Here is a 56,340-nt window from a genome sequence, read left to right on the forward strand (position 1 = left end):
ATCTCCCGTGAAGACGCGGTGTTATGCGGGGTGGCGTGGTTTGATGAGGTGTTTCGCCAGCTTGATCCAGCCGTGCGGATTGAATGGCAGTATCAGGATGGTGAGCGGGTGGCTACCAATGCGCTGCTGTGTACCTTACAGGGCAGTGCGCGTTCCATTTTGAGTGGCGAACGGGCGGCGTTGAATTTCCTGCAAACCTTATCGGCAACCGCTACTGCGACGCGGCGTTATGTGGATTTGGTGGCGCATACGTCTTGCCGGATTTTGGATACGCGCAAAACCTTGCCCGGTTTGCGTACCGCCCAGAAATACGCGGTATTGTGCGGTGGCGGTACAAATCACCGCATCGGTTTGTATGACCGCGTGTTGATTAAGGAAAACCACATCATGGCGGCGGGGTCGATCACGGCGGCTATCCAGCAGGCGCGGGCGTTACACCCCGGTATTCTGGTGGAAGTGGAAACTGAAAATTTGCAGGAGTTGGCGGAAGCGACGGCGGCACACGCTGACATTATTATGCTCGACGAATATAGCCTTGCGGATATGCGCGAAGCGGTGCGGATGACGGCGGGGAAGATTCCGTTGGAAGCGTCCGGTGGGGTTAGCCCGGAAACCTTGGTGGCGATTGCCGAAACGGGGGTAGATTTCGTGTCGATTGGTGGGATTACGAAGCATGTGCGAGCGGTTGATTTGTCGATGCGGTTTGTGCCGGAATAGCCCGTAACAGCTTATTCCGCTTCTAGTGCGAAGTTAACATCCTCGTACAAATCATGCATCGTACATTCACAACCTACGCTGGCAAACTCAATGGTTGCCGTTTCACCGTGGGCTGCAAACAGTTCCCACCGCCCCAGTGCATTTCGCCGGAACACGTCCACCTGATAAGCGCGTGGGTCGATCAGCACGTATTCCTGCAAACTGTCCAGCTCACGGTATAACGCAAACTTGCCGCCACGGTCATAGCCTTCTGTGCTGGGGGATAGCACTTCAATCACCAATATGGGGGATTGTTTGAAATGGCTGCGTTGCAAATCGGCTGGGTCACATGTCACCATCACATCGGGGTAGAAGAAGGCGGTATCTTGCTTGACGCGCACTTTCATGTCTGCCATGTAAACGCTGCAACCTGAGCCGCGAAGGTGGTTTTTTAGAAAGGCGAAAGCGTTACCACTGACACGCACATGACCGTCTGCCGCGCCCGCCATCGCGTAAGCTTGCCCATGCACGTATTCATGGCGAAACGGCGCATCGCGTTCACCTGCAAGGTAATCTTCTGGGGTGATGCCTAATTGTTGTGCTAGTGCTGCCATGATGTTACTCCTGCATTGGTGCGTTTCTGGAGTATACCAAGGTTTGAGAAAGTTGTTGGTTCGTCGGATTGCAACTCTTCCAACAGTTTTGTTGCAAGGTCATGTTGCGTCATAAATCACCTTTCAATGGTGCATTCTTCGGGCTTCATATCCGTGCCGTCGGGGTTGAGGCAGTATTCTTTCAGCAGCCCCGGTAGTTGACGGTCTGCCAGTTCCTTGAGTTCTTTGAGGGCATCCACGCGCCATTGGAGTTGAATGCGCGTCCATTCGACACGTGGCTTGATGGAGGCGGTGGAACGCTCATTGGTCAGGGTGGGTTCGTAGGCTTTCAGGGCATCGAGTTCCTTGTCTGCGCCGATGCCTTCCATTGCCAGCAGGGCGATGTCGATGGCGTGAAACAAGCCTTGGCGGGTGATGGGGTTATCGGTTGCCAGCCATTCTTGTTCCAGCTTTTGCAGCAGGGGTACGCCGAGGAAATCGCTGTTGGCGAGGCCACGGGCGGCGGCTTCGCGGACTTTGGCGAGGTTGTGGCCTAACAGTTTGATGCCTTCGGCTTCGTCCATGTTGGCGATGGCGTAAGCGTATTCGTAGGTGAAGGGGGCGGGATCTGCGAGTTTGTCGGCTTCGCTGTCAGTGGCTTTCGGGGCAGTTGCTGCGGGTTCTGCATCACGGCGTTTGCGCCAGTCGGCATAGGCTTGGTCGAATCTATCCAGTTTGGTTTTTAGTTCGTCTAGCGTTAGTGGTTTTTCTTCCAGACCCGGTTGGTTGATAGGAAGTTGACGTGCTTTTTCTTCGGATTCTTGTTTGTCTTCGTCTGCCAGTTGTTTGGCGGCCTCGTCACGGGTTTGCTGATCGACTAATAATAATGTTTTGAGTAGTAGACGTTTTTGTACTTCATTCAGGTTGTTACCACGTTCCATGCGTAGGGCTGTGATGACGGCACTTCGGCGAACTTCAGAATCGCCATTTTTCAGACGATGTAGCAGGAAATCTAGCAACTCATCGGAAGCTATGCGGCTAGATGCTTCGAAATTCTCACTCATGACAGCAAATAAGCTGGGCATCATAGGATGCTTACCCAATTGGGTTAAAGCCTCTGCCGTTGAGTCACGGACATAACTATCTTTGTCCTTGAGTAACCTCAGTAGTGCAGGAATGGCATCCTTGGCTTGCAACCTCCCCAATGCCGTTGCTGCTGAGCCACGGACATTACTATTTTCATCCTTGAGCAAATCCAGCAGTGCTGGGATAGCATCCTTGACCTGCAATAGTCCCAATTCTGTAGCTGCTGAATTGCGGGCATCTTTATTTTCATCTTTGAGCCATCCCATCAGTGCAGGAATGGCATCTTTGGTCTGCAAAACCCCCAATGGCTGCACTGCTGCTTGGCGACCAATATTTGTATCCTTGAGGAGACCCATTAGCGCAGGAGTGACATTCTTGGCTTGCCGTGTCTTTGTCAATTGGTTACGGCTATATTCATCTTTGATCGGAATGGCATCCTTGGCTTGCAATACTTCAGATACATCCGGGGAGTTAGCCAGTGCATTTATAGCATTATTGTTGTTTTTCGCTAATACCGTCAGTTGGTTACGGGCAGTTTTGTTCGCGACCTGCGTTGCCAACTGTTGCACCCAGAATTTTTCTTGTTTATCGAGCATATCTGCTCTCATATTAACTTTATCATAAACTAATACGACCCCCGCAGAGCTATTGTTGTTATCTATAATTTCCTGTTTTATCGCTGGACTTGGGGAATTTTGCAGGATGTCATAAGCTGTTCGTGCCGCATCGGGTACAGCCATATCCATAAGATGCGGCAATGCCCGTTTAGCCAGTTCAATGTTCTGCGGAATAATGGATTCTTTCGCTAGCTTCAATGCTTTTTGGGAATCGCCATTCTTTGTATAAGCTGTTACCCGTTGGTCGATAGACAGGCTACCTGTCAATTCAGCTTGTAATTCGCCGTAATCCGCCACCCACTTTTGGTTGAACTGCTTATCCGGTTCGAGCTGGTTACGCTCAAAATTCGTTTCGGCGATATAATCCTGCTGACGGAATAGATCGAAACTCCCCTGTTTACCCTGCCACAACTCCACCTGATTAGAAATGCCCTGTTTGGGACTAAGCCGCAACTGGTAGTTCGTGGCGTTAACATAGTAATCCCACCCTGCAAACAGTATCACAATAGCTACGACTCCAGTCGCGGTAATTTGCGGTAGCTTGCGTTTACGCATCTGGTCTTTCCACGCGCCATTCCAATGTTCGATACTGCTAGAAAATATATCGTGGTGAAGCTCATACCACGTCGCCTCACCCTGTTGCTGGCTACGCAGGATACGCACTGCCGTCAGTTTTTCCAACACCTTACCTAATGCAGTTTCATTCACCCGCACCGTTTCCGCCAACGCAGCGGCGGTGTAAGTCATCTTCACTCCACGCTGGCTTGCCAGATGGTCGAAAGCTTTGGAGGCAAATTGCTTTTCCGCCAGCGTGAAAGTTTGCAACACGCCATTCAGGTGGTTGCTCAAAATACCCTTGGATTTGCCCATTTTTTCGTAAGTCATCAGCCGCATCAACTTGTCCGGGGCAGCTTTGTTCAGTTCCCATAGTTGCGCACAGACAATTTGCAGGTAAGTTGGCTCGACAGTTCCCAGCAGTTCAACCAAAGGCGAAAGCGGCAAGCGGTCAAGTTCACGGCTGATCAAATCGTTCAGCAGCATTTCCAGCAGCACGGGTTCGTAGCGGAAGCCGACTTGTTCCACGGGTATGACAATCGCCTCGCGTGCGCCAGCCCACCCCAGCTTTTCCAGCCGATAGAAATTCTCAAACAAAATGGTCGGCAAACGCGGCTTGAACGCATTCAGTTCCAGCGCGAAATCTTCGCGCATCGACAACACTAGGCTCACAGGCAGTTGCGGATTGGTGATGACCGCCGTCAGTTGCTCAATTAATGGCTGAAAACTGGCAGTCGCCCGCTGATAACGAAAAAACTCCTCAAACTGGTCGAGGATAAGCACCAGCGGATGGCGCACAAACAGCCCGCAGAATTCCAGCAACTCCACCAGCGTTTGCCCCACCTCATCCGCCGCCCCTTCAGGCAATTTTCCGCTGGTGTGCAAGGCTTGCAGCACCGCTGCCCGCACACTACCGACTGGCTAGCTTACCCAGTCGATGTGATAGACCACATCCAGATTTTCCCCGCTCGGCGACTTCAAACGTGGGATCACAGCCGCCTGCAACAGCGAACTTTTGCCCACCCCGCTCGCAGCAAACAACAGCGTTAGCCGATTCGTTAACACTTTATCAATCAGGACTTCAGCATCGGCATCGCGTCCAAAAAACTTGTCCTGCTCATCTTCGTGATAAGGCCGCAAACCTGGATAAGGAGCAATCACACTCATACCTCAGCCTCCCCGAAATAAGCATCTAATTCATGGAAATCAACGTGATACTGTCTGACATTGCGGTGTTCCCAAAACGCGCTTTCCAGCAGCTTGGGTTGTTCACCCGCCTGCGGTGCATTGCCAATCACGTAACACGGCTCTTGCGCATTGCGACGTTTTTCCAGCAATGCACTGACCAGCAAACGGTCTTCCCACTCTTTCGGGCGGTAGCCGATGAATAAAAAGCCCCGGTTACGAAATTGCCGCGCCAGATAATCGGGGATAATGCGGTCAGCGTAACGTGCAAAACTGAAATAATCGCTTTCCGATAAGATCATCGCGTCACGCCCCAGAAAATTTGAATCTTGGTTCTTGTTCGTTTCGCACGTCCCACGAATTTTGTAGATGATTGAATAGCCGCTTTCCAGCAAACGAAGGCGTGATAGCTCTTCTTCTGGGCAAACATAGGTCGGTTTGCTGTGATCGGAATAACTCACCACCACATGTCCAATGTCGTAATCTTCGCTACGGTTGATGATCGAAGCGAGTTCCACAAAATGCTTACCAGTAGCTTGGAACGTGCTTTCCAGCAAGTTATCGTAACCCGATGAAATCAGAATCAGCGGCATGTTGGTTTTGGAGAGAGCCTGATACAAATTGATCACACGGGCGGCATCAGGTAACGACTGGCGCAAGTTATCCAGCAACGTGGTTACCCCCAAGTCCGGGCGCAATTGGTAATACTCCGCGATGGAGGATAGCGAGCCATCAAAATGTTCATAACCGATTTGTGCGGCAAGTTGCCTGACCAGGGGGTGTTCTCCGTGCTGCTTATCTCCATAGGTGGAAACCACGTCAGAGCCGAGGAATAGCACCACTTCACCGCGCTGTATCCGCCGAGCTAGGGCTTCAATATTGACCCCATGTCTATCTGTAATGGGGTTTTCAGTCGCGTACCAATATATGAAATCACCTGCGTCTAGTTTACCATCCAGAAAGGCTTCTGTTTGTTCCAGTATCACACTGTAGTTAGGGCTGCTATCTGGTTGTCTAAGCGTGGTGGCGAGTCCCTTGAAAATCGGCTTGATGTCTTTCATACGGAACGCTAAACGCTTGATTATCTCTACTGCTTTAGTTTGATTGGCCTGTAATGTTTCTAACAATGCAATTTCTTGCGCTGCGCTGGAGCTGTCGGGGTTAGCTAGTTGAATTTGATGCCAGCAGTTCAATGCTTGCTTATACTCGCCATTGCGTTTGAGTGTGTTAGCCTTACTAATCAGGTTGTTTTGTTGGTGGGTGAGTAGCTTTTGTTCTACTAAATACAAAGCTTCCTGAGTGTCAGCGATGAGTTTTTCGCTGCGCATTTGCTCTTCCACACGGTGTTCGAGGTCGCGTTGTTGTTGCAGGCGAGTAAGCTTTTCTGTCAGTAGGGCTTGCCTAGTTGTTATATCATGTAAATTGAGTTTGTTTTCATCTTTTGGAGATAATGTAGATTTCGAGGTGGTTGCGCTATTTTTTTGCTCATTATTTGATATGATGTGATCAATATTTTTAAAATCTTGATTTATTAAATTTGCACTTGTCAAGTAAGCGTAGCCAAGGCTGGCTGGATCATTGGTTCCTGCAACCTCAACAGCTAGTTCTTCTCCAAAACTAAAGTATGGAATGTATGGTAGTTTTGTTTTTTCCAGAATGTTGTATGGCGTTAGTTTTTTTGTTGGAATCCAGTCGTCATAAAACTCCCGAAGTACTTCTGATGATTTAGTTAACCATTCTTTTGATTTTTCAAATTCAACATTTCCTTCGTGGCGTGATAATAGAGGGAATACTAATAGATTGCCTCTGTCATAAGCTAGGCGTTGACGTGATTTTTGAATGCTATTAATCACATGTTTTATCCCAAAAAGACTTTGTTCATTCGCTGTAAATACAGGAATTATAATGTCAGGTAATTGTATGGTGCATACTCCACCAGAGTCCGTAATTCCTGTTCGACTATCTATCAGTACGAAGTCATATTCTTTTAGCCAATCTTCTCTAAGTTTTTCAATGAACTCACCGCCGCCATGTTTTCCAAAGAAGTCTTCCCAATTAAAGCTGGTAAGTTTTTTGGTGTATTCTTCGAAGTTGGTTGAAGATAATCCACTGGGTAAAAAGTAGAGATTGTCGCAATTTTTTATATTGCTAACTCTATATATATATTTATTTATTGATGAGGGGTTTTGATTTTTTGCATTTAATAATAAATCAATTAATCCATCACTAGATTTCGATGGTTCTCTGTATTTGTTAATGTATTTATCAAGTCCTGGAGCCTCAATATCCCAGTCAACCATAAGAACCTTACGTTTGAGTTTTCCAAGAAGTACAGCGATATTTGCTAATGCCATGCTTCGTCCAACTCCCCCCTTAAATGAATAAAAAGTAATAATTGCAGACATAGCTTTAAATTCTCGGAACTTGAGTTTGTTTGGCGTTGTTTCTGGAATATGTTGCTTTAAACTTTTCATGAGATAAGTTTAGCCATGATGCATCATATTCAGGTGCTGAGTTAATTGCATGAGCAATATCCTTTGCCCAGCGATCACTAATGGCATCAGAAAGTTTTTCAGCAGTAGGGCTGTTTATGGTGATCAGTGGATTTGTATACCCATGTAGGCTAATGGATTGAATGCACTTGATGTCAGACGGTAAATCCTCGCAATCATGAATAATGGCAGGGATAATTAGCCCTTTGGGATTTTCACGAGAACTAAAACCACACTGCTCCTCCCTTGCACGCATTAAAGATAGCTCAGTCAAACACCAATCACTAGTAAAGTATTGGTGAGACCACAATGGAACAAGTACGCGGGATTTTGCATGTGCATTAGCTAGGCGGGAAGGCCAGTTAGTACCAGTTTCCATGTCCTGATCGAAGAAAATGGTAACATCTCGCCCTAGCTCTTCCCCCAGCCAGTGCTTGAAAATTTCTAGGAAAATTCCTGAAACCCACCTAGGCCACATACCGTATCGTCGATAGCTTAGAAAAACATCATATTCGTAGGTCATAGAGTTGAGTATTGTTGTAGAGTTGAAATTGGAAAGGGGGAGTAGTTAAAATATTGGTAATTTCCTGTGCTACAAGGAAACTGGGGCAGGCGAACTAGGTTTGCTGCAAACATGCTAGTGCTTTCAAGTATGTGCCACTGTGTGTGAGTTGGGTAGCCCACAGAAGGGGGCGGCAATTCAGTTGCGGCCCGATACAAGGTTTCCTGCGTCTCAGCGATGAGCTTTTCGCTGCGCATTTATTCTTCCTCGCGGGTTTCGGGGGCGTGTTGCTGTTGCAGACAAGCGAGCTTTTCCGCGAGTGTTACTTGGCGGGTTTCGAGGTCATGCAATTTTTGCCGGTGCGGATCGTCTAGCATGGGGAAAGCCTTCGTGGGTCAGTATTTGTACTTCTTGTATAACAATTTAACCGGAGCTGCAAACCTTTCTTTATTATCCTTTTGCATTCCCCCGCTACCAGCCGTTATCCTGCGTTTAATTCACAGCAAACAGGATTTAACCATGATGCAAAAATACCTCGGATTCGCTATCGTACTGGCTTTGCTGGCAGGCTGTGGAAACAAAGGCCCGTTAACCTTGCCGGATAAAGCGCAACCTCAACAAGAACAGGCAAAATAAAGGCTTACATAATGGATCATTTTGAATACCGTAACGGACAACTCCACGCCGAAAATGTCGCCGTCGCTGACATTGCCCGTGCTCATGGCACACCCTGCTACGTCTATTCCCGCGCTACGTTGGAACGTCATTGGCACGCCTTCAACGACGCCTTTGGCGTGCAGCCACACCTCGTGTGTTACGCGGTCAAAGCCAATTCCAACCTTGCTATTCTCAACCTGTTTGCTCGCTTAGGCTCAGGTTTCGATATCGTATCCGGCGGTGAGTTAGAACGGGTATTACGCGCAGGTGGCGACCCTGGCAAGGTGGTGTTTTCCGGTCTTGGCAAAAAAGTTGCCGAAATCCGCAAGGCGCTAGAAGTCGGTATCCGTTGCTTCAATATCGAATCCGAAGCCGAACTTGACCGCATTAACGCGGTAGCGGGTGAAATGGGCACAGTGGCGTCCATCTCCTTGCGCGTCAACCCCGATGTGGATGCACAAACCCACCCCTACATTTCCACTGGCTTGAAAGAAAACAAGTTCGGCATTGAAATCGGGCGTGCTGAAGCAGTGTATGTGAAAGCGGCAGCGATGCCCCACCTGAATGTGGTTGGCATCGACTGCCACATCGGTTCGCAATTGCTGACGCTCACACCGTTCATGGATGCGCTGCAACGCTTGCTGGCTTTGGCAGAACGCTTGCAAACGCAAGGCATTAAGATTCACCATCTGGATATTGGCGGTGGTTTGGGCGTGCGCTATCAGGAAGGGCAGGCTGCCCCTTCACCTGCCGACTACATGGCGCAATTATTCACCGATGAACGTTTGCGCCAGTACGAAATTTTCGTGGAACCGGGTCGGGCGATTGCGGCTAATGCCGGAATTTTGGTGACAGAAGTCGAATTCCTCAAGCTGTCGGAATATAAAAACTTTGCGGTGGTGGATGCCGCCATGAACGACCTGATCCGCCCGGCGTTATACAGTGCCTGGCAGGAAATTATTCCGGTTGTGCCGCGCACTGAGGGCGAAACGGTGACTTACGACATCGTGGGGCCGGTCTGTGAAACAGCCGATTTTTTGGGTAAAGAACGCGATCTTAATATTCAGCCTGGTGATTTTCTGGCAGTACGTTCGTCCGGTGCGTATGGCTTCACGATGGCTTCTAACTACAACACTCGTCCGCGTGCGGCAGAAGTGATGGTAGCTGGGGATGAGGTGTATGTGGTGCGAGAGCGCGAAACCTTCGATGATTTGTTGCGTGGTGAGCAGGTGCTGCCGTAAATAACCTATTGGATGGGTTTAACTAGGTGGATTAAATTCGCGATAAAAATTCGTCACTACCGTCTGGCGGATTTTTTTTGCACTTTGACTTTTTTTGGGCGGGGAAAAAACGTTTGGCGTTTAGGCTGGTCTACGCTTTATTGAGCGTGAGTTGTGAATCAACCTAATTAAATCAGACGGAGTAGTGTATGCCAGCACCTAATACCACCCTAGAACATCGCGAGGTAGGTGTCGTGTTGTCTAAGCGCGGCAAGGTGACGGCAACCAGCAGTGGTAGTGACCCTCGTATTCTCAAGCGCGGTGACCCTATTTACCAAGACGATATGGTGCACACGGTGCGCGGCTCAAATGTACAGCTCAAAATGCACGACCGTAATATTGTGATGCTACGCGGCGGTTGTATGTTCCGCGTCAATTTGTATCGTGAACAAGCGTATGGCAAAGGCACTGGGCAGCGTTACGAGTACATTGGTGGTACATTGCGCGAAAGTCGCCGTGAACCTACCCAGTTATTAGATTTGGGAATTTATTGAGGTGTGGTTGCGGTGAGGCACTGCTGAAAACTATCGGCGGCCGCTTGCAATAAGTTGATGTAAGTCTCTTTGTCCAGTGGCAGTTGCATCCCTAAGGGGTCGAGTTTGCCAATGTGTATGGTTGTGCCTTCGACCAGTGTTTTAACCATGGCGGGTGAAAACTGTGGTTCCTGAAACAGGCAAACAGCCTGTTTTTCTTCAATAATCTTACGAATATCTTGTACGTGGCGTGCGCCCGGCAAACGGGATACATCTAACGTGACTGCGCCAGCAAAGTTCAAACCATAATGCGTATCAAAATGTTGCCATGCATCGTGGAAACTGAGGTAAGGTTTGTCGCTTAATGGAGCGAGTTGCTGACGAATTCGTGCATCGGTAGCTTGAATTTGTTGGATAAGCTGAGCAGCGTTAGCGAGGTAATCAGCTTGATGGCGGCTATCAATTTCCCCCAGCGTTTTAGCAATAGCTTGGCTCATGGCAATGGCATTTTCAGGGTTTAACCACAGGTGTAAATCGGCGCTGTGTGTCTCGTGCCCTGGCATAGCGTTATGGTTGTGTTGAGCGCGTGAGCCGAGATGTTGAATACCCTGTACTTCTGCTAGGGTGATGATTCGCCGGTTGGGTAGTGGATTGGCTAAAGGTTTGTCGAGAAAGGTTTCCAGCCCACTATCAATGCGAAATACCACACTGGCGGTTTCCAAGGAGCGCATCTCAGACGGTTTGAGGGCGTAATGGTGTGGCGATGCGCCATCGGGTAAGAGTTGGCGGATGTCCAGTGGACTGTTATCGCCGCCCGCAATGGCGTAAACCAAGGCATGGATGGGCTTGATAGTGCTGACAATCACGGGCTTGCTGGATGACTCTTGCTGGCAGGCGTGTAAAACGGGTAAGCACAGCAGCAGGAAAATCGTTAGAATACGGAACATTTTTTCACTCTTGATACGTTGGCAGGGATGTCCACCACACACACTGTATTAGCAAAGCTGGAACACATTGGCCTGAACTTCGGGCAGCGTGTGATTTTGCACGATGTTAGCCTCGAAGTGTACCCGGAAAGCGTTCTGACCTTGATTGGCCCTAATGGCGCGGGGAAATCCACCGTGCTGAAAATTTTACTGGGTTTGCTAGTGCCTGACCAAGGCTTGGTTTGGCGGATGCCCGGTTTACGCATTGGCTATGTGCCACAGAAGTTTCACCTTGATCGCTTGTTGCCTTTAACGGTGGAGCGCTTTATTGGCTTGAATTTGCGACGGCATAATCCCGCAGCCGTGCGTGCCAGTGCTGCGGAAGTGGGTATTCAGGATTTATTACCCCAAGCGGTGCAATCGCTTTCTGGTGGTGAATTGCAGCGGGTGTTGTTGGCGCGAGCCTTGCTGAATAAGCCGCAATTGTTGGTACTGGATGAGCCAGGGCAGGGCGTGGATGTCACGGGCTTGAATGAGCTGTATCAGCTTATCAACCGTTTGAAACAGGTGCATGGTTATGGGGTGCTGATGGTGTCGCATGATTTGCATTTGGTGATGGCGGCGACCGATCAGGTACTGTGTTTGAACCGGCACATCTGTTGCTCAGGGCAGCCAGAAGCGGTATCGCGCCACCCGGAATATTTACGCTTGTTTGGGGACTTGCGACCTAGCGGGTTGGCGGTTTATACCCATCATCATGATCATCAGCACGATATGCATGGGTGTGTGGTGCCATTGCCGGATACTGACAAGGAGCATTCGCATGGATGATTTTATCTGGCGAGCATTGTTGGCGGGGTTGGCGGTGGTGCTGATGAGTGGGGTGCTGGGAGTCTTTTTGTTGTGGCGGCGTATGGCTTATTTTGGTGATACCTTGTCACATTCGGCGTTGCTGGGTGTCGCACTGGGATTGATGACAGGCATGAATTTGAACCTATGGGTCATGGCTGTCTGTGTGCTGGTGGCCTTATTGATGCTGTATGTGCAACATAATCCAGCTTTGGGAAGCGATACCTTGCTGAGCATTATTGGGCATAGTGCGCTGGCATTGGGGACGGTGGCATTGACATTCCTGCCAAATGTCAGGGTTGATCTGATGGCCTATTTGTTTGGTGATATTCTCGCAGTAACACACTCGGATATTGCCTTAACATGGAGTTTAGCTGTGATGGTTATTGGGGTAATGGCTTGGATTTGGCGTCCGTTATTGTCCCTGAGTGTCCACGCTGAATTGGCGCAGGTTGAGGGTGTCAAGGTTTGGTGGGTCAGTGCGGTTTACATGGTGTTGATTGCTTTGATGGTGGCGGTGGCGATGAAAGTGGTTGGTGTCTTGTTACTGACGGCCTTATTGATTATCCCGGCTGCGGCAGCACGGCGTTTTGCACGAACACCGGAGCAAATGGCATTATTTGCCATGGTGATTGGGGTATTGGCGTTATTAGCCGGGATGGGGATTTCATTGCAATTGGATACGCCCACTGGGCCGAGCATTGTGGTGGCGGCGAGTGTTTTGTTCATTTTAGTGCAGTTTATTTCGCCGCGTAGCACTTGAATGGTGCAAGCCAGCAAAAAATTATTGTGCATTGCATCATAAGGTGTTACAAGGTGGTTAACTAGGGTTAGCCCTAAGCCCTCCGTCATTAACTAAGGTGGCCTGTATTCATGGAAATTACCGCTGTTTATCCTGGGACGTTTGACCCGATTACTAAAGGGCATCTTGATTTAATCAAGCGTGCCAGCAAGTTATGTGCACATGTGGTGGTCGGTGTAGCCTCTAATCCTAAAAAGAAACCGTTGTTCTCGCTGGAAGAGCGCGTTGCAATGATTCAGCACGAGTTGGTCGAGCAGCATCTGGATAAGCAAGTGACAGTGAAAGGTTTTGAAGGTTTGTTGGTGGATTTTGCACGTGAACAGAATGCACGAGTGTTGGTAAGGGGGATGCGGGCGGTATCCGATTTCGAGTTTGAATTTCAATTAGCCAGCATGAACCGTAGCCTTGCACCTGAGGTTGAGTCTGTCTTTTTGATGCCGGGTGAAAGTTTTTCCTTTATTTCTTCGACCTTGGTGAAGGAAGTGGCGATTCTTAACGGTGATGTTTCACGCTTTGTTGCGCCGCATGTGCTGGGTGCGTTGAAACATAAAATTGTGCAGATACGTAGTGAGCGTGGGTTGAACTAGAAAAAGCCTGAGTATTGTTATTTTGACGGAAGTTAATGTTATCTTTTCAGGTAGGTTGATAGAATCGCTCAACAAAGCTATCCAAGAGGACTCATTTTATGGCATTGATGATTACTGACGAATGCATTAACTGCGATGTTTGCGAGCCAGAGTGCCCAAATAACGCGATTTCTGCGGGGGATGAAATTTATGTGATTGACCCAAACCGTTGCACGGAGTGCGTGGGGCATTATGATGAACCGCAATGCGTGTCGGTATGTCCGGTTGATTGTATTCCGCTTGACCCTGATCACAAGGAATCCAAAGAGCAGTTGCTATTGAAATATCAGGCACTGATGGCGGAAAACGCTTAAGCTGAATTCGCATGCATGATGATCAAGCGCCCGCATTAGCGGGCGTTTTTGTGTGTGCTTACAACATTTTCAGGAAGGCGATGAGTTGCTGTTTTTCGGTATCATTTAGTTGAATCCTTGGTAAATCATTAGCGTTTGCTACAGCTTGTGAGGCTTGCGTGTAGTAATCGACAACGTGTTCTAAGGTCGCCATGCGTCCATCATGAAAATACGGTGCAGTACGAGCAGTATTGCGTAAGCTGGGTACTTTAAATGCACCGACCACAGCGTGGCGATTGCGGGTCAAAAATTGCAGTTCAGTACAGGAATGGGGATCCGCATCACTGTGTGTTCCTTGGCAGTTGAATGGATCAGTACGAATGGTGTCGAGTACTGCCGCACGTCCACTGTCTGTGCCGAGCTTGCCCGTGCCGATATTTTGAAAGGTTTGGTTGCTGAGTAATGCACCGGAATGGCAGAGAATGCACTGAGCTTTGCCAATAAAGAGTTTTGCCCCTGCGATTTCGTTTGAAGTGAGTGGTGGTTGCGAGGTGTTCAGTACATCGAGTCGATTAGGGGCTAAGGATAAGCTACTGACATAAGCGGCAATGAACTTACCCGTATTTGCAAATATTTCATCAATTTGCACACGTTGGGCTGATGGAATACTTTTCCATGCTTTCAATTGTTCCAAATTGCCTAAAGGTGAGGCAGCGATTGGGAGATGTTGCAAGAAGTCCAGATGAGGTGCATTGGGCAACAAAGCATGGTATTGCTGCTGGTAACGCGGGTCTTCCAGTAGTAAACGCACGATTTCCAGTCGGGTCAGGCCGTGTTCTGCGGGGTTTTCCAAGGGGGCTAAAGCTTGTGACCAGAGGCTGTCTTTACGTCCATCCCAAAAAAACCAATCGTTATGCGCCACACCGAGCAGTGAAGGGGTATTGCGTTTACCGCCGCTTAAACCGATGGCTAGGGGTTTGCCATCGCTGAAAGTTTTGTCGGGTTGGTGGCAGGTGGCGCAGGATACGCTGCCGTTGCGGCTAAAACGTGGGTCAAAAAACAGTTGCTTGCCTAGTTCTAATGCTTGCGGGTGTTGTGCAAAACGATTACTAGAATCGCTGGCAGTAGGTAAGTTGGCAAGCGTTAGGGATTGCAGTGTGGTGTATTCTTGCAGTGTCCACATGGGGCTGGTGCTGTGTTTGCCGCCCATGCCCAATACGATGAGGAGCAGGAGTAAATATCCCACCCGGCTGAGGTATTTCATAGTGTAAACCAAAACACGATTTTGTCTTGTGCGCTGGGTACAAGTGCAGAGTGCAACAGGAAACCTAGCACCCACTCGCCCGGCATACTGTATTTCAGACCGTCGATGCGAAATTCGCCGGGTTTTCCGGTAGGAATGGCTTGTGGTGCGGTGGGCAGGCCATGTCCGTGGGATGGCATTCCACCATCCACGGCAATGAGCAAATCACTAGGTAATGCTGGTGTGTTGTCCAGTCGCAATACACAGTCTTGAAAGACCCCGACAGTCGGGAGCGTTGCGCAAGTGAGTTCAGCTTGATACAAGGCTTTGTCGCTGGTTTGCTGGCGTTCCCAAACCGTCGTATGAGAGCCATAACAGCCTGCCAAAAGCAGGCTGAGTATCAGGGTGAGCCATTTGGTTGACATCGTTATGTGCTCAATAGTTAAGTGATATGAATGACTAGAAACGATACTCGAAATAGCGCGGGTTAGCTGTTGCATTCGGATAAACGTCTTCAGCATTCCCGCCAAAGGCGGCATTGTTGCCTCTAAACATGAGGCGCAATTTGCTGGGGTTGCCGATCCAACTACGCGGGAAGCTGAATTCTGCCGCTTGCCCGCTGATGGCATTGGTGGTGCTACCTTGCGGTGACCAGCTCCAGCTTTCACCATCACCGGTATAGCGCCATACCGTTTGGCCTTCGAGCATGTATTCAGCGCCTAGTGCATCGTTTTGGTAGCCAGTCGCGGTATTGTTGTCGGTATCCAGATAGGCTTGGTAGCCCCAGAAGCGCCCCGCATCAACGGCGTTGAGAGTACGGTAAGCGAGGTAAACATTGCTGGCATTGTGTGCCATCCAACCTTCCTGCCAATCCAGAAGGTTGTTTGCCCCAGAAACGTCAGTTGGATCGAGTCCGAAGGAAGTTAAGGTGCTCCAATCGCTCAGATTGCCGTTAATGGTTAAGTTGCTGACAGGGTTGCTGATACCTGTTGTGCCACTGCCTGTGGGGGTGTGCATGTTGTAGGTAAAATAGCGGGTTGTTGCGGTGGTGTTGAAAGCGCCATCGGGGTAGGCATCTTTGGCATCGCCACCAAACGCAGCGTTATTGCCCCAGAACATCAAGCGTAATTCAGTATTGTTGCCTAACCAGCTACGTGGAAAGCTGAATTCTGCGGCATTGCCACTGGTTTGCGCGGTCATATTGCCTTGGTATGCCCAACTCCAGCTTGTGCCGTCGCCGGTATAACGCCACAGGTTAGCGCCTTCCACTAAGTAATCTGCCCCCAATGCGCCGGTTTTGTAACCTGTGGTGGTGCTGGAGTCGGTATCCAGATATGCCTGATACCCCCAGAAACCGCTGGTGTCGATATTGCCTTTGGTTTTGTAGGCAAGGTAAACACGCTCAGCATCGTTGGCTACCCATGCTTCTAGCCAGTTGAGTTTATTGTTAGTACCCGTCACGTCATCGGGGTCAGCGCCAAATGATGTCAGGCTTGCCCAGTCGTTTAGGTTGCCGTTGACGCTGATACCGCTGGCACTATTCGACACCGTGCCAGTTGCCGGTGGCGGAGGAGGTGGTGGTGGGGGCGTGGTGGTATCCGCTGTGGTTTCGGCACTGTTGCTCAGCGGGTTTTTGTCATGCCAGTCACGCGGAATGATGCGGATATGGCTCCAGTGCGCATCCATACGCGGGGCATCTTCGGCACGCGGCATGTGGTAAAACGTGGTGGAAGGCCATACCACAATGTCTTGCCCGCTGAGGCTCTCATTATTCACAAAAGCGCTGAGATTTTCTGCACAGGCGTTGGTGGTGGGATTATGGGAGGCGAATAATTCACAGCTTTTTTGTTTGGTGACGTAGAAGTCGTTGTGGGTAAAGGGTTCGCTGCTAGGGCCGATGTCACGTTGTACCGATTCGGGGAGCTGAATTTCGTAAGAAAGTGGCAACCCTTTGGCATTTTTCAGGGTGGTGTCAATGACACGCCACGCCCGTAATTGGGTGGGGTCGACAACACGGGCAACTTCGGTAGTAAAGCGTGTATTGGTACGGGTCAGCTTGCCAGCATTTTGGCTATAGTTGATTTCTTCGACGGCATCATCATTGCCTGTTCCGCCGAGGTCGAAGTCCAGTTTCCAGAAAAAATTGTGTAGGTGAGCAATGCCGACTTTATTGCTTTCCAATAGCCAGCCGTGTTGGGCAATGTTACTCGCGCCAAAACGTTGCAGAGCGCCGGTTGCACCGATGCCGGGTTCGATCGCGCCGTCATCCAGAAAGCGCCATTCGGGGATGTAGTTGTACGCACCGATAGCGGAAACGCTGAATAAACTGAGGGCATCGCCCTGCAAACGGTCATTGTCGACGCTGTAAGCATCGTCGCGGGGTGTGACTTGTTGGCACAGCACATTTTTGCCTGCATAGCTGAGCAGTTGCCCGCCAACGCATTCTTGTGCCGTCAATGCGGACATGTAGTTATTGCCCAAGCCGTAGTCGGATACGTCATGATAGCGTGCGCCATTGTCGTCGTAGGGTACGTGAATTTGTGCTACGGCTGCTTGATACAGCACCATGCGGCGCGTACCGTTCTTGGGGGTGTAATGGATGTGGTGCAACACAATGCCTTCGCGGTTACGGTGTTCCCAGCACATATCCCAGCGCGATTGATTGGGAAGTGTGGTGTCAACGTAATACTGATCGGCGCAAAATTCGGCGGCTTGTATGTTGGTGGGCAAGAAATTGCCGAGTGCCAGCAAGACGGTGGCAGCATACGCATAAACTGATGGTTTCATTGTTATCGTTCTCGCTATCAGAAAGGGTTGATGGAATGCCAGTCACGCGGCAACAGTTGGAAGCTGCTCCATACTGTGCCAATGCGATTGCTGTCTTCGCTGCGCGGGAGGTGGTGGTAACTTTGTTTGTACCACACCACAATGTCTTGCTGATTGAGGCTCTCAGCGTTGGTAAATTGGCTGACGTTGGCAGTGCAACTGCTGGTGGGGTTATTGGCAGCGTATTTTTCACAAGCGTTGTAGCGGGTGAAAAACACGTCATGCGCCAGCCAGGGGGTATTGCTGCTATTGGCGCGGCTGTGGTCGTAACGGTTGGGGATTAGTTCGTAGGAGAGTTGCCCAACGCTGCCATTGGTGAGAATGCCATCGCGAATGCGCCAGAAACGTTTGGTTTCGGGGTCAAAATTGCGCCCGGTTTCGGTGTTGAGCGGGGCAATGGTTTTGGTTTTGCGTAAGCGATCCGCACTGGGGGTGCTGCTGATTTCTTCCACCACGTCATTGGTAGAGGTGGTGTCGAGGTCGAAATCCAGCCGCCAGAACGCATGATCGGTGAAACCCGTGGCGATTTTGCCGCTTTGCATGGCAGGCCAGCCGTATTGGGCAGCACTGGCATCAACGACGGGTAATTCGCCGCTCAAACCAAGGCTGGGTTCAATGGTGCCGTTTTCGTAAAAGCGCCAGCGCACGGTATAATTGCGTGAGCCGATTTGCGAATGGCTGCTCAATTCCCACAATTGCCCTTGGCGCTGGGTGGTGTATTTGTAGGAATAGCCGTGGTCGCGGGTGGTGGCACACAATACATTGCGCCCGCTGGCAGCTTGCAACGTGCCGCCGCTGCAATCGGCAGCGTTTAAGGTTTGCAGATTATTGCCGCCGAAACCGGCTTCGGTGCTCAGAAATAAAGGCGCAACCGCGCCGTCATCAAGGGCAGTTTCCAGTTGGGAAAGTGCGGCTTCGCCCAGTACACGCCGTGCGGGGTGGTTGGGAGCTTTGTAGGTCACTTGCGATAGGACAATGCCTTCGGCTTGGCGGGGTGTCCAGCAGAGATTCCAGCTTGCACCAGAGGCGAAGGTTTTGCTGAGCGTTTGCCCGGTGCAGGCAGTGCTAGGGGCAGCAAATACGGGTTGTTGCCACGCGATTAGCAGACTGAGTGCCAGTAGGGGAGTGCGGTATTGCATGGTGGGGTTCCCTTAGAAGCCGATGTTTTGTGTAATGACACCTGCGGACAGGTTGACGATGGGGCTGACTTCAAATACCACGGAATCGGCGGTGTAGAGCAGCACTTGGGCGCAACGCTGTAAGCCGCATTGCTGAGACGCGGCATTAAGCTGTTCGGGCAAGCTGGAGGCGTGGAAGACGAAGGCTTTGACCTGCAATTGCTGTGCAGGATTGCTCAAGGTTTGCCCGGTAATGCGCTTGAATTCGGCATCCAATAGGCTGCGTTGTTCGTCATCGGCAAAGATGAGGGCGGAGGCGCGTTGCAATTCGTTGGTAGTCAGCGGCAGTTGCAGGTTTTGTTCACGTCTGCTGGAAATCACTTGGTTGGTGTCGAGGTCAACCACATCAATAATGGTTTCATTGGTGCTGTAGTCATAGGTGTAGACATCGGCTAAGCGGGCGGTTTGGCCTTTGGCGTTGGGATGACGTTCGACCAGTAGTAATTCTGGCGCGGGTATGTTGGCGTTATTGGTTGTGGTGCTACGGATAGTGGAGATGGGGGTGGCAGCATTAGCTCGCTGGGTGGCACGTGCTATTTCAGCCGCACTCAGCGGGTCAAGATTGTTGGCGGTGGCTGGTAGCGCACAGAGCAGTGTGGCGCAATGCAGCAAGGTGCGTAGTGACAGGATCTTAGGCATGACTGAAACCGTTATTATGTAAATGTTGGTATCAGTCTAAGAATATGAAGGGCTGGTCATCTAGTGTGCGGATGCCAGCCCATTTTATTTTTATGATAAACGGTAAAAAATCTTATTTTGCTTTGTCAGTGGTTGGTTTTGCTGCATTCAAAACCATCAAAATATTGCGCCCGTTATCCAAAAGATGGAGTTGTTCGCGGGTGACGGCATATTTGTTGGCTTTTTCTAATTGCGCAAAAAACTGTTGCTCCAACGTATTTTTGTCATCGAGGCAAGCCATTTTGGTTGCACCTACCGCACTGGTGGTGAAAATGCCATCACTACTGCTGGTGTAATTCCCGAAAAATTGGTTACAACCGGAATAGCCATTCATGCGTGTGTCATCAAATTGAATGGTGGGTAATTTGTCGGTGGTGACGGGTTTGCCATCCAAGGTTTTCAGTGTCCAACTAGTATTTGCCAACGTCATGCCCGGCACGGGTTCTCTGGCGTCAAAACTACAGGCAGAAATGATGCTCAAAAATACCAGTGCACTGATGATTTGCCCTGTTAATGAGGAAAAGAATACCTTGAGCATGGTCTAACTCCTAAGTGCTGTGTTGTTATGGTTATGTAGAGGTTTGAAACAGAAAAAAGTTGCAACAAATAATGCTCCCGCAAGCACTCATCACGCAAAATGAACCGATGAGTTGTATGATGAGCTTATTTGCGGAGAAAAGTCATGAGCAAGAACCCTGAGGAAACACTGGGGCAACTACTAAAGCGTGCAAAAACCCTGCAACTGGCGACCTTGGATGCCTTAGGTGAGTCGTCGATCAGTTATGCACCCTTTGTGCAGGATGACGCGGGCAATTTCTACATTTTCGTGAGTCAGCTATCCAGCCATACGCAAGAAATTCTGCAACACCCGCAACTTTCCGTGTTGCTGATTGAGGATGAGCAAGAGGCGCGGCAAATTTTTGCACGTACTCGTGTGACTTATCGCTGTGTGGCAGAGGTCGTGGTACGGGAAGCGGCGGAATATGCACCGCTATTGGATGCGATGGAAATGCGCTTTGGCAATGTGGTGGGTTTGCTGCGCGGCTTGGGGGATTTCGTGATGTTCCGGCTGGTTCCGCAATCCGGGCGCTTCGTGATGGGTTTTGGGCAAGCATTTGTGCTGGCGGGGGAGGGTTTGCGTGAGTTGCAGCATATCGGGCCGGGGCAAGCTTAATGCCAGAGTGCGGCTAATGGTATTGCCCACAATTTTTCACCAAAGGGAACCGTTTCTGTACCTTGGTACAAGACCACGCCACACAGAAAGTCAGCGCCTACCTGTTGTTGCAGTTCTTGCAAGCCTTTGAAATCACTGCTTTGGACTTGCCCGGCGGCTTTGACTTCAATACCTGCTAATTGTCCGTTGGGTTGTTCCAAGACGAAATCGACTTCTTTGCCGTCGCTAGTGCGGAAATGAAATAGGTTGGCGCGGGTATTGCTGAACGACAATTGCTTAATGAGTTCGCTGGCAACGAAGTTTTCCAGTACATGCCCAAACAGCGTGGGGTTGTGTAAGGGTAAATCTTGCAGGTGGTAGCCGAGCGTGTGGCAGAGCAAGTTGGTGTCAAATAAGTAGGTTTTGGGCGCTTTGACCAGACGCTTTTCAATATTGCGAAACCAGGGCGGAATGTCGGTAGTCAGGTACATGAATTCCAATAGGGTGCGGTAACGTTTGCCGGTGATGGCATTCAGACCGACACTGCGGGCGATTTCACTGTCATTTACCAGATTGCCAGCGCGTGCTGCCATTAGGCGCAATAGGCTGGGTAGCAGGGTGATTTTTTCGACTTCGGCGATTTGGCGCACGTCACGTTGTAATAGGGTGCTGATATAACTGTCAAACCACAACTCGCGTTCCGCATCGGTTTTGCTGGGGAGTTCCGGGAATGTCGCATCGCGGATGGTGGTAAGCGTGGCTTCCATGCTGGTGGTGAGGGATTGATAGGGGAAGCGGTTGCTGAATAGGTTGGTGAGGAATGTGCCGTTTTGTTGGTGCAGTTCCAGTGCGGAGAGGGGGTAGAGGCGTAGCAACGCCATGCGTCCGACTAGTGCATCCGCGAGTTTGGGCAATGCCATGATATTGGCTGAACCGGTCAGCAAGTAGCGCCCATTACTGTTGGCTTTGTCTTTGAGGCGCAAGTCGTCTATGCGTTTTTTGAGGGCGCGGAAGATGTCAGGAACGAGTTGCACTTCGTCGATAATCAGTGGACGCTCGCGGCTCAGGAAAAAATCGGGGTTGCTGACAGCGGCTGCCATCGCGGTGGGGCTGTCGAAAGTGACGTAATCCGCTGGGAAGTGGCTGGCTGAAAGCGTTTGTACCAAGGTGCTTTTTCCGGCTTGGCGTGCGCCGCTGATGAACACAATTGGGCTGCTGTTGAGGGCGGTCAAGAGCTTAGGGGCAAGGCGGCGTTCGGTAAACATATTTGCAAATGTAAAGTTAGGGTTTAGATATTCTAAAGTATAGCGTTGAATTATTGAAATTGTTGAGGGAGTTCTGGGGATGTTTTTGTTCAAAAAACTGTTGTCTAACGCCATCATGCCACTGTCGTTGTGTGTGTTGTTGCTACTGATCGGCTTGGTGCTGTTGTGGTTTACGCACCGGCAGAAAACCGGCAAGGTTTTGGTCACGGCGGGTTCGGTATTGTTGCTGGCTGTGAGCTATGGTTTGGGGTTTGCGCCTGCTTTGAAAGCGTTGGAGCATGAATATCCACCCGTGACTGCTGTGGTGGGGGATGCTAAATGGATCGCTGTGCTGGGTGGCGGTACATTTTCTGATGCGGCAATTCCGCTCCATGCGCGGTTGAGTGAGGCATCGTTGGGGCGCTTGGTGGAAGGCATTCGGTTGTATCGGCAATTGCCGGGGGCGACATTACTGGTTTCCGGCGGGCGGGTGTATGGTTCTGGTTCGGATGCGGAATCCATGCGTGAAATGGCGGTGTCACTGGGAGTCAATCCCGCCGATATTCGGGTGGATGAGGAGTCGCCGGATACCGAAACCCAAGCGCTCATTATTCGGCAAATGGTGGGTGATGACAAAGTGCTGCTTGTAACATCAGCGTCGCATATGCCGCGTGCGGTGGGCTTGTTCAGGTTGGCGGGGGTGAATGTCGTGCCTGCGCCAACGCATTATGTGGTGCAAGATAACGCGGGGTTTAGTCCGGCTGAGTTATTCCCTGATAGTGATTCTGTGTTGGCGGCACAACGGGTGGCGTATGAGTATCTGGGGATTGTTTGGGCGAAGTTGCGGGGGATTATCTGACAATAAAATTTACTCACCTACATCATCTAGCACGGATTGAATTACAACATCACTGAGCCGGTAGCCAGAATCACGCAAGGCATACAGGAGCGGGCGGGCAGTAGGAATCAAACCTTTCAGCTTTGCCAGACCGATAACGGCGGCAGTTCCAGTGAAACGCAAATGACGGGCGCGTGCTTCGGCGCGTCCTGCGCGATCGTCGATGATCAATAAAACATCTGATAATTGCCCTGCGAGGTGAATAGCGCTGGCTTCACCCGCATCAACACCGGAACAGAGTGCTTGCCAATCATCAAGCGGCACGTCCACCGTTTGTAACCAACCCGCGTTTAAAGCGTCCTGCAATGCGGCTTTGCCCGCATAATCAGCCGCTGGCAGCACCTCATCCCTAATAGTTGTGGTGATTAGCACTTCCCCAAAGACGCCACGCAACAAATCCAATTGTTGAATGCGTGACAAGGCAATCAGTGGCCCTGCATCTGCAATGACGACGCTCATGTGTGTTGTTGCAGCCATTCGCGGGCAATGCTCATATCTTGCGCTGCTTCTTCCGCATTGGTGGTGGTGAGGGGAATGCCGAGATTGGAAAGCAGCGTCAGCATTTCCGGCAGGGTTTTTCCGGCCATGCGAGCGGCTGAACCTGCTGAAATGGCGGCGTTTTTAAATAGTGCCACCGCTAATGCCAGCTTCACGCTAAGCATGTCGGGTAAACCCAATTTTTCCAGGTCAATCAATAATGCGGTAGGCGTATCACGGTTCATGACGACTACCATATCGTCTTCGTGTGCCGTGCGTAACACTTGCGAAGGGTTGTTTTTGAGTTGACGGATATTAACAGCCTGCATATTGTTCACCTCAGATGTAGGAACGTTGTTAAGCCTAGCACAGATGCATTACCCTGACCGTCTTAATTTTTGCCATCGGAAATTAAATTCAAAATGCACTTCAGTAATGCCATCTCGTTTTCTCCCATCGCCACCATCACTTCCCCCTACAAAGAAAAATTCGGTATCCCCCGCCAACCCGGTTTGGTCACAGCCGCTCGTTCCACCCTCACGCTTTTGCCCCCGTATAATCTGCCCGAAACGGTGCGCGGACTCGAAGGCTTTTCCCACGTCTGGCTAATCTTCGTCTTCCACGGCACGCAAGCGCAAGGCTGGAAACCCACGGTGCGCCCGCCACGTCTTGGCGGCAATGCAAGGTTGGGTGTATTCGCCACCCGTTCCACCTTCCGCCCTAACCCGATCGGTCTCACGGTGGCTGAGTTATGCGGGATTCAGGTCTCAGGGAGTAACATCACCCTCGAACTCGCTGGGGCAGATTTGCTGGATGGCACGCCGATTCTGGATATTAAACCGTATCTTCCGTATGCGGATGCGCTGCCGCAAGCGCGGGCAGGCTTTGCGCCGGATGCGCCCCTTGCCCCGCAGCCAGTGGTGTTTTCTACCCAAGCCGCTCAGCAATGTGCGCAAAAACAAGCGCAGTGGCACACCGATGTGCGTGTATTGATTGAGCAGATTCTGAGTCAAGACCCGCGCCCTTCTTACCAGCACGGGCAAATGGTGGATAGGGTATACGCCATGCGCCTCTACGATTTTGATTTGCGCTGGCATTACACCGTTGCGGGCATTGAAGTGCTAGAATTAGCCGACCTTAAACCAGACACTTAAAACCATAACGAATGCATTATGTTGAAAAAATTATTCATCACGATAGGGCTATGCGTGAGTTTAGGAAGCGTTGGTGCTGAAGAGCAGCAGTTGCCCAGCCGTCCCGCACCGCAACCGGCTGAACTCACCCTGATTCGCCACCAACAAACCGCTGATTTACCGACAGATATTCAGGCGTTAATACAGCAGGCCAAGATTCCCTCTGAAAACCTGAGCGTGTATATCCGCGATTTAAACGCCAACGTACCGATGGTGGTGCATAACGATAAAGTGCCGCGTAACCCTGCTTCGGTAATGAAATTGCTGACGACTTGGACTGCACTCAAGTTACTTAGCCCCAGCTATACTTGGAAAACCGAGGCATGGACGCGCGGTGAATTGAAGGACGGTGTTCTCAACGGTGATTTGATTTTAAAAGGTTACGGCGACCCGTTTCTGACCGATGAAGCGTTTTGGCAATTGCTGCACGATTTACAACTGAAAGGTTTGAAAGACATTCGCGGGCAATTGGTGGTGGATAACAGTTATTTCAATATTCCCGATTACGACCCGGCGGCTTTCGATAATGAACCAACCCGTGTCTACAACGCCCAGCCGTCGGCGCTAATGTTTAACTTTCAGGCGAACCGTTTTCTGTTGGAAGCCGACCAAGCCACCGGCAAAGTGGGGATTACGCCGTTCCCGCTGATTCCCGGTTTGCAATTGGACAACAGCATGGTATTGGCGAAAGGCGGTTGCCGTAAGGGGCATTACCAGCCGGACTTTACGCAAACAGCCACGGCGCTTAAGGTTTCCGGCGCATATTCGGCAGATTGCGGTAAAAACTTTGTGCTGCGGGTATTGTCCACCCCTGAGGAGCATGTCTTCAATGCGTTTCGGGATGTGTGGCAGTCGCAAGGCGGCATGTTCAACGGTAAGCTGCAAACAGGGGCAGTGCGGGACGGCGATATATTATTGCATACTCACGAATCGCGTACCTTGGGGGAGCAAATCCGCTTCATTAATAAGTGGAGCAATAACGTGATGACGCGCAATGTGTTCCTCACCATCGGCGCGAAAGTGCTGGGAGCGCCCGCGACATTGGACAAAAGCCGCATGGCGACCGCCGATATGCTCAAAAAAGCCGGTATCGACTACACTGGTATGGTAGTCGAAAACGGTTCCGGCTTGTCCCGCAGTGCGCGTCTTACGGCAAGGCAGTTAGGTCAGTTATTAGAAACCGCATGGCGTGACCCGTATATGCCGGAATTCATGGCGTCATTGCCGCTACTGGGTGAAGACGGGACACTGGCAAGCCGTTTCAAAGACGATGATTTGCGTGGGCGCAGCCACTTGAAAACGGGTACGTTGAATGATGCGACGGCGATTGCGGGGTATATGTTAACCCGCAGCGGTAAGCGTCTGGTCATTGTGCTATTGCATAATGGTCGGGAAGCACAGGGTAGCGGACGGCGCTTGCAGGATGCGATTCTGAAATGGGCGTTCGAGCAGTAAGTAATATCGCAAACAAAACATAAGGATAAGGAAGCGGCAGCATGAAAAAAATCATTTGGGGCTTATGCTTATTAGGCACAAGTGCACCGGGGTATGCCGCTTTTTTCCAGCAAACGGAAGACGAGGCGGCGGCTGAGGTAGAATCTCCCGTCAAAGTTACGGTGCAGGGGGCAGACACTTCACTTGCTGATAATCTTAAAGCCTTCATGCCCTCCTTACGTAACCTCAAGTGTGACAGTTCCAATGATCGGGTGGCGGATTTCATCGAGTCTGCTGAGGAAAAACTGCCCGAAGGCGCGGAGGCAATGGGCTATTACAATGCACGTTTCAATGTTACCGCCGTAAAACAGGGGAACTGTTTGGCGCTGCATGTCGCGGTACAGCCCGGCGAACCTGTCCGTGTCACCGATGTTAAGGTGCAGGTAACGGGTGCGGGTAAGGATTTACCAGAATTCCGCAGCATTACAGCGGTGTTACCCTATCAAAGGGGCGATGTGCTGGTGCATCAACGCTACGAAGATTTCAAAGCCAGCCTCAACAGTACTGCGAACCGCTTGGGATTTTTCGATGCGGAATACCTGATAAGGGAAATTCAAGTTGACCCTGAGACACGCCAAGCCAAAGTACGCTTGCATTTCGACACGGGCAAACGTTACCAAGTCGGTAAGGTCACGGTGGAACAAGATGTGTTGGCGGAAAAATACCTCAATCGCTACTTGCGTGTGCGTGAGGGCGACACATACAACACAGAAAATTTGCTGAAACAGCAGCGGATTTTGGATGGCAGCGGTTATTATGAGGAAGTCCAGGTGAGTGGCGCTTACCAACAAGCCGAAAATGGGGTAGTGCCAGTGGCTATTAACGCCCAGCGGCGCAAGCGTTACACGTACAGCGGGCGCTTGGGGTATGGTACTGATACAGGGTTTCGGGTCGAAACGGATATGGAAGCCCATTGGGTCAACAATAAAGGCCACAAACTCAATGCAAAAGGCACGTTGGCTCAAAATGAGCAGTCAGTTGAAGGTTCATACAAAGTGCCGTTATGGGAACCTGAACACGAATATGCCAGCTTGTCCGGCGGGGTGCGTTATACCGATAACAACGGCATTGAGAGCGAAGCATTTAAAGTGGGTGTGGACTATAACCGTCGCAATGACAATGATTGGCAGCAAACAGTATTTGTCAATTACCTCGATGAAACCACACGCCTCAATAGTGGGGATGAAACGCGCTCCCAACTAACTATTGGTGGCGTTCGGGTTAAAAAGACCAAAACCGATGATTTACTGTTTCCGACGCAAGGGTGGCAAGTAGCGGCAGAAGTACAGGGTGCAGCCGAGGGGGTATTAAGTGACCAAAGTGTCTTGCAAGGTAAGTTCAATGGTAAATACCTGCATACCCTTGAAAGGGGGGGGAAGCTGATTTTGCAAGGTACGGCTGGCTCGACGCTGACCAATGAGTTAGATGAAATGCCCAAATCCCTGCGTTTTTTTGCAGGAGGGCAAAGTTCAGTGCGGGGTTATGACTTCGAGTCTTTGGGTGAAACGAATACAGCGGGTGATGTCGTAGGGGGAAAGCACTTGTTAACCACCAGTGTCGAATATGAGCATCCTGTAGTGGATAACTGGAGTGCGGCTGCTTTTGTGGATGCGGGTAATGCGTTTGATAATACCGCACATTTGACCATGAACGTGGGCGTCGGTTTTGGGGTACGTTACAAATCGCCGTTGGGGCCGATACGTGCGGATATTGCAGCGCCTAAGGACGATCCTAGTGATGTGCATTTCTATTTCAGTCTGGGGCCTGACTTGTGAATCAATGGCTGAAACATTTATTGGTTAACCCGTTGCTGGTGATTTTCCTGCTGCTTTTGCTGGTAGGGGGAAGTGTTGCGTTTCTGGCGCTTTCCCAAACGGGTACACGTTTTCTGGTGAATAATGCGCATTATTTGGTTTCAGGGTTGGAGATGGAGGGGGTGGAAGGCACGTTAGCAGCGGGGCTGAAAGCGGGTCGCATCCGTTGGGAGAGTGAGAGTGCCACCTTGGAAGCCAGTAGTGTGGCGGTGGATAGTCAGGTCGAGGTTGCTTCACCACCGGCATTGTGGGTGAGGCGTTTGCATGTGGATAAGTTGGTAATCCGTTTGCCAGCCAGTCAGGAGGAAGCTGAAGCATCGCAACCCTTTGAGTTAATGTCGATTCGCTTGCCGCTAACTGTTGATGCGCGGCAAATTAGCATTGACGAACTGGAGGTTTGGCAGGGTGAACACCCGCTGCGCTTACGTGATGTGCAATTGGATGCACGTGCACGCGAGGGGCAGTTGCACGTCGAGAAGTTGCAAGCGCAGCTTTACGATGCTCAAGGTAAGGTCGATGTGGCACTGGATGGGAGTATGGCGTTGGCTCAGCCTCATACTTTGGCTTTGAATGTGGCGGTGGATGCCGCTAGTGATACGTGGGGAAGCGGTACGGCTAAGGCCAAAGTGGGTGGTGAGTTATTGCAATACACGCTCGGTCTGGAGGCTGATTGGGCTTACGCTGACTACCCGCGTTATCAAGCACAGTTACAAGGCAAAGGCTCGTTTGCTGAGCTTGTGATTGACAAATTGCGGCTCAATGGCGAAGCGGGCGAGTTAAGTGCTTCTGGGCAGTTAGGCTGGCAAGATGCACTGGTATGGGCAGCCGATGTGGAGGGACGTCAGTTAAACCCCGCTCATTTTCTCAAGGAGTGGCCTGCTAATCTGGATGTGGCGCTACATTCCAGTGGTTCGTTGCATCAGGGCAAGCTGCAAGCAGCTACTTTGGACGTGACGCGCTTACAGGGGAAATTGCGTGAATACCCCGTCGATATTCAAGGGCAGGGCGACTGGAATGGCAAGGTGATTGATCTGCGTGCCTTGGACGCCAAGATCGGCGATAACCGTTTACAGGCAAGCGGTAATGCTAGTGATCGACTCGATATTAACTGGCAGGTAGATGCACCCAAATTAGCACAGCTTGATCCCCGGATTCGTGGGACAGCTAAGGGCAATGGTACGTTACGTGGTTTATTGGATGGCTCGCGATTGCAATTAGAGGTGGTGGAACTTGCGGGTAATGTCGAAGGTTATGACTTGCAGGCTAAGGGTAAGCTTGATTGGGGTGATGCAAAGTTGGCTGCACAGGACGTGGTGATTCAGTCAGGTGCTAACCGAGTGGAGGTGTCTGGACAGGCAACAGAACCATTCGATTTGCGTTGGAAAGTGGATGCTAAGAATCTTGCTAAGGCGTGGAAGGGGCTAGAAGGCAGTTTACAGGGTGAGGGTGTTTTCAAAGGAAAGTTGGGAAAGCCAGAAATTCAGGCGGATTTGCAGGGGAGCAAACTTCGCTATCAAGATTACCGTTTGGGCGCAGTAGATTTGCAAGCAAGGCAAGTTGCTGAACGTTATGAGTTGCAAGGTACGCTTAAGGATTTTCAAGCCGGTGAAACGCTCATTAAGTCTGCCAGGATTGATGGAGAGGGGGCGATAGAGCGTCATCAGATGACGGCTCAGGTGACGCATGAGGCGGGTAAACTGGAGCTTGCGGCAAGTGCTGGTTGGCAAAATGGGCAGTGGCAGGGAACACTTCCTAAGCTTGCGCTGCGGGATACGCCAGCAGGAAACTGGGATATGGCAGATCCGATTAATCTACAAGTTTCTGATAAAGCGTTGAGTAGTTCCATGATTTGTTTAAACAATCGGGGGGCGCGTGCTTGTGGTAAACCGGCTTGGATGCCTGCGACAGGCTTTAGCATCGCTGGTGATTTGCGGCAGATTCCTCTGGTGATGTTGCGCTCGTGGTTGCCGGAAACCTTAAGTGTAGAGGGTGTCGCCGACGCTGATTACCGTTTTGAGCAGCGCGGTGGGAAGCCACAGGCGAGCGTGGCATTGCGTTTGCCTGACAGTTCGGTGAAGTTGCGGGGTAACAAGGGGAAGGTGGAAACCTTACAGTACACCAGTACCCGTGCCGATTTGAGTCTCAATGACCGTCAAATGGATATGCAAGCGCAAGTGGATTTGGTGCGCTATGGGCAGTTACGGGCTGATGGGCGGATTGATTTGTCGCCGTTGGATGGTAATCATCGTATCAATGCGCGGCTGAATGCGGCGATGCCGGATATTGCTTGGTTGGAACGTTTTTCCCCGCAGATTGAGCATTTACAGGGCAGTGTGACAGGGGATGTGACGCTAACAGGATTGCTTAAAAAGCCGGTTGTGAATGGGGGGGTGAAGCTGACGGGGGGGCAGGTACATTTACCTGAAGCGGGCGTGACGCTGGAGGCAATTACCCTTGATATGCAAGCCCGTGGTACAGAGCGTGCGACCATCAAGGGTTCGTTGCGGGCAGGAGCGGGGATGATGACGGCTAATGGGGTGTTGTCATTGGCAAATTTACCGCATTGGCAGGCTAATGTAGCTTTGCAGGGTAATAACCTGACCTTGATGGATACGCATGAAATACAGGCATTGGTTTCCCCGAATTTGAGCATTCAAGCTAGTCCTGCGGATGTGTCGATCAGTGGTTCGGTATTGATTCCTGAGGCGACGGTTAGTTTGCGGGAAATTCCGCAGACGGCAAGCGCCCGTTCGGATGATGTGGTCATCGTGGGGCGTTCTGCTGAAACAGGAGGAAGCGGGCAACCCCAAGTTTTGGTGAAAGATACGCCATTGAATATCAATCCCAATGTGGTGATTGAGCTGGGTGATAAAGTGAAGTTTAATGGGTTTGGCTTGGATGCGCGTTTAATCGGTAAGCTACGGGTATTGCGTACTCGCCAGGATATTATTGCTGAGGGGGTTTTAAGCGTTGTGGATGGGGTTTATAACGCTTATGAACAACGTTTGGCGATTGAGCGTGGGCGCTTGCTTTTCAACGGCCCACTCAATAATCCGGGCTTGGATGTGAGAGCGGTGCGTGAAGTGGATGAGGGCGATATTAAAGTGGGTATTGCGCTAGCCGGTACGGTGCAGCAGCCGGAGTCGACGTTGTTTTCCTCACCGCAGCAAACGCAAAGCGATACCTTGAGTTATTTGTTAACAGGGCGAGCCATGTCTGGCCTTAGCGGTGAACAGTCCTCTTTATTAATGGAGGCCATTACTGGTCTGGGGATTGCTGGTGGGGAAAACCTCGCACAACGCTTGGGAGGGAGTCTCGGTTTGGATGAGGTTGGGTTGAAAGCTAAAAATGGTAATTTTGACCAGAGTGAATTGGCGTTAGGTAAGCGTTTGGGTGCACGTTTGTATGTGCGTTATATTGTTGGTTTGTTTGATTCGCTGCAACGGGTAGCCATTACTTATCAAATTAACAAGCATTTGCAGGTCGAGGCGCAGGCAGGTCTTCAGCAAGGTGTCGACTTGATTTACAAGATCGACACCGATAAGGGATTATTAAAACGCTGATGGTTGAGCTTAGCAGCCACGTCCGATAGCGTAGTAAGTTATACCTTTTTTCGCCATTTGTTCAGGGGAATACAGGTTACGCCCATCCACGATTACGGGGTCTTTCAGTTTGGTTTTGATCGTATCAAAGTTGGGGCTGCGGAATTGTTGCCATTCAGTGACGATTACTAGGCAATCTGCGCCATCCAGCGCGTCATCAGCGGTTTTACACAGTGTTAAGTCGTCCCGTTGACCGTAGAGGCGGGTGCATTCTTCCATCGCTACTGGGTCAAACGCTTGTACCTTAACACCTTGTTCCCATAAGGTTTCCATGAGTGTGCGGCTAGAGGCTTCGCGCATATCATCGGTGTTGGGTTTGAAGGCCAGACCCCAGAGTGCTACGGTTTTGCCTTCGAGGTTCGCACCGTAATGCTTTTGTAGTTTCTCGAAAGGTTTGTCCTTCTGGCGGTAGTTAACCGCTTCGACCGCAGACAATAATTTAGCGTTGTAGCCGATTTCACGCGCAGTACGTTCCAATGCTTGTACATCTTTAGGGAAGCAAGAGCCGCCATACCCGCAGCCGGGATAGATGAAGTGGTAGCCAATGCGGGGATCTGAGCCGATTCCAATCCGTACTTTTTCGATGTCAGCCCCTAATAATTCAGCCATGTTTGCCAGTTCATTCATAAAGCTGATTTTAGTGGCAAGCATGGCGTTTGCGGCGTATTTGGTGAGTTCTGCTGAACGGATGTCCATGACTACCAGACGGTCGTGGCTGCGGTTGAAGGGGGCATATAATTCACGCATCAGTTCGGTCGTGCGTGGGTTATCTGTGCCTATCACAATGCGGTCAGGTTTCATGAAATCGTCCAGCGCAGCCCCTTCCTTGAGAAATTCGGGGTTGGATACCACGTCAAATTCGGTATTGAAAGCACGCTGTTCCAGAACTTCCTGCATGGCAGTTCTTACCTTATCAGCCGTTCCAACGGGTACAGTGGATTTATCCACGACGATACGGTAGCCATCCATGTGCTGTGCAATCGAGCGGGCAACAGTCAATACATAGCGCAAGTCGGCTGAACCATCTTCGTCGGGTGGTGTGCCAACGGCAATAAATTGGAATAAACCATGTGCAACGCCTTCGGCTGCTGAGAGGGTGAATTTCAGGCGACCAGCCGCGATGTTCGCCTGTACCATTTTATCGAGACCTGGCTCGTGAATAGGGATTTCTCCATTCAATAACATGGTGATTTTGCGCTCATCAACATCGACGCAGAGTACGTCATTGCCAACTTGTGCTAAGCACGCCCCTGTCACTAGGCCAACATAGCCTGAACCGTAAATTGTAACTTTCATTGATGGTTCCTAAAATAAAAACTAGATTTTTGTATGCGATACGCATTATGATTGATCGCGCTAATTTTTGTAACAATTAAGCCGACAAACTTACTAGTTTAGCCGTCGAAAATTAATGACAAAATTCTGCTTTTTCAAGGTTGACATTGACGAGTGATTCACTCAAAATGCCGTCCTTTCCAGTTGGAGGGGTTCCCGAGCGGTCAAAGGGGACAGACTGTAAATCTGTTGGCTCTGCCTTCGAAGGTTCGAATCCTTCCCCCTCCACCATATTTTGGTTTGCACGTTCAGCTTGATTTATAGCGTCATGCGATGCCGTGCGGGCACACGACTTCAGGCGGGTGTAGTTCAATGGTAGAACTTCAGCCTTCCAAGCTGATTGTGTGGGTTCGATTCCCATCACCCGCTCCAATTTCTGGCTGAGTCGTTAAAATGGTTTTGCTCTCATAGCTCAGGTGGTAGAGCGCATCCTTGGTAAGGATGAGGTCGGCAGTTCGACTCTGCCTGAGAGCACCAATTATTCAGGAATTTAACGGGAAGTTATCGATCATGGCAAAAAGTAAATTTGAGCGTAATAAAACGCATGTAAACGTCGGCACAATCGGTCACGTTGACCACGGCAAAACCACGCTGACAGCGGCTTTGACAGTTGTACAGGCCAAGAAATATGGCGGTGAGTCCAAAGCTTACGATCAGATCGATGCGGCTCCTGAAGAAAAAGCACGTGGTATTACCATTTCAACTGCGCACGTAGAGTATGAATCTGAAACACGTCACTACGCACACGTTGACTGCCCAGGCCATGCTGACTATGTTAAAAACATGATCACAGGTGCGGCGCAGATGGATGGTGCAATTCTGGTTTGTTCTGCTGCTGACGGCCCAATGCCACAAACACGTGAGCACATTCTGCTGTCTCGTCAGGTTGGTGTTCCATACGTTGTTGTTTACATGAACAAGTGCGACTTGGTTGACGACGAAGAGTTGTTAGAGCTGGTTGAAATGGAGTTGCGTGAGCTGCTGTCTAGCTATGACTTCCCGGGTGATGACACGCCAATCGTTAAAGGTTCAGCGCGTATGGCACTGGAAGGCGATGAGTCTGACATCGGTGTTCCATCGATCGCACGTTTGATCGAAGCTATTGATACCTTTATTCCGGATCCGGTTCGTGCGATTGATGGCACATTCCTGATGCCTGTTGAAGATGTGTTCTCTATCTCTGGTCGTGGTACGGTTGTGACTGGTCGTATCGAGCGTGGTGTGATCAAGGTTGGCGAAACCATCGAAATCGTTGGTATTCGTGATACTAAATCCACTACTGTTACGGGCGTTGAAATGTTCCGTAAGTTGCTGGATCAAGGTATGGCGGGTGACAACGTTGGTTTGTTGCTGCGTGGTACTAAGCGTGAAGAGGTTGAACGTGGTCAAGTTTTATGCAAGCCGGGTTCGATCAAGCCGCATACTCAATTCGAGGCGGAAGTTTACGTCCTGTCTAAAGAGGAAGGGGGGCGCCATACGCCATTCTTCAAGGGGTATCGTCCACAGTTCTACTTCCGTACTACCGATGTAACTGGTGCTTGTGAACTGCCAGAAGGTGTTGAGATGGTAATGCCTGGTGACAATGTTAAGTTGGCTGTTACCCTGATCAACCCAATCGCGATGGAAGAAGGTCTGCGTTTTGCCATCCGTGAAGGTGGTCGTACCGTCGGTGCTGGTGTTGTTGCCAAAATCATTGCGTAAATAAACCCTTGTGTTTGGAAAGAGTAGAGAGTATCTTCTCTGCTCTTTCTTGCCTTTACAGGCCAATAGCTCAATTGGCAGAGCGGCGGTCTCCAAAACCGCAGGTTGGGGGTTCGATTCCCTCTTGGCCTGCCATCTTCATAGATGGCTTTGGACAATAAATTGTAGTTGTTGCTATTAAGCTGTTCGCAGTGTGTTATCCAAAGTCATTCGGCTATCAGGTTTGGTAAAAATAAATGTCATTACATACCGAAGAACAGGGCTCGTCGCTTGATACAGTAAAGCTCATTGTTGCTGTCACATTGCTGCTTGCAGGCATTGTTGGTTTCTATTACTTTGAGAGCTGGCAGGGTCAGCCTGTTTCTGTTCTGTTCCGTGTATTAGGCTTATTGGTTGTTGTCGGTGCGGGGGTTGCTGTTGCGCTATCGAGCCTTTCCGGTAAGCGGTTGTTGAGTTTCATGAAGGATTCGCGCCTTGAAGTTCGCAAAATGGTGTGGCCCACCCGTGCTGAGACGCTTCAAACTACGTTAATGGTGATGGTCATCGTCATAATCCTTTCCATTTTCCTCTGGGGTGTTGATTCCCTACTTGGTTGGGGCGTTAAAAGTCTGCTTGGTGGAGGAGGTGTCTGATGGCAATGCGTTGGTATGTCGTGCAAGCTTATTCTGGTTTTGAAAATCAAGTAAAGCGCTCACTTGAAGAGCGCATTGTGCGTTTTGAGCTGCAAGATGCTTTTGGTCGTGTGCTCGTCCCTACGGAAGAAGTTGTAGAGATGCGTGATGGTCAGAAGCGCAAAAGCGAGCGTAAGTTCTTTCCTGGCTACGTGCTAGTCGAAATGGAAATGAATGATGAAACATGGCATATGGTGAAGGAAACACCAAAAGTGTTGGGTTTCATTGGTGGCAAGGCAGATAAGCCTGCACCAATTACGCAAAAAGAAGTCGACAATATCATGCGTCGAGTAGAGGAGGGTGCTGAAAAGCCACGCCCGAAAGTCCTTTTTGATGCAGGAGAAGTTGTGCGTGTAACCGATGGGCCATTTAAAGATTTCAACGGCGTAGTCGAAGAAGTTAATTACGAAAAAAGCCGTCTGTTGGTGGCAGTGCAGATTTTTGGTCGCTCAACACCCGTTGAGCTGGAATTCTATCAGGTCGAAAAAGCCTGATCAGATAGTCACGGGGAGCCGTCAGGCGTTACTACCCATTTATAGGAAAATATCATGGCAAAGAAAGTCATCGCTTTTATCAAGCTGCAAGTTCCGGCTGGTAAAGCAAACCCAAGTCCACCTATCGGTCCTGCACTGGGTCAACGTGGTCTGAATATCATGGAGTTCTGCAAGGCATTCAATGCTGCAACACAGAACCTTGAAGTCGGCCTGCCTACTCCAGTCGTTATTACTGCGTACAGCGATAAGAGCTTTACGTTTGTAATGAAAACCACACCTGCTTCTGTATTGCTGAAAAAAGCAGTTGGTATCAAGTCTGGTAGTGCTAAGCCGAACAGCAACAAAGTGGGTAAAGTCACTGTTGCACAGTTGGAAGAAATTGCTAAAGCAAAAACCCCTGATTTGACGGCGGCGAGTATGGAAGCGGCAATCCGCACCATCGCAGGCACTGCTCGTAGTATGGGTCTTGAAGTGGAGGGTTTGTAAGATGGCAAAGTTAACTAAGCGCCAAAAAGCGATTGCTGAGAAAATCGACCGCACCAAGTCTTACGCTATAGCTGATGCGCTGGATACCCTGAAATCTCTGCCACGTGCCAAGTTTTTAGAAAGCGTTGATGTAAGCTTCAACCTTGGTGTTGATCCACGTAAATCTGACCAAGTAGTGCGTGGTTCTACCGTATTGCCAAACGGCAACGGCAAAACAGTTCGCGTTGCAGTATTTGCACAAGGTGCAAATGCTGAGGCAGCGACGGCTGCTGGTGCAGACATCGTGGGTTTTGACGATCTTGCGGCTGAAATCAAAGCGGGCAAGATGGATTTTGACGTGGTTATTGCCAGCCCGGACGCGATGCGTGTGGTCGGCCAGTTGGGTCAAATCCTCGGTCCGCGTGGTTTGATGCCCAATCCTAAAGTTGGCACAGTAACCCCTGATGTTGCTGGTGCGGTTCGCAATGCTAAAGCGGGTCAAGTTCGTTACCGTACTGACAAGGCAGGTATCATCCATTGCTCCGTTGGTAATGTTGATTTTGATACTGACAAGTTGGTTGGCAATATCAACGCATTGGTGGCGGATTTGGTGAAAATGAAGCCATCTACATCCAAAGGTGTTTACCTGAAGAAAGTTTCTGTATCCACAACCATGGGTACTGGTTTGACAGTCGATAACGCATCACTGTCTTACTAATGGATTGGGGCGTTAGCGCCCCATTCTCTGTTTCCAAGGATGGAAACAGCCGCAAGGCAAAAAGATATACAGGACGTATGTCGTCAGAGACCGTAGGTGCTTCGTATGAAGCTTAATGGTTCTGCATCTAATGTAGAGAACCTGCGCAGATGGCGTTCCCCGAGTCAGTAAGATGGTTTGGGACGCTGTTTCCTTCGCAAACCGGATGTTTCCGGTAAGTGATCGATAAATGGTGGATTATCCGCCAAACCAGGAGTAGATAACGTGGCATTAACACTGCAAGAGAAAAAAGAGATTGTCTCTGAAGTGGCCGCAGTTGCTGCAAGTGCTTATTCTGCGGTAGCTGCTGAGTACCGTGGATTGACCGTAGCTCAACTCACTACGTTGCGTCAAAACGCGCGTAAGAATGGGGTGTACCTGCGTGTTGTGAAGAATAATCTGGCGCGAATCGCTGTTAAAGGTACTGCTTTCGAGTGTATCCAAGACGGTTTGGTTGGTCCGTTGGTATTGGCGTTTTCTCAGGAAGACCCAGGCTCAGCGGCACGCTTGATTAAAGACTTCAAGAAAGACAAAGCCAATGACAAGATGGAAGTAAAGTTTGTTGCTATCGACGGCAAAATGCTTCCTGCTGCTGAATTGGATCGTCTGGCGAAATTGCCAACTCGCGATCAGGCACTGGCCACCTTGGCTGCTGTCCTGCGTGCACCGTTGGATAAATTCGCTCGCACTCTTGCTGCATTGCGTGACCAAAAAGCTGAAGCCGCTGGCATTAGCTTAGATTGATTACTGATTTAGGTTTTGGAGAAACAAAATGGCTTGTACTAAAGAAGATATGTTGGAAACGTTTGCCAACATGACTGTGACTGAAATCGTTGACCTGATTTCAGCGATCGAAGAGAAATTCGGCGTAACAGCAGCTGTTGCTGTTGCTGCTGGTCCTGCTGCTGGCGGCGAAGCGGCTGCGGTGGTTGAAGAACAAACTGAATTCAACGTTGTAATGACTAGCTTCGGTGCTAACAAAATCAACGTTATCAAAGTAGTCCGTGGCGCAACCGGTCTGGGCTTGAAAGAAGCAAAAGACATGGTTGAAGGCGTTCCTTCCGTCGTGAAAGAAGCCGCAAGCAAGGACGACGCAGCTAAGTTGAAGAAAGAACTGGAAGACGCAGGCGCGACTGTCGAACTCAAGTAAGATTGAGAGAGAGCGTGTTGCGTAGCAATTAGTTCTTACATACCTTGTAGGCTGGCAGTGCTCAAGTACTGTCGGCCTTTTCTCGCTTATTAGAGCGAGTGAAAAAATCCGGCAGTGTTGTTGTGAGCCGGGGTTCTGATTCCAGAGAGGAAAGACGATGGGACTGAGTTATACCGAAAAGAAACGGATCCGCAAAGACTTTGGGAAACGGCCGCAGATACTGGAAGTGCCTGACCTGCTTACCATTCAGTTAGACTCCTATCGACACTTCCTGCAACTGGAGAAACCAGTCGTAGAGCGCCGAGATGTTGGTTTGCACGCAGCTTTTTCTTCGGTGTTCCCGATTATCAGCTACAACAATTATGTTGCGCTGGAATATGCAGATTATCGTTTGGCTGAGCCTGTGTTTGATGTGCAGGAATGCCAGTTGCGTGGGTTGACGTTTGCTACGTCCTTGCGCGTAAAATTGCGTCTGGTTATCTATGATAAGGACGCGCCTGCGGATGCCAAAGTGGTTAAGGCCATTAAAGAGCAGGACGTTTATCTCGGCGAATTGCCGCTGATGACGGATAAAGGCACATTTATTATTAACGGTACTGAGCGTGTTATCGTTTCTCAGTTGCACCGTTCACCCGGCGTGTTCTTTGAGCATGACAAGGGCAAATCTAATTCTGCTGGTAAGTTGCTGCACAGTGCACGTGTCATTCCTTACCGTGGTTCGTGGTTAGACTTCGAGTTTGATCCTAAAGATTCTATCTTTGTGCGTATTGACCGTCGTCGCAAATTGCCAGCGACGATCTTGTTGCGTGCACTGGGTATGCAGAACGAAGGCATTTTAGATGTCTTCTTCGATAAAACAGCCGTGCATTTGAGCGACAGTACTGTGGAAATGGAGTTGGTGCCAGAACGTTTGCGTGGTGAGTTAGCTTCATTCGACATTATGTTGGATGGGCAGGTGTTGGTTGAGACAGGGCGTCGCATTACTGCTAAGCATATTCGTCAGTTGGAAAAGTCTGGGATGAATAAGCTGGTTGTACCCAATGAGTACATGAACGGTAAAATTCTGGCACATGATATAGTTGATTCATTGACAGGCGAGTTGTTGGCATCAGCCAATGATGAAATCACCGATGTTGTGCTGGAAAAACTGCGTGATAATGATATTAAGTCATTCAATATTTTATACACCAATGAGCTAGACCGTGGCCCGTTTATCTCGAATACCCTGAAAATTGACCCCAGTACTAGTCAGTTGGAAGCGCAAATTGAAATTTATCGCATGATGCGTCCAGGCGAGCCACCAACAAAAGAAGCGGCAGAAAACTTATTCAACAATCTATTCTTTGTAGATGACCGTTATGACTTGTCTGCAGTTGGGCGGATGAAGTTCAACCGTCGTTTAGGGCGCGAAGAAGCGACCGGTTCCGGCGTATTGGATCAGAACGACATTCTGGACGTACTGAAAAAGCTGATTGACATCCGTGATGGGCGCGATGATGTGGATGACATTGACCACCTCGGCAACCGTCGTGTGCGCAGCGTGGGCGAGATGGCTGAAAATGCTTTCCGCGTTGGTTTGGTGCGTGTTGAACGGGCAGTGAAAGAGCGTTTGACGATGGCGGAAAGCGAAGGCTTGATGCCCCAAGAGCTGGTGAATTCCAAACCAGTCTCGGCAGCGATTAAAGAGTTCTTCGGCTCTAGCCAGTTGTCTCAGTTTATGGACCAAAACAACCCGCTGTCGGAAGTGACTCACAAGCGCCGTATTTCGGCATTAGGGCCGGGTGGTTTGACCCGTGAACGTGCCGGTTTTGAGGTGCGTGACGTACACCCAACCCATTACGGTCGGGTGTGCCCAATCGAAACGCCGGAAGGCCCGAACATCGGTTTGATCAATTCCTTGGCGGTGTATGCGCGTACCAATGATTACGGTTTCTTAGAAACACCGTATCGCAAGGTTATTGATAGCAAGCCGACCATGCAGATTGACTATTTGTCCGCGATTGAAGAATCCAACTACGTGATCGCTCAGGCGAGCGCGGAACTGGATGATGAGGGCCGTTTGTCAGATGAGTTCGTTTCTTGCCGTCACCGTAATGAATTTACCTTGAAGCAAGCCAGCGAAGTGCAGTACATGGACGTATCGCCGAAACAGATCGTCTCGGTTGCTGCCTCTTTGATTCCCTTCTTGGAACACGATGACGCGAACCGCGCCTTGATGGGTTCTAACATGCAACGTCAGGCCGTGCCTTGCTTACGTGCTGATAAGCCATTGTCAGGTACAGGGATGGAGCGTGCAGTTGCACAGGATTCCGGTTCGGCAGTCACAGCGCGTCGGGGTGGTTTGATTGACTCGGTGGATGCTGGGCGTATTGTTGTGCGTGTGAATGACGATGAAGCTGACGAAGTTCGCGGCGGTGTCGATATTTACAGCTTAATCAAGTACACCCGTTCCAACCAAAACACGTGCATTAACCAGCGTCCGATTGTCAAAGTTGGTGATGTGGTGGCGCGTGGTGACGTGTTGGCGGATGGCTCTTCTACGGATTTGGGTGAATTGGCTCTGGGTCAGAACATGTTCATCGCGTTCATGCCTTGGAACGGTTACAACTACGAAGACTCCATTTTGCTGTCTGAGCGTGTGGTGGATGAAGACCGTTATACGTCCATCCATATCGAAGAAATGTCGTGTTTGGCACGTGATACCAAGTTAGGGCCGGAAGAAATCACAGCGGATATCCCGAACGTGAGTGAAAGCTTGCTGGCGAAGTTGGACGAGTGCGGCATTATTCACGTCGGTGCGGAAGTAAAACCGGGCGATATTCTGGTTGGTAAGGTTACACCGAAGGGCGAAAGCCAGTTGACCCCGGAAGAAAAATTGCTACGGGCGATCTTCGGTGAAAAAGCCTCTGACGTAAAAGATACGTCCTTGCGCGTACCAACGGGTATGGCGGGCACGGTTATCGACGTGCGCGTGTTTACCCGTGATGGTGTAGAGCGTGATGCACGTGCTTTGGCGATTCAGGAAGAAGATCTGAAGAAAGTCCGTAAAGACTTGCGTGACGAACTGCGTATTTACGAAGCCGATATTTTCGACCGTTTTGCAAAACTGGTGATTGGTAAAGAAGCCTTGGGCGGCCCTAACCGTCTGACATCTGGCACGGTCATCACCGAGTCTTATCTGGATAATCTGGAGAAAAAGGATTGGTTCGCTATCCGTATGCAGGACGAGGAGGTGAATACCCAACTCGAATCGCTGTCTCACCAGATCGACGAGAAGAAAAAGCACTATGAAACGCGATTGCACAAGCAGCGTGATAAGCTCATGGCAGGCGATGATCTCGCACCAGGTGTGCTGAAAATGGTCAAGGTATACATCGCGGTGAAACGCCGGATGCAGCCGGGTGACAAAATGGCGGGGCGTCACGGTAACAAGGGTGTAGTTTCGCGCATTGTTCCGGTTGAAGACATGCCATACTTGGCTAATGGTCAGACTGTTGACATCGTATTGAACCCGTTGGGCGTTCCGTCGCGTATGAACGTTGGTCAGGTTCTAGAAACGCATCTGGGGTGGGCAGCAAAAGGTCTGGGTGAAAAGATTGCACGCATGATCGACACCAAAGCGAAGGTCGATGAATTACGTCAATTCATCAGCGAAGTTTACGCTACGGGCGGTAATCCGAACCAAGATGAAGTTATTGCTGAATTGAGTGATGATGAGGTTGTGACATTGGCGAACAATCTGCGTAAAGGTGTGCCAATGGCAACACAAGTCTTTGATGGTGCTGATGAGGCGGAAATCAAGGCTATGTTGCGTTTGGCTGATTTGCCAGAAAGTGGTCAAACCCAATTGTGTGATGGTCGGACAGGCGATATGTTTGAGCGAAAAGTGACCGTTGGTTACATGCATATGCTTAAACTGAACCACTTGGTCGATGATAAGATGCACGCACGTTCTACAGGCCCTTATAGCCTTGTTACCCAACAGCCTTTGGGTGGTAAGGCACAGTTCGGTGGTCAGCGTTTCGGTGAGATGGAGGTTTGGGCACTGGAAGCTTACGGTGCCGCTTACACCTTGCAAGAAATGCTCACAGTCAAGTCGGATGACGTGAACGGTCGTAACAAAATGTACAAGAACATTGTGGACGGCGACCATTTTATGGAAGCCAGTATGCCTGAGTCCTTCAATGTACTGATGAAGGAAATCCGCTCACTGGGGCTGAATATCGAACTGGAACGGGATTAACACAGGATTTTGGTGATGAAAGATTTATTGAATTTCCACAAGAAAGAGCAGGAAACCCAAGACTTTGATGCTATCAAGGTTGGTTTGGCCTCGCCTGAGATTATCCGTTCATGGTCTTTTGGCGAAGTCAAGAAGCCCGAAACCATCAATTACCGTACTTTCAAACCGGAGCGTGATGGCCTGTTCTGTGCCAAAATTTTTGGCCCTGTCAAGGACTACGAATGCTTGTGTGGTAAATATAAGCGTTTGAAGCACCGTGGTGTGGTGTGTGAAAAGTGTGGCGTCGAAGTGACGCAAACCAAAGTACGCCGTGACCGCATGGGGCATATCGATTTGGCTAGCCCTGTCGCACACATCTGGTTTTTAAAGTCGCTGCCGTCCCGTATTGGTTTATTGTTGGATATGACGTTGCGTGATATTGAGCGCATCCTTTATTTCGAGACCTTTGTGGTGACTGAGCCGGGCATGACAACGCTGGAGCGTGGTCAGTTGCTGAGTGATGAGGCGTACTTAGAAGCAGTGGAAGAGTTCGGTGACGAATTTGAAGCCAGTATGGGGGCAGAAGCAGTGTTGGAACTGCTGAAAACTACTGATCTCAAAGAAGAAGTTGCGCGGATGCGTGAAGAAATCGCTGAGACAGGTTCTGAAACCAAACTGAAGCGCTTGGGTAAGCGTCTGAAATTGATGGAGTCATTCATCAATTCTGGTAATAAACCTGAGTGGATGATTATGACGGTACTGCCCGTATTGCCGCCTGATTTGCGTCCATTAGTACCGTTGGATGGTGGCCGTTTCGCCACATCCGACTTGAATGACCTCTATCGCCGTGTCATCAACCGTAACAACCGTTTAAAGCGTTTGTTGGAGCTGAATGCCCCGGATATTATCGTGCGCAATGAAAAGCGTATGTTGCAGGAGTCTGTGGATGCACTGCTGGATAACGGTCGGCGTGGTCGCGCGATTACGGGTTCTAACAAGCGTCCACTGAAATCCTTGTCCGACATGATTAAGGGTAAGCAAGGGCGCTTCCGTCAGAACTTGTTGGGTAAACGTGTCGACTACTCCGGTCGTTCAGTTATCGTGGTCGGCCCTGCGCTACGTTTGCACCAGTGTGGGTTGCCCAAGAAAATGGCACTTGAACTCTTCAAACCGTTCATTTTTGGTAAGCTGCAACGCCGTGGCTTAGCGACCACCATCAAGGCGGCGAAGAAATTGGTAGAGCGAGAAACGGCTGAAGTATGGGACATCCTTGCGGAAGTCATCCGTGAACACCCGGTCATGCTCAACCGCGCACCAACTTTGCACCGTTTGGGGATTCAAGCATTTGAGCCGACCCTGATCGAAGGTAAGGCGATTCAATTGCATCCACTGGTGTGCTCAGCGTTCAACGCGGACTTCGACGGTGACCAAATGGCGGTGCACGTACCGTTATCACTGGAAGCGCAGTTGGAAGCGCGAACTCTGATGATGGCGACCAATAACGTCCTGTCACCTGCGAACGGCGAGCCAATCATTGTACCGTCACAAGACATCGTGTTGGGTTTGTATTATATGACCCGTGACGCGATCAATGCGAAAGGCGAGGGCATGATCTTCGCTGATCCGCAAGAAGTGCAGCGTGCTTACGATACAGGTAATGTGTCATTACACGCTAAAGTCAAAGTGCGTATTACGGATAGCATTAAGGATGAAGATGGTGAGTTCATCAAACGCATTCGAGTGTTGGATACCACCGTTGGTCGTGCCTTGTTGACTACGATTATGCCAGAAGGTTTGCCTTTCGAACTATTTAATACGGTTTTGAAGAAGAAGGCGATTTCTAAGCTGATCAATGAAGCGTACCGTCGTGTTGGTTTGAAAGCAGCCGTCGTGTTTGCGGATCAACTGATGTACACGGGCTACCGTTATGCGACCCGTGCGGGTGTGTCGTTCTGTGCAGATGACATGATGATCCCAGAGAAGAAAGCTGGTTTGTTGGCTGAAGCCGAAGAAGCTGTTTTGGAGATCCAAAAGCAATTCTCCAGCGGTTTAGTTACTCAAGGTGAACGCTACAACAAGGTCGTTGACATTTGGGCAAGCACTAATGAAAAAGTTGCGAAAGCGATGATGGAAAAGATTGGTAAGCAAGAAGTTATTGATGCCGAAGGCAATCTGGTTTACCAAGAATCTTTTAACTCTATCTACATGATGGCGGATTCTGGGGCGCGGGGTTCTGCTGCACAGATTCGTCAGTTAGCAGGGATGCGGGGTTTGATGGCAAAGCCAGATGGTTCAATCATCGAAACACCGATTACGTCTAACTTCCGTGAAGGCTTGAACGTTCTCCAATATTTTATCTCGACGCACGGTGCGCGGAAAGGTTTGGCGGATACCGCCCTAAAAACGGCGAACTCTGGTTACTTGACTCGCCGTTTGGTTGATGTGGCGCAAGACATGGTGGTTACGATTGATGATTGCGGCACAACGCAAGGCATCAAAATGCGCCCGATCATCGAAGGTGGTGATGTGGTAGAGGCGCTAGCCGAACGCGTATTGGGTCGTGTGGTGGCACAAGACGTTACTCGTGGCGATGAAGTGCTTATTCCAGCGGGTACGTTCTTGGACGAGGCATGGGTCAAGCAAATTGACGCATTGGCTGTTGACGAAATCGTGGTACGTTCTGCGATTACGTGCGAAACCCGTTACGGTGTATGTGCTAAGTGTTACGGGCGTGACCTTGCGCGTGGACATATTGTTAATAAGGGTGAAGCTGTCGGTGTTATCGCGGCGCAATCTATCGGTGAGCCGGGTACTCAGTTGACGATGCGTACCTTCCATATCGGTGGTGCAGCAAGCCGATCTGCGGCTGAAAGCAGTATTTCGGTTAAATCCAGTGGTCAAGTTCACTTGCTTAATGTAAAAACCGTGCGCAACAAAGATGGTAAGCTAGTCGTTGTTTCTCGTTCTGGTGAGCTGGGTGTGGTCGATACAACCGGGCGTGATAAGGAACGCTATAAACTGACTTACGGTGCAATTCTTTCGGTGGAGCAGTACGGTGAAGTCCAAGCAGGCCAAGAAGTAGCGACGTGGGATCCACATACACATCCGATTATTTCCGAGGTGGCAGGTCAGGTCAGCTTCAGTGATTTTATTGACAACGTAACAGTGCAAACGAAGGTGGATGAAATCACCGGCTTGTCTTCCATTGAGGTTATGGATCCTAAGAACCGCCCAGCAGCAGGTCGTGAGCTACGCCCAACAGTACGTTTGCTGGATGAGCGCGGCGATAGCGTGTTCTTTGAGGGTACTAAAATTCCGGTTCAGTATCCATTGCCTGCTGGCGCTATCGTTAGCTCGACGAATGGTGCAACTGTGCAAGTCGGTGAGGTTGTGGCACGTCTGCCACAGGCATCCTCTAAAACGCGTGACATTACGGGTGGTTTGCCACGGGTTGCTGACTTGTTTGAAGCGCGTAAGCCGAAAGATGGCGCGATTCTGGCGGAAAAAACTGGGACAATCTCCTTTGGTAAGGAAACTAAGGGTAAGCAGCGCGTGATTATCACTGGTGAGGATGGCGAGCATTACGAAGAGCTGATTCCTAAGTGGCGTAATTTGGATGTGTTTGAGGGGGAGAAGCTCAATCGTGGTGAGGTGATTGCAGATGGTGAGCCGAATCCGCACGACATTCTGCGCTTGCTGGGTGCGACTGCTCTAGCAGAGTACCAAGCCAAAGAAATCCAGGATGTTTACCGCTTGCAAGGGGTAAAAATCAACGATAAACACATCGAGGTCATTGTGCGTCAGATGATGCGTAAAGTTGAGGTCATTGACCCAGGTGATAGCAAGTTCCTGCGTGGTGAGCAAACGGATTACTGGCGTGTGGTGGAAGAGAATAAGCGCCTTGATAAAGAAGGTAAGCTTAAGATCGTTTACGAGCGTTTGCTGATGGGTATTACCAAGGCATCCTTGGTAACGGATTCCTTTGTGTCTGCTGCGTCCTTCCAAGAGACTACGCGCGTTCTGACAGAGGCTGCGGTACGTGGTGCACGCGATGAACTGCGTGGTTTGAAAGAAAACGTTATCGTCGGACGTTTGATTCCGGCAGGTACTGGGTTGGCTTACCATGACGACCGTCGTAGCCAGCGTAATGAGTTTGCTTATGAGCGTCCAGCACAGACTGAAACCATCAGCTTTGGTGAGCCGTTAGACATAGATTCTGATTGAATAAGCAATCAGGTTTTCGATTTAAGTGACTGATCGGGAAAACTTCCTTGACAGAAGCCTTTCTGATCCCTAAAATCTGGCGTCCTCAAACAGACCGATTTTCGGTCTGTTGCTTTTATGGGGACAAGGCAAGCCAGGCAAGTTCCCCGTGATTCCAGGAGACAATTTCAGGATATGGCAACAGTAAACCAATTGGTGCGTAAGCCGCGCCAAAGCAAAGTAGAGAAAAGCAAGGTGCCAGCGCTAGAGGCTTGTCCGCAGCGTCGTGGTGTTTGCACCCGTGTTTATACAACCACGCCTAAGAAGCCGAACTCCGCTATGCGTAAGGTTGCTCGTGTGCGTCTGACCAATGGTTTTGAAGTCACCAGTTATATCGGTGGTGAAGGCCATAATCTTCAAGAGCACTCGGTTGTGCTGATTCGCGGCGGTCGTGTAAAAGACCTTCCGGGTGTCCGTTACCACACGGTTCGTGGTAGTCTGGATACACAAGGTGTTAAAAACCGTAAGCAGGCACGTTCCAAGTACGGTACGAAGCGTCCTAAAAAGTAATTCACTGGTGATATGAATCATGCCTAGAAGAAGAGAAGTCCCCAAGCGCATCGTGCTGCCCGATCCTAAGTTCGGAAGCCAATTGCTGACTAAGTTCATGAATGCCATTATGCAAGATGGTAAAAAGTCTGCCGCTGAAAAAATTATTTACGGCGCGTTGACTGAAATTGCTGGAAAAAAAGGCGGCGACGGTATTGAAGTGCTGGAATACGCACTGGATAACGTTCGCCCTGCGGTAGAAGTTAAATCCCGTCGTGTCGGTGGTGCAACTTATCAAGTGCCGGTTGAAGTGCGTCCATCACGTCAAAATGCGTTGGCTATGCGTTGGTTGATTGATGCGGCTCGCAAGCGTGGTGAGAAATCCATGGCGCGTAAGCTCGCAGGTGAATTGATGGATGCCTCTGAAAAGCGTGGTACGGCTGTGAAGAAGCGTGAAGACGTGCATCGTATGGCAGAAGCCAACAAAGCCTTCGCCCACTTCCGCTGGTAATGATAAGAGTGACCATCAGTGGCACGTAGTACTCCAATTGAGCAGTATCGTAATATTGGCATTATGGCGCACATTGATGCGGGTAAGACCACTGCTACCGAGCGTATTCTGTTTTATACAGGTGTGTCTCATAAAATTGGGGAGGTTCATGATGGCGCTGCGACCATGGACTGGATGGAGCAGGAGCGTGAGCGTGGTATTACGATTACCTCCGCTGCTACCACTTGTTTTTGGTCGGGAATGGATAAGCAGTTTCCGTTGCATCGCATCAATATTATCGATACGCCAGGGCACGTTGACTTCACGATTGAAGTAGAGCGTTCATTGCGAGTGTTGGATGGGGCGATGTTTGTGCTGTGCGCCGTCGGTGGGGTGCAGCCACAGTCGGAAACGGTATGGCGGCAGGCGAATAAGTATCATGTGCCACGCATGGCTTTCGTCAATAAAATGGATCGTTCCGGAGCAAACTTCCTGCGAGTTTACGAGCAGTTGAAGGCTAAGCTGGGGGCTAATCCCGTGCCGTTGCAATTGCCTGTTGGGGCAGAAGAAAATTTTGTGGGTGTCGTTGACTTGATTCGCATGAAAGCCATTATGTGGAATGATGCTGACAAGGGAGTTACCTACGAAGCTGTTGATATTCCATCTGGTATGGTGGCTGCTTGTCAGGAGTGGCGCGAGAAGATGGTGGAGGCTGCGGCTGAAGCTGATGATGTTTTGATGGGCAAATACCTTGAAGAAGGTGATTTGTCTGCGGAAGAGATTATTAATGGATTGCGTAAGCGTACCATTAATCTTGAAATTGTCCCAATGACCTGTGGTTCGGCCTTCAAGAATAAGGGTGTGCAAGCAGCTCTTGATAAGATTGTTGAGTTGATGCCATCACCATTGGATGTGCCTGCGATTAAGGGGCATTTGGATGATAAGGCGGAAACTGAGGCTGAACGTCATGCGAGTGATGATGAGCCGTTTGCTGCATTGGCTTTTAAGATTGCAACCGACCCTTTTGTGGGTACGTTGACGTTTTTCCGGGTGTATTCTGGTGTGTTGACATCACAAAGTGCTGTTTACAATCCCGTAAAGGGTAAACGCGAGCGTATTGGACGTTTGGTGCAAATGCACTCCAATGCGCGTGAGGATATTGATGAAGTACGCGCCGGTGATATTGCGGCTGCCGTCGGTCTGAAGGACGTGACAACGGGCGATACGCTGTGCGATATGAATCGTGTCATTACTTTGGAAAAAATGGATTTTCCTGAGCCAGTGATTGCGGTAGCCGTTGAGCCAAAATCTAAAGCTGATCAAGAACGTATGGGTATTGCGCTGAGTAAATTGGCGCAAGAAGATCCTTCTTTTCGTGTGCGTACTGACGAAGAGACTGGGCAAACCATTATCGCTGGCATGGGCGAGTTGCACTTGGAAATCATCGTAGACCGGATGCTGCGTGAGTTCAAGGTCAATTGCAATGTGGGTGCACCACAAGTGGCTTACCGCGAAACCATCCGCAAAACGGTCGAGGTTGAAGGTAAATTTGTGCGTCAGTCTGGTGGGCGTGGGCAATATGGTCACGTTTGGCTTCGCCTTGAGCCACTCGGCGAAGCAGAAGGCTATAAATTTGAAAATGCCTTAGTGGGTGGTGTTGTACCGAAAGAATTCGTGCCAGCCGTCGACAAGGGCGTGCAAGAACAAATGGGTAACGGCGTATTGGTCGGATTCCCGCTGGTCGATATGAAAGTCACCATTTTTGATGGTTCTTATCATGATGTCGATTCCAGCGAAATGGCATTCAAAATTGCAGGCTCTATAGCTCTCCGTCAGGGCGTTATGGATGCTGCACCGGTTTTGCTTGAGCCAATCATGAAAGTTGAAGTGACTACGCCTGAAGAGTATATGGGCGATGTTATCGGTGATTTGAACCGGCGTCGTGGTGTCATCCAAGGCATGGATGAGGAAAGCGGCAGTTTGGTGGTACGGGCAGAGGTGCCTTTGGGTGAGATGTTTGGTTACGCGACTGATGTGCGGTCTGCAACTCAAGGGCGTGCTTCTTACAGTATGGAATTTGTACGTTATTCAGAAGCGCCTGCGGCTATTACTCAGGCGGTGATAAAGAAAGTGAAGGGTGAGTAACAATGGCAAAGAGTAAATTTGAGCGAACTAAGCCTCACGTAAACGTCGGCACAATTGGTCACGTTGACCACGGCAAAACTACGCTGACAGCGGCGTTGACAGTTGTGCAGGCCAAAAAATATGGCGGTGAGTCAAAGGCTTATGATCAAATCGATGCCGCTCCTGAAGAAAAAGCACGTGGTATCACCATCTCTACTGCGCACGTAGAGTATGAATCTGAAACCCGTCACTACGCACACGTAGACTGCCCAGGTCATGCTGACTATGTTAAGAACATGATCACTGGTGCGGCGCAGATGGATGGCGCAATTCTGGTTTGTTCTGCTGCTGATGGCCCAATGCCGCAAACACGTGAGCACATCCTGTTGTCCCGCCAAGTAGGTGTTCCATACGTCGTTGTTTACATGAATAAGTGTGACTTGGTTGACGACGAAGAGTTGTTGGAGCTGGTTGAAATGGAGCTGCGTGAGTTGCTGTCCAGCTACGATTTCCCTGGCGATGACACGCCAATCGTTAGGGGTTCAGCGCGTATGGCACTGGAGGGCGATGAATCTGATATCGGTGTGCCATCCATTGCCCGCTTGATTGAAGCCATTGATACTTTCATCCCGGATCCGGTTCGTGCTGTTGATGGTACCTTCTTGATGCCGGTAGAAGACGTATTCTCCATCTCTGGTCGTGGTACGGTTGTGACCGGTCGTATCGAGCGTGGCGTGATTAAGGTTGGTGAGTCTATCGAAATCGTTGGTATTCGTGCTACTCAAACCACTACGGTAACGGGCGTTGAAATGTTCCGTAAGCTGTTGGATCAAGGTATGGCGGGTGACAACGTGGGTTTGTTGCTACGTGGAACTAAGCGTGACGATGTAGAGCGTGGTCAGGTGCTATGTAAGCCTGGTTCTATCAAGCCGCATACTAAATTTGAAGCGGAAGTTTATGTCCTGTCTAAGGAGGAGGGTGGTCGTCATACGCCATTCTTCAAAGGCTATCGCCCGCAATTCTACTTCCGGACTACCGATGTAACAGGTGCTTGCGACCTGCCGGAAGGTGTGGAAATGGTCATGCCGGGTGATAATGTCAAGCTGGTTGTCAGCCTGATTAACCCAATCGCTATGGAAGACGGTCTGCGTTTCGCGATCCGTGAAGGTGGCCGTACTGTCGGCGCCGGTGTTGTTGCTAAAATTATTGAGTAATAGTTATGTCTGATCAAAGAATCCGTATTCGCCTGAAAGCATTCGATCACCGTCTGATTGACCGTTCTGCGACTGAAATCGTTGAAACGGCCAAGCGTACTGGTGCGCGTGTGAAAGGGCCAATCCCTTTGCCAACACGTGTAGAGCGTTACACCATTCTGGTTTCTCCGCATGTTGATAAAGATGCACGTGACCAGTATGAGATTCGTACTTACAAGCGTCTGATGGATATTATTGATCCGACTGACAAGACTGTTGATGCCTTGATGAAGCTGGATTTGGCTGCGGGCGTTGATGTACAAATCAAGCTTAACTGATTTGTAAAAAAAGACTTAACGGCAGAGATTTTTCTGCTATAATGCGCGGCTTTCCACGGCTCGACCTAGGTCGAGCCGAGTTTTTCTAAAAGATAGAATGAAAGTTGCTCGGTGTGAGTAATTCTTCGAAGAGGTATGCAAATGGCTATCGGTCTGCTGGGTCGCAAAGTAGGTATGACCCGGATATACGGTGAAGATGGTGGTTCAACTCCCGTCACTGTGCTTGAGATTGCGGCGAACCGTGTATCACAAGTCAAGACGGTAGAGACGGATGGTTATAGTGCCATCCAGTTGTCTACAGGTGAGAAAAAGTCTTCCCGCGTTTCCAAGTCGGAAGCTGGTCATTTTGCCAAGGCAGGCGTGCCTGCTGGCACTTGTGTTCGTGAGTCGCGCATTGATGATGTGTCAGGTTACGAACTGGGTGCTGAGCTTGCGGTAAGCATGTTTGAGGCAGGTCAAATGGTTGATGTGACTGGCGTTAGCAAAGGTAAAGGCTTTGCTGGTGTTTTGAAGCGCCATCATTTTGCCGGTCAAGACCGCACGCATGGCAACTCTTTGTCACATCGGGTTCCGGGTTCCATTGGTCAGAACCAAACGCCAGGCCGGGTATTCCCAGGCAAAAAAATGGCTGGTCATATGGGTGCTGTACAGCGTACTGCCCAGAATCTGCAAGTGGTACGTGTAGACGCTGAGCGCAATCTGTTGCTGGTTAAGGGTGCTGTTCCGGGCGCTACTAACGGTGATGTGGTTGTCAAGCTGTCGGTCAAGGCATAAAGGTGGCAGCAATGGAATTACAGATTGCAAATGGTGGCTCGGTCGCAGTAAGCGATGAGATTTTTGCACGCGAGTTTAATGAGGGTCTGGTGCATCAGGCGGTTGTTGCTTACATGGCAGCAGGTCGTGCAGGTACTAAAGCTCAGAAAACACGCTCTGATGTCAGTGGTGGCGGCGCTAAGCCATTTAAGCAAAAAGGAACTGGTCGTGCTCGTGCGGGCAGCATCCGTAGCCCACTGTGGCGTACAGGTGGCAAGTCTTTTGCAGCACGTCCCCGTGACTTTACGCAGAAGCTGAACAAGAAAATGTACCGCGCTGCAATGCGTGCCATCTTCTCTGAGCTGGTGCGTCAGGATCGCTTTGTGGTAGTAGACTCTTTCAGCATTGAAGAGCCTAAAACCAAGCTGATGCTGGCAAAGCTGAAAGAGTATGGCTCCAATGATGTGCTGCTGGTATCTGATGTAGATGATGTTAATGTGCTGCTGTCTGCCCGCAACATCCCTTACTGTGAAGTTGCTACGGTAGCTGGTTTGAATCCGGTTAGCTTGGTAGGTCATCAGAAAGTTGTGGTGACAACTGGTGCAGTAAGCAAGATTCAGGAGTGGCTGGCATGAGTATGGAACGTCTCTATCATGTTTTGGTTGCGCCGCGTGTGACAGAGAAAACTGTCCGTGCTTCTGAAAAAGCAAACCAGTACGTGTTCAAGGTTGCCAAAACTGCAACCAAACAAGAAATCAAGGATGCTGTCGAGACTTTGTTTGAAGTCAAGGTTGATCAGGTTCGTACCATCAACGTAAAAGGCAAGCAGAAGAACTTTGGGCGTCGTAGCGGTCATCGCAATGACTGGAAAAAGGCTTATGTTAGCCTGTCCGAAGGTTTCTCTCTGGATGCGGCAGCGGAATAAGGCAAGGGTGAATCATGGCAGTCGTTAAGGCAAAACCAACCTCCCCAGGGCGTCGCTTCCAGGTTAAGGTTGTCAACAAAGAACTACACAAGGGTGAGCCTTGTAAGAGTTTGTTGGAAAACAAGCGTAAGAGTGGTGGACGTAATAATACAGGCCGTATTACTACCCGTCATGTGGGTGGTGGTCATCGCCAACACTATCGTATCGTCGACTTCAAACGTCGTAAGGATGATATTCCTGCTCGTGTTGAGCGTTTGGAATATGACCCTAACCGCAGTGCCAATATTGCATTGCTGTTGTATGCTGATGGTGAGCGTCGCTATATCATTGCGCCGAAAGGGTTGAGTGCGGGTGCGGAAGTCATTTCTGGTATCCATGCGCCGATTGCTGCCGGTAACTGCCTGCCGATGCGTAATATTCCGGTTGGTAGCGTGATTCACTGCATTGAAATGAAAGTGGGTAAGGGTGCTCAGTTGGCACGTAGTGCAGGTGCTTCTGCCCAGTTGGTGGCGCGTGAAGGCGCTTATGCCACCATTCGCCTGCGGTCAGGTGAAATGCGCAAGGTTCCGGTAGACTGCCGTGCAACGGTAGGCGAAGTCGGTAACTCTGAACATGGCTTGATTAAGCTGGGTAAAGCTGGTGCAAAACGCTGGCGCGGTGTCCGTCCTACTGTCCGTGGTGTGGTCATGAACCCGGTAGACCATCCACACGGTGGTGGTGAAGGTCGTACCTCTGGTGGTCGCCACCCTGTTACTCCTTGGGGTGTTCCAACCAAGGGTTACAAGACTCGTAGCAACAAACGCACTGACAATATGATTGTCCGTCGCCGGAACAAGAAGTAAGAGGATTAAACAGTGCCACGTTCACTCAAAAAAGGTCCTTTCGTTGACCATCACCTGATGAAGAAGATCGAAACTGCTAAAGCAGCGAATGATCGTCGTCCAATCAAAACATGGTCACGCCGCTCCATGATCCTGCCAGAATTTATTGGCTTGACAGTGGCAGTGCATAACGGCAAGCAGCATGTTCCGGTGCTGGTTAATGAAAATATGGTAGGCCATAAGTTGGGTGAGTTTGCACTGACCCGTTCTTACCGTGGTCACGTTGCCGACAAGAAGTCGAAGTAAGAGGTAGAAATGGAAGTTGCAGCACATTTGCGCTTTGCGCGTATTTCACCTCAGAAGTGCCGACTGGTCGCTGATCAGATTCGTGGACTGCCGGTGGACAAAGCGCTGAATATTCTGGCATTTAGCCCGAAAAAAGGTGCCTCAATGCTGAAGAAGGTTCTGGAATCCGCGATTGCCAACGCTGAACACAATGACGGTGCCGATGTGGACGAATTGTGCATTAAGCGCGTATTCGTTGATCAAGGTCCAACCATGAAGCGTATCATGCCGCGTGCTAAAGGTCGTGCTAACCGCATCCTGAAGCGCACCAGTCACATTACCGTCGCTGTAGGCGAGAAGTAAGGTTTAGTATGGGTCAGAAAGTACATCCAACCGGTATCCGTCTTGGTATCGCCACCGACTGGCGCTCTAAGTGGTACGCTGAAGGCAAGGATTATGCCGACTTCCTGTTTAAAGATTTGGAAGTGCGCACATTCTTGAAAAAGAAGCTGAAAGAAGCTTCAGTTAGCCGTATTCAGATTGAGCGTCCTGCGAAGTCTGCTTTTATTACCATTCACACTGCACGTCCGGGTGTTGTTATCGGTAAAAAAGGCGAAGATATTGAAAAGCTGCGTGCAGAAACGGCTGCTAAACTGGGTTTGCACGTTAATAACGTGAAGCTAAATATCGAGGAAATTCGTAAGCCGGAATTGGATTCCCAATTAGTGGCCGAGAGCATTGCTAGTCAGCTTGAGCGTCGTATCATGTTCCGTCGTGCTGCCAAACGTGCAGTGGCGAATGCGATGCGCCTAGGTGCGTTGGGTATCAAGGTTTGTGTGGCAGGACGCTTGAACGGTGCAGAAATTGCGCGGACTGAATTTTTCCGTGAAGGTCGTGTACCGCTTCATACATTGCGTGCTGACATCGACTATGCAACTGCGGAAGCTCTCACCACCTATGGTATCATCGGTGTGAAAGTTTGGATCTACAAGGGCGAAGTCTTCGACCTGGAACAGAAACAGCAATCTAGCCAAAGCCAAGGTCAACAAAACCAAGGTCAAGGCAGAAAGAAGAAGTGATAGAGGTTTGAGATGTTACAACCCAAGAGAACCAAATTCCGCAAACAGATGAAAGGCCGCAACCGTGGTCTGGCATTGGCGGGCAGCAAAGTCAGCTTCGGCGACTTCGGGCTGAAAACAGTAGAACGCGGTCGTTTGACAGCGCGTCAGATCGAATCTGCACGTCGTGCTATCAACCGTTATGTACGTCGTGGCGGTAAAATCTGGATTCGCGTGTTCCCGGACAAGCCGATCAGCAAAAAGCCATTGGAAGTTCGCCAAGGTAAAGGTAAAGGGAACGTTGAATACTGGGTAGCATTGGTTCAGCCCGGCAAGGTTCTCTATGAAATTGAAGGTGTGGCAGAGGAAATTGCACGTGAGGCTTTTCGCCTTGCTTCAGCGAAGCTGCCGGTTAAGACTACATTTGTTTCTCGTCAGGTGATGTGATGAACGCAGCAGAACTCAAGCAAAAATCAGCGACTGAGCTTAAAGCCGAGCTGGTAGAAAACCTGAAGGAGCAGTTCAAGCTGCGTATGCAAAAAGCCGCTGGCCAGTTATCACGTCCTTCCGAAGTGAAGCGTGTGCGTCGTCAGATTGCCCGGATCAAGACAGTGCTTGCACAAAAGCAAGTGGCAGGTGAATAACGATGACTGTTAGCGAAGAAGCAAAAGTTGAACGCAGCCTGATGGGTCGTGTAGTCAGTAACAAAATGGACAAGTCCATTGTTGTATTGATGGAGCGTCAAGTAAAACATCCGATGTACGGTAAGTTTATTAAGCGTTCTAAAAAATACCATGTTCATGACGAAAACAATGAATGTCGTGAAGGTGATACCGTAATGTTCAAGGAATGCCGTCCTTTGTCAAAAACAAAGCACTGGACCTTGATCAAAGTTGTTGAACGCGCCCCAGGCCAAGCATAAGGGACGGAGAACATAAATGATCCAGATGCAATCCATTCTGCAAGTTGCAGATAACAGTGGTGCCAAACGAGTTATGTGCATCAAAGTTCTGGGCGGTTCTCATCGTCGTTATGCAGGCATTGGTGACATCATCAAAGTCAGCATTAAAGATGCGATTCCGCGCGGTAAAGTTAAGAAAGGCGATGTTTACAACGCAGTGATCGTGCGTACTGCTCACGGTGTGCGTCGTAATGATGGCTCTAAGATTCGTTTCGATGGTAATGCCGCTGTCCTGCTTAACAATAAGCTTGACCCGATCGGCACACGTATTTTTGGGCCTGTCACTCGCGAATTGCGTGGTGAAAAGTTCATGAAGATTATTTCTCTAGCACCTGAAGTGCTGTAAGACTGCAACGACAGAAGTAGGTGACGAAATGCGTAAAATTCGCAGCAATGACGAAGTAGTTGTCATC

General features: G+C 50.0%; 56 protein-coding genes and 4 tRNA genes (2 of these 60 only partly in view). 44 read left to right on the plus strand and 16 right to left on the minus strand.

Features of this window, described 5'->3' with window-relative positions; all coding sequences use genetic code 11:
* Positions 1-717: the 3' portion of a carboxylating nicotinate-nucleotide diphosphorylase gene (gene nadC, locus BLV87_RS00720; RefSeq protein WP_093064373.1), read on the plus strand. 117 nt of this gene lie to the left of the window's left edge; the window shows 717 of its 834 coding nt (coding positions 118-834); its start codon lies beyond the left edge, outside the window; the stop codon is at positions 715-717.
* A gap of 11 nt (positions 718-728) precedes the next feature.
* Here the strand turns inward: nadC and BLV87_RS00725 are convergent, their stop codons facing one another.
* From BLV87_RS00725 to BLV87_RS00745, 5 genes are all read right to left on the minus strand, one after another.
* A complete protein-coding gene (locus tag BLV87_RS00725; protein WP_093064375.1) occupies positions 729-1,310 on the minus strand; it encodes a Uma2 family endonuclease in 582 nt (193 codons plus the stop codon).
* A 116-nt stretch (positions 1,311-1,426) separates the two neighbouring features.
* Positions 1,427-4,456, minus strand: coding sequence for a HEAT repeat domain-containing protein (locus BLV87_RS00730; RefSeq protein ID WP_093064377.1), 3,030 nt, complete (start codon positions 4,454-4,456; stop codon positions 1,427-1,429).
* 12 nt (positions 4,457-4,468) lie between these two features.
* Positions 4,469-4,714 (minus strand): nSTAND1 domain-containing NTPase, encoded by a 246-nt coding sequence (locus BLV87_RS00735; protein WP_093064379.1) that lies wholly within the window; start codon positions 4,712-4,714, stop codon positions 4,469-4,471.
* Positions 4,711-7,206, minus strand: coding sequence for a KGGVGR-motif variant AAA ATPase (locus tag BLV87_RS00740; protein WP_093064381.1), 2,496 nt, complete (start codon positions 7,204-7,206; stop codon positions 4,711-4,713). The genes BLV87_RS00735 and BLV87_RS00740 overlap by 4 nt, the downstream gene beginning before the upstream one ends.
* Complete coding sequence (locus BLV87_RS00745) at positions 7,142-7,747, minus strand: toll/interleukin-1 receptor domain-containing protein (RefSeq protein ID WP_093064383.1); 606 nt, start codon at positions 7,745-7,747, stop codon at positions 7,142-7,144. The genes BLV87_RS00740 and BLV87_RS00745 overlap by 65 nt, the downstream gene beginning before the upstream one ends.
* A gap of 498 nt (positions 7,748-8,245) precedes the next feature.
* Between BLV87_RS00745 and lptM the strand changes: the two genes are divergently transcribed.
* From lptM to BLV87_RS00765, 3 genes are all read left to right on the plus strand, one after another.
* Positions 8,246-8,362, plus strand: coding sequence for an LPS translocon maturation chaperone LptM (gene lptM, locus BLV87_RS18965; protein ID WP_245706864.1), 117 nt, complete (start codon positions 8,246-8,248; stop codon positions 8,360-8,362).
* Positions 8,363-8,373: 11 nt separating this feature from the next.
* Positions 8,374-9,624: a diaminopimelate decarboxylase gene (gene lysA / locus BLV87_RS00760; RefSeq protein WP_093064389.1), complete on the plus strand. Its 1,251-nt coding sequence runs from the start codon at positions 8,374-8,376 to the stop codon at positions 9,622-9,624.
* 188 nt (positions 9,625-9,812) lie between these two features.
* Positions 9,813-10,157 (plus strand): FecR family protein, encoded by a 345-nt coding sequence (locus BLV87_RS00765; RefSeq protein WP_093064391.1) that lies wholly within the window; start codon positions 9,813-9,815, stop codon positions 10,155-10,157.
* Here BLV87_RS00765 and BLV87_RS00770 read toward each other — a convergent pair.
* Positions 10,151-11,083, minus strand: a complete 933-nt coding sequence (locus BLV87_RS00770) for a zinc ABC transporter substrate-binding protein (RefSeq protein WP_093064393.1) — start codon at positions 11,081-11,083, stop codon at positions 10,151-10,153. The genes BLV87_RS00765 and BLV87_RS00770 overlap by 7 nt on opposite strands.
* A 27-nt stretch (positions 11,084-11,110) precedes the next feature.
* Here BLV87_RS00770 and znuC point away from each other — a divergent pair, with 27 nt between their 5' ends.
* From znuC to BLV87_RS00790, 4 genes are all read left to right on the plus strand, one after another.
* Complete coding sequence (gene znuC, locus BLV87_RS00775; protein WP_093064395.1) at positions 11,111-11,893, plus strand: zinc ABC transporter ATP-binding protein ZnuC; 783 nt, start codon at positions 11,111-11,113, stop codon at positions 11,891-11,893.
* The gene (locus BLV87_RS00780) at positions 11,886-12,674 is read left to right on the plus strand and encodes an iron chelate uptake ABC transporter family permease subunit (protein ID WP_093064397.1); all 789 of its coding nucleotides are present in this window, start codon (positions 11,886-11,888) and stop codon (positions 12,672-12,674) included. The genes znuC and BLV87_RS00780 overlap by 8 nt, the downstream gene beginning before the upstream one ends.
* A gap of 110 nt (positions 12,675-12,784) precedes the next feature.
* Positions 12,785-13,300: a pantetheine-phosphate adenylyltransferase gene (gene coaD, locus BLV87_RS00785; protein ID WP_093064399.1), complete on the plus strand. Its 516-nt coding sequence runs from the start codon at positions 12,785-12,787 to the stop codon at positions 13,298-13,300.
* A gap of 98 nt (positions 13,301-13,398) precedes the next feature.
* Positions 13,399-13,653 (plus strand): YfhL family 4Fe-4S dicluster ferredoxin, encoded by a 255-nt coding sequence (locus BLV87_RS00790; RefSeq protein ID WP_093064401.1) that lies wholly within the window; start codon positions 13,399-13,401, stop codon positions 13,651-13,653.
* A 58-nt stretch (positions 13,654-13,711) separates the two neighbouring features.
* Here the strand turns inward: BLV87_RS00790 and BLV87_RS00795 are convergent, their stop codons facing one another.
* From BLV87_RS00795 to BLV87_RS00820, 6 genes are all read right to left on the minus strand, one after another.
* Entirely contained in the window at positions 13,712-14,896 is a 1,185-nt protein-coding gene (locus tag BLV87_RS00795) for a cytochrome-c peroxidase (RefSeq protein ID WP_093064403.1), read from the minus strand.
* On the minus strand, positions 14,893-15,300 hold the full coding sequence (locus BLV87_RS00800; RefSeq protein WP_093064405.1) for a hypothetical protein: 408 nt from the start codon (positions 15,298-15,300) through the stop codon (positions 14,893-14,895). Before BLV87_RS00800 ends, BLV87_RS00795 begins: the two co-directional genes overlap by 4 nt.
* 34 nt (positions 15,301-15,334) lie before the next feature.
* On the minus strand, positions 15,335-17,662 hold the full coding sequence (locus BLV87_RS00805) for a copper amine oxidase (RefSeq protein ID WP_093064407.1): 2,328 nt from the start codon (positions 17,660-17,662) through the stop codon (positions 15,335-15,337).
* 17 nt (positions 17,663-17,679) lie between these two features.
* Positions 17,680-18,840, minus strand: a complete 1,161-nt coding sequence (locus BLV87_RS00810) for a copper amine oxidase (protein ID WP_093064409.1) — start codon at positions 18,838-18,840, stop codon at positions 17,680-17,682.
* Between the two features lie 12 nt (positions 18,841-18,852).
* Positions 18,853-19,518 (minus strand): hypothetical protein, encoded by a 666-nt coding sequence (locus BLV87_RS00815; RefSeq protein ID WP_093064411.1) that lies wholly within the window; start codon positions 19,516-19,518, stop codon positions 18,853-18,855.
* 112 nt (positions 19,519-19,630) lie between these two features.
* Positions 19,631-20,095: an META domain-containing protein gene (locus BLV87_RS00820; RefSeq protein ID WP_093064413.1), complete on the minus strand. Its 465-nt coding sequence runs from the start codon at positions 20,093-20,095 to the stop codon at positions 19,631-19,633.
* 144 nt (positions 20,096-20,239) lie between these two features.
* On the opposite strand from BLV87_RS00820, the gene BLV87_RS00825 reads away from it, so the two are divergent.
* Positions 20,240-20,731 carry a HugZ family pyridoxamine 5'-phosphate oxidase gene (locus BLV87_RS00825; RefSeq protein WP_093064415.1) on the plus strand — a complete coding sequence of 164 codons (492 nt, stop codon included), beginning with the start codon at positions 20,240-20,242 and terminating at the stop codon, positions 20,729-20,731.
* On the opposite strand, the gene BLV87_RS00830 is transcribed toward BLV87_RS00825, so the two are convergent.
* Positions 20,728-21,975 carry an ATP-binding protein gene (locus BLV87_RS00830; RefSeq protein ID WP_175517794.1) on the minus strand — a complete coding sequence of 416 codons (1,248 nt, stop codon included), beginning with the start codon at positions 21,973-21,975 and terminating at the stop codon, positions 20,728-20,730. The two genes, BLV87_RS00825 and BLV87_RS00830, sit on opposite strands and share 4 nt — an antisense overlap.
* Before the next feature lie 79 nt (positions 21,976-22,054).
* Here BLV87_RS00830 and BLV87_RS00835 point away from each other — a divergent pair, with 79 nt between their 5' ends.
* Positions 22,055-22,813 (plus strand): YdcF family protein, encoded by a 759-nt coding sequence (locus BLV87_RS00835; RefSeq protein ID WP_093064419.1) that lies wholly within the window; start codon positions 22,055-22,057, stop codon positions 22,811-22,813.
* A gap of 9 nt (positions 22,814-22,822) precedes the next feature.
* Here BLV87_RS00835 and BLV87_RS00840 read toward each other — a convergent pair whose 3' ends face one another.
* Positions 22,823-23,329: a PIN domain-containing protein gene (locus BLV87_RS00840; protein WP_093064421.1), complete on the minus strand. Its 507-nt coding sequence runs from the start codon at positions 23,327-23,329 to the stop codon at positions 22,823-22,825.
* Complete coding sequence (locus BLV87_RS00845; protein WP_093064422.1) at positions 23,308-23,658, minus strand: UPF0175 family protein; 351 nt, start codon at positions 23,656-23,658, stop codon at positions 23,308-23,310. Before BLV87_RS00845 ends, BLV87_RS00840 begins: the two co-directional genes overlap by 22 nt.
* A 93-nt stretch (positions 23,659-23,751) precedes the next feature.
* On the opposite strand from BLV87_RS00845, the gene tsaA reads away from it, so the two are divergent.
* From tsaA to BLV87_RS00865, 4 genes are read left to right on the plus strand one after another with little or no spacing between them, the layout of a single operon-like run.
* Positions 23,752-24,483, plus strand: a complete 732-nt coding sequence (gene tsaA, locus BLV87_RS00850) for a tRNA (N6-threonylcarbamoyladenosine(37)-N6)-methyltransferase TrmO (RefSeq protein ID WP_093064424.1) — start codon at positions 23,752-23,754, stop codon at positions 24,481-24,483.
* Positions 24,484-24,501: 18 nt separating this feature from the next.
* The gene (dacB, locus tag BLV87_RS00855) at positions 24,502-25,977 is read left to right on the plus strand and encodes a D-alanyl-D-alanine carboxypeptidase/D-alanyl-D-alanine endopeptidase (protein ID WP_093064426.1); all 1,476 of its coding nucleotides are present in this window, start codon (positions 24,502-24,504) and stop codon (positions 25,975-25,977) included.
* A gap of 41 nt (positions 25,978-26,018) precedes the next feature.
* On the plus strand, positions 26,019-27,791 hold the full coding sequence (locus BLV87_RS00860) for an autotransporter assembly complex protein TamA (RefSeq protein ID WP_093064428.1): 1,773 nt from the start codon (positions 26,019-26,021) through the stop codon (positions 27,789-27,791).
* Positions 27,788-31,393, plus strand: coding sequence for a translocation/assembly module TamB domain-containing protein (locus BLV87_RS00865; protein WP_093064430.1), 3,606 nt, complete (start codon positions 27,788-27,790; stop codon positions 31,391-31,393). Before BLV87_RS00860 ends, BLV87_RS00865 begins: the two co-directional genes overlap by 4 nt.
* Before the next feature lie 9 nt (positions 31,394-31,402).
* Here the strand turns inward: BLV87_RS00865 and BLV87_RS00870 are convergent, their stop codons facing one another.
* Positions 31,403-32,728, minus strand: coding sequence for a UDP-glucose dehydrogenase family protein (locus BLV87_RS00870; protein WP_093064432.1), 1,326 nt, complete (start codon positions 32,726-32,728; stop codon positions 31,403-31,405).
* Between the two features lie 185 nt (positions 32,729-32,913).
* Between BLV87_RS00870 and BLV87_RS00875 the strand changes: the two genes are divergently transcribed.
* From BLV87_RS00875 to rplX, 30 genes are all read left to right on the plus strand, one after another.
* A tRNA-Tyr gene (locus tag BLV87_RS00875) sits at positions 32,914-32,998 on the plus strand.
* A 67-nt stretch (positions 32,999-33,065) separates the two neighbouring features.
* Positions 33,066-33,139 (plus strand) — tRNA-Gly (locus BLV87_RS00880).
* 29 nt (positions 33,140-33,168) lie between these two features.
* Positions 33,169-33,244 (plus strand) — tRNA-Thr (locus tag BLV87_RS00885).
* Positions 33,245-33,277: 33 nt separating this feature from the next.
* Positions 33,278-34,468 carry an elongation factor Tu gene (tuf, locus tag BLV87_RS00890; protein WP_093064434.1) on the plus strand — a complete coding sequence of 397 codons (1,191 nt, stop codon included), beginning with the start codon at positions 33,278-33,280 and terminating at the stop codon, positions 34,466-34,468.
* 59 nt (positions 34,469-34,527) lie between these two features.
* Positions 34,528-34,603: transfer RNA gene (locus tag BLV87_RS00895), tRNA-Trp, on the plus strand.
* A 101-nt stretch (positions 34,604-34,704) separates the two neighbouring features.
* On the plus strand, positions 34,705-35,100 hold the full coding sequence (gene secE / locus BLV87_RS00900; RefSeq protein ID WP_093064436.1) for a preprotein translocase subunit SecE: 396 nt from the start codon (positions 34,705-34,707) through the stop codon (positions 35,098-35,100).
* Positions 35,100-35,633: a transcription termination/antitermination protein NusG gene (gene nusG / locus BLV87_RS00905; RefSeq protein ID WP_093064438.1), complete on the plus strand. Its 534-nt coding sequence runs from the start codon at positions 35,100-35,102 to the stop codon at positions 35,631-35,633. The genes secE and nusG overlap by 1 nt, the downstream gene beginning before the upstream one ends.
* A gap of 54 nt (positions 35,634-35,687) precedes the next feature.
* Entirely contained in the window at positions 35,688-36,119 is a 432-nt protein-coding gene (gene rplK / locus BLV87_RS00910; protein WP_093064440.1) for a 50S ribosomal protein L11, read from the plus strand.
* 1 nt (position 36,120) lies between these two features.
* Positions 36,121-36,816 (plus strand): 50S ribosomal protein L1, encoded by a 696-nt coding sequence (gene rplA, locus BLV87_RS00915; protein WP_093064442.1) that lies wholly within the window; start codon positions 36,121-36,123, stop codon positions 36,814-36,816.
* 264 nt (positions 36,817-37,080) lie between these two features.
* Positions 37,081-37,599 (plus strand): 50S ribosomal protein L10, encoded by a 519-nt coding sequence (gene rplJ / locus BLV87_RS00920; RefSeq protein WP_093064444.1) that lies wholly within the window; start codon positions 37,081-37,083, stop codon positions 37,597-37,599.
* 28 nt (positions 37,600-37,627) lie between these two features.
* Complete coding sequence (rplL, locus tag BLV87_RS00925) at positions 37,628-38,005, plus strand: 50S ribosomal protein L7/L12 (protein ID WP_093064446.1); 378 nt, start codon at positions 37,628-37,630, stop codon at positions 38,003-38,005.
* Between the two features lie 157 nt (positions 38,006-38,162).
* The gene (gene rpoB, locus BLV87_RS00930; RefSeq protein ID WP_093064448.1) at positions 38,163-42,248 is read left to right on the plus strand and encodes a DNA-directed RNA polymerase subunit beta; all 4,086 of its coding nucleotides are present in this window, start codon (positions 38,163-38,165) and stop codon (positions 42,246-42,248) included.
* A gap of 15 nt (positions 42,249-42,263) precedes the next feature.
* Positions 42,264-46,451, plus strand: coding sequence for a DNA-directed RNA polymerase subunit beta' (gene rpoC, locus BLV87_RS00935; protein ID WP_093064450.1), 4,188 nt, complete (start codon positions 42,264-42,266; stop codon positions 46,449-46,451).
* A gap of 174 nt (positions 46,452-46,625) precedes the next feature.
* Positions 46,626-47,000 (plus strand): 30S ribosomal protein S12, encoded by a 375-nt coding sequence (rpsL, locus tag BLV87_RS00940; RefSeq protein ID WP_028489190.1) that lies wholly within the window; start codon positions 46,626-46,628, stop codon positions 46,998-47,000.
* Between the two features lie 19 nt (positions 47,001-47,019).
* A complete protein-coding gene (gene rpsG / locus BLV87_RS00945; protein WP_093064453.1) occupies positions 47,020-47,490 on the plus strand; it encodes a 30S ribosomal protein S7 in 471 nt (156 codons plus the stop codon).
* A gap of 18 nt (positions 47,491-47,508) precedes the next feature.
* Positions 47,509-49,614, plus strand: coding sequence for an elongation factor G (fusA, locus tag BLV87_RS00950; protein ID WP_093064455.1), 2,106 nt, complete (start codon positions 47,509-47,511; stop codon positions 49,612-49,614).
* A gap of 2 nt (positions 49,615-49,616) precedes the next feature.
* Entirely contained in the window at positions 49,617-50,807 is a 1,191-nt protein-coding gene (gene tuf / locus BLV87_RS00955; protein ID WP_093064457.1) for an elongation factor Tu, read from the plus strand.
* 5 nt (positions 50,808-50,812) lie between these two features.
* On the plus strand, positions 50,813-51,124 hold the full coding sequence (rpsJ, locus tag BLV87_RS00960; RefSeq protein ID WP_093064459.1) for a 30S ribosomal protein S10: 312 nt from the start codon (positions 50,813-50,815) through the stop codon (positions 51,122-51,124).
* Between the two features lie 141 nt (positions 51,125-51,265).
* Positions 51,266-51,898: a 50S ribosomal protein L3 gene (gene rplC, locus BLV87_RS00965; RefSeq protein ID WP_093064658.1), complete on the plus strand. Its 633-nt coding sequence runs from the start codon at positions 51,266-51,268 to the stop codon at positions 51,896-51,898.
* Between the two features lie 11 nt (positions 51,899-51,909).
* The gene (gene rplD / locus BLV87_RS00970; RefSeq protein ID WP_093064461.1) at positions 51,910-52,512 is read left to right on the plus strand and encodes a 50S ribosomal protein L4; all 603 of its coding nucleotides are present in this window, start codon (positions 51,910-51,912) and stop codon (positions 52,510-52,512) included.
* Positions 52,509-52,802, plus strand: a complete 294-nt coding sequence (gene rplW / locus BLV87_RS00975; protein WP_093064463.1) for a 50S ribosomal protein L23 — start codon at positions 52,509-52,511, stop codon at positions 52,800-52,802. The genes rplD and rplW overlap by 4 nt, the downstream gene beginning before the upstream one ends.
* Before the next feature lie 14 nt (positions 52,803-52,816).
* Positions 52,817-53,644, plus strand: a complete 828-nt coding sequence (rplB, locus tag BLV87_RS00980) for a 50S ribosomal protein L2 (protein ID WP_093064465.1) — start codon at positions 52,817-52,819, stop codon at positions 53,642-53,644.
* Between the two features lie 12 nt (positions 53,645-53,656).
* Positions 53,657-53,929: a 30S ribosomal protein S19 gene (gene rpsS, locus BLV87_RS00985; protein ID WP_028489199.1), complete on the plus strand. Its 273-nt coding sequence runs from the start codon at positions 53,657-53,659 to the stop codon at positions 53,927-53,929.
* 9 nt (positions 53,930-53,938) lie between these two features.
* A complete protein-coding gene (gene rplV / locus BLV87_RS00990; RefSeq protein ID WP_093064467.1) occupies positions 53,939-54,271 on the plus strand; it encodes a 50S ribosomal protein L22 in 333 nt (110 codons plus the stop codon).
* Positions 54,272-54,279: 8 nt separating this feature from the next.
* Positions 54,280-54,987 (plus strand): 30S ribosomal protein S3, encoded by a 708-nt coding sequence (rpsC, locus tag BLV87_RS00995; RefSeq protein WP_093064469.1) that lies wholly within the window; start codon positions 54,280-54,282, stop codon positions 54,985-54,987.
* 12 nt (positions 54,988-54,999) lie between these two features.
* Positions 55,000-55,413, plus strand: coding sequence for a 50S ribosomal protein L16 (rplP, locus tag BLV87_RS01000; RefSeq protein WP_028489202.1), 414 nt, complete (start codon positions 55,000-55,002; stop codon positions 55,411-55,413).
* Positions 55,413-55,610, plus strand: coding sequence for a 50S ribosomal protein L29 (gene rpmC, locus BLV87_RS01005; RefSeq protein WP_093064471.1), 198 nt, complete (start codon positions 55,413-55,415; stop codon positions 55,608-55,610). Before rplP ends, rpmC begins: the two co-directional genes overlap by 1 nt.
* 2 nt (positions 55,611-55,612) lie before the next feature.
* Positions 55,613-55,888, plus strand: coding sequence for a 30S ribosomal protein S17 (rpsQ, locus tag BLV87_RS01010; RefSeq protein WP_093064473.1), 276 nt, complete (start codon positions 55,613-55,615; stop codon positions 55,886-55,888).
* Between the two features lie 16 nt (positions 55,889-55,904).
* A complete protein-coding gene (gene rplN / locus BLV87_RS01015) occupies positions 55,905-56,273 on the plus strand; it encodes a 50S ribosomal protein L14 (protein ID WP_093064475.1) in 369 nt (122 codons plus the stop codon).
* 28 nt (positions 56,274-56,301) lie between these two features.
* A protein-coding gene (gene rplX / locus BLV87_RS01020; protein ID WP_093064477.1) for a 50S ribosomal protein L24 crosses the window boundary here: on the plus strand, positions 56,302-56,340 show its start. Its footprint extends 282 nt past the window's final position; 39 of the gene's 321 nt are visible here — the first part of the coding sequence; it begins with the start codon at positions 56,302-56,304; its stop codon lies off the right edge, out of view.

The sequence above is a fragment of the Thiothrix caldifontis genome (assembly GCF_900107695.1).
Lineage (GTDB): Bacteria > Pseudomonadota > Gammaproteobacteria > Thiotrichales > Thiotrichaceae > Thiothrix > Thiothrix caldifontis.

Bases quoted from the DNA above. Each gene is read 5' to 3' on its own strand.
- BLV87_RS00725 (WP_093064375.1), bottom strand. From the start codon at position 1,310: ATGGCAGCACTAGCACAACAATTAGGCATCACCCCAGAAGATTACCTT.
- BLV87_RS00735 (WP_093064379.1), bottom strand. From the start codon at position 4,714: ATGAGTGTGATTGCTCCTTATCCAGGTTTGCGGCCTTATCACGAAGAT.
- BLV87_RS00740 (WP_093064381.1), bottom strand. From the start codon at position 7,206: ATGAAAAGTTTAAAGCAACATATTCCAGAAACAACGCCAAACAAACTC.
- BLV87_RS00745 (WP_093064383.1), bottom strand. From the start codon at position 7,747: ATGACCTACGAATATGATGTTTTTCTAAGCTATCGACGATACGGTATG.
- lptM (WP_245706864.1), top strand. From the start codon at position 8,246: ATGATGCAAAAATACCTCGGATTCGCTATCGTACTGGCTTTGCTGGCA.
- lysA (WP_093064389.1), top strand. From the start codon at position 8,374: ATGGATCATTTTGAATACCGTAACGGACAACTCCACGCCGAAAATGTC.
- BLV87_RS00765 (WP_093064391.1), top strand. From the start codon at position 9,813: ATGCCAGCACCTAATACCACCCTAGAACATCGCGAGGTAGGTGTCGTG.
- BLV87_RS00770 (WP_093064393.1), bottom strand. From the start codon at position 11,083: ATGTTCCGTATTCTAACGATTTTCCTGCTGCTGTGCTTACCCGTTTTA.
- znuC (WP_093064395.1), top strand. From the start codon at position 11,111: ATGTCCACCACACACACTGTATTAGCAAAGCTGGAACACATTGGCCTG.
- BLV87_RS00780 (WP_093064397.1), top strand. From the start codon at position 11,886: ATGGATGATTTTATCTGGCGAGCATTGTTGGCGGGGTTGGCGGTGGTG.
- coaD (WP_093064399.1), top strand. From the start codon at position 12,785: ATGGAAATTACCGCTGTTTATCCTGGGACGTTTGACCCGATTACTAAA.
- BLV87_RS00790 (WP_093064401.1), top strand. From the start codon at position 13,399: ATGGCATTGATGATTACTGACGAATGCATTAACTGCGATGTTTGCGAG.
- BLV87_RS00795 (WP_093064403.1), bottom strand. From the start codon at position 14,896: ATGAAATACCTCAGCCGGGTGGGATATTTACTCCTGCTCCTCATCGTA.
- BLV87_RS00800 (WP_093064405.1), bottom strand. From the start codon at position 15,300: ATGTCAACCAAATGGCTCACCCTGATACTCAGCCTGCTTTTGGCAGGC.
- BLV87_RS00805 (WP_093064407.1), bottom strand. From the start codon at position 17,662: ATGAAACCATCAGTTTATGCGTATGCTGCCACCGTCTTGCTGGCACTC.
- BLV87_RS00810 (WP_093064409.1), bottom strand. From the start codon at position 18,840: ATGCAATACCGCACTCCCCTACTGGCACTCAGTCTGCTAATCGCGTGG.
- BLV87_RS00815 (WP_093064411.1), bottom strand. From the start codon at position 19,518: ATGCCTAAGATCCTGTCACTACGCACCTTGCTGCATTGCGCCACACTG.
- BLV87_RS00820 (WP_093064413.1), bottom strand. From the start codon at position 20,095: ATGCTCAAGGTATTCTTTTCCTCATTAACAGGGCAAATCATCAGTGCA.
- BLV87_RS00825 (WP_093064415.1), top strand. From the start codon at position 20,240: ATGAGCAAGAACCCTGAGGAAACACTGGGGCAACTACTAAAGCGTGCA.
- BLV87_RS00830 (WP_175517794.1), bottom strand. From the start codon at position 21,975: ATGTTTACCGAACGCCGCCTTGCCCCTAAGCTCTTGACCGCCCTCAAC.
- BLV87_RS00835 (WP_093064419.1), top strand. From the start codon at position 22,055: ATGTTTTTGTTCAAAAAACTGTTGTCTAACGCCATCATGCCACTGTCG.
- BLV87_RS00840 (WP_093064421.1), bottom strand. From the start codon at position 23,329: ATGGCTGCAACAACACACATGAGCGTCGTCATTGCAGATGCAGGGCCA.
- BLV87_RS00845 (WP_093064422.1), bottom strand. From the start codon at position 23,658: ATGCAGGCTGTTAATATCCGTCAACTCAAAAACAACCCTTCGCAAGTG.
- tsaA (WP_093064424.1), top strand. From the start codon at position 23,752: ATGCACTTCAGTAATGCCATCTCGTTTTCTCCCATCGCCACCATCACT.
- dacB (WP_093064426.1), top strand. From the start codon at position 24,502: ATGTTGAAAAAATTATTCATCACGATAGGGCTATGCGTGAGTTTAGGA.
- BLV87_RS00860 (WP_093064428.1), top strand. From the start codon at position 26,019: ATGAAAAAAATCATTTGGGGCTTATGCTTATTAGGCACAAGTGCACCG.
- BLV87_RS00870 (WP_093064432.1), bottom strand. From the start codon at position 32,728: ATGAAAGTTACAATTTACGGTTCAGGCTATGTTGGCCTAGTGACAGGG.
- tuf (WP_093064434.1), top strand. From the start codon at position 33,278: ATGGCAAAAAGTAAATTTGAGCGTAATAAAACGCATGTAAACGTCGGC.
- secE (WP_093064436.1), top strand. From the start codon at position 34,705: ATGTCATTACATACCGAAGAACAGGGCTCGTCGCTTGATACAGTAAAG.
- nusG (WP_093064438.1), top strand. From the start codon at position 35,100: ATGGCAATGCGTTGGTATGTCGTGCAAGCTTATTCTGGTTTTGAAAAT.
- rplK (WP_093064440.1), top strand. From the start codon at position 35,688: ATGGCAAAGAAAGTCATCGCTTTTATCAAGCTGCAAGTTCCGGCTGGT.
- rplA (WP_093064442.1), top strand. From the start codon at position 36,121: ATGGCAAAGTTAACTAAGCGCCAAAAAGCGATTGCTGAGAAAATCGAC.
- rplL (WP_093064446.1), top strand. From the start codon at position 37,628: ATGGCTTGTACTAAAGAAGATATGTTGGAAACGTTTGCCAACATGACT.
- rpoB (WP_093064448.1), top strand. From the start codon at position 38,163: ATGGGACTGAGTTATACCGAAAAGAAACGGATCCGCAAAGACTTTGGG.
- rpoC (WP_093064450.1), top strand. From the start codon at position 42,264: ATGAAAGATTTATTGAATTTCCACAAGAAAGAGCAGGAAACCCAAGAC.
- rpsL (WP_028489190.1), top strand. From the start codon at position 46,626: ATGGCAACAGTAAACCAATTGGTGCGTAAGCCGCGCCAAAGCAAAGTA.
- rpsG (WP_093064453.1), top strand. From the start codon at position 47,020: ATGCCTAGAAGAAGAGAAGTCCCCAAGCGCATCGTGCTGCCCGATCCT.
- tuf (WP_093064457.1), top strand. From the start codon at position 49,617: ATGGCAAAGAGTAAATTTGAGCGAACTAAGCCTCACGTAAACGTCGGC.
- rpsJ (WP_093064459.1), top strand. From the start codon at position 50,813: ATGTCTGATCAAAGAATCCGTATTCGCCTGAAAGCATTCGATCACCGT.
- rplC (WP_093064658.1), top strand. From the start codon at position 51,266: ATGGCTATCGGTCTGCTGGGTCGCAAAGTAGGTATGACCCGGATATAC.
- rplD (WP_093064461.1), top strand. From the start codon at position 51,910: ATGGAATTACAGATTGCAAATGGTGGCTCGGTCGCAGTAAGCGATGAG.
- rplW (WP_093064463.1), top strand. From the start codon at position 52,509: ATGAGTATGGAACGTCTCTATCATGTTTTGGTTGCGCCGCGTGTGACA.
- rplB (WP_093064465.1), top strand. From the start codon at position 52,817: ATGGCAGTCGTTAAGGCAAAACCAACCTCCCCAGGGCGTCGCTTCCAG.
- rplV (WP_093064467.1), top strand. From the start codon at position 53,939: ATGGAAGTTGCAGCACATTTGCGCTTTGCGCGTATTTCACCTCAGAAG.
- rpsC (WP_093064469.1), top strand. From the start codon at position 54,280: ATGGGTCAGAAAGTACATCCAACCGGTATCCGTCTTGGTATCGCCACC.
- rplP (WP_028489202.1), top strand. From the start codon at position 55,000: ATGTTACAACCCAAGAGAACCAAATTCCGCAAACAGATGAAAGGCCGC.
- rpmC (WP_093064471.1), top strand. From the start codon at position 55,413: ATGAACGCAGCAGAACTCAAGCAAAAATCAGCGACTGAGCTTAAAGCC.
- rpsQ (WP_093064473.1), top strand. From the start codon at position 55,613: ATGACTGTTAGCGAAGAAGCAAAAGTTGAACGCAGCCTGATGGGTCGT.
- rplN (WP_093064475.1), top strand. From the start codon at position 55,905: ATGATCCAGATGCAATCCATTCTGCAAGTTGCAGATAACAGTGGTGCC.